The organism is Streptomyces resistomycificus (assembly GCF_001514265.1).
Taxonomy (GTDB): domain Bacteria; phylum Actinomycetota; class Actinomycetes; order Streptomycetales; family Streptomycetaceae; genus Streptomyces; species Streptomyces resistomycificus.
Window position 1 is genome coordinate 56,831 of the sequence record NZ_KQ948990.1, and the last position, 56,755, is coordinate 113,585.

The 56,755-nt window shown below is 71.3% G+C and carries 48 protein-coding genes (2 of these 48 cut by a window edge); 28 read left to right on the forward strand and 20 right to left on the reverse strand.

Features of this window, described 5'->3' with window-relative positions; translation table 11 throughout:
- On the forward strand, positions 1–100 hold the end of the coding sequence (locus AQJ84_RS10210) for a winged helix DNA-binding domain-containing protein (protein WP_053190709.1). Its footprint begins 1,085 nt before the window's first position; the window shows 100 of its 1,185 coding nt (coding positions 1,086–1,185); the start codon falls outside the window, past its left edge; it ends in the stop codon at positions 98–100.
- A 143-nt stretch (positions 101–243) separates the two neighbouring features.
- Here AQJ84_RS10210 and AQJ84_RS10215 read toward each other — a convergent pair whose 3' ends face one another.
- Positions 244–558, reverse strand: coding sequence for a hypothetical protein (locus tag AQJ84_RS10215; RefSeq protein ID WP_030039251.1), 315 nt, complete (start codon positions 556–558; stop codon positions 244–246).
- A gap of 174 nt (positions 559–732) precedes the next feature.
- Between AQJ84_RS10215 and AQJ84_RS10220 the strand changes: the two genes are divergently transcribed.
- From AQJ84_RS10220 to AQJ84_RS10265, 11 genes are all read left to right on the forward strand, one after another.
- Positions 733–1,092, forward strand: coding sequence for an arsenate reductase family protein (locus AQJ84_RS10220; protein ID WP_030039250.1), 360 nt, complete (start codon positions 733–735; stop codon positions 1,090–1,092).
- A gap of 130 nt (positions 1,093–1,222) precedes the next feature.
- Positions 1,223–2,041, forward strand: coding sequence for a hypothetical protein (locus AQJ84_RS10225; protein ID WP_198536284.1), 819 nt, complete (start codon positions 1,223–1,225; stop codon positions 2,039–2,041).
- 117 nt (positions 2,042–2,158) lie between these two features.
- Positions 2,159–2,836, forward strand: a complete 678-nt coding sequence (locus tag AQJ84_RS10230; protein ID WP_030039248.1) for an RlpA-like double-psi beta-barrel domain-containing protein — start codon at positions 2,159–2,161, stop codon at positions 2,834–2,836.
- 358 nt (positions 2,837–3,194) lie between these two features.
- Entirely contained in the window at positions 3,195–4,223 is a 1,029-nt protein-coding gene (glnII, locus tag AQJ84_RS10235) for a glutamine synthetase (protein ID WP_030039247.1), read from the forward strand.
- A gap of 69 nt (positions 4,224–4,292) precedes the next feature.
- Positions 4,293–5,228, forward strand: a complete 936-nt coding sequence (locus AQJ84_RS10240) for a DUF6891 domain-containing protein (protein ID WP_030039245.1) — start codon at positions 4,293–4,295, stop codon at positions 5,226–5,228.
- An 88-nt stretch (positions 5,229–5,316) separates the two neighbouring features.
- A complete protein-coding gene (locus AQJ84_RS44715; RefSeq protein WP_106981153.1) occupies positions 5,317–5,439 on the forward strand; it encodes a hypothetical protein in 123 nt (40 codons plus the stop codon).
- A gap of 121 nt (positions 5,440–5,560) precedes the next feature.
- Positions 5,561–6,136, forward strand: a complete 576-nt coding sequence (locus tag AQJ84_RS10245; protein ID WP_053190715.1) for a winged helix-turn-helix domain-containing protein — start codon at positions 5,561–5,563, stop codon at positions 6,134–6,136.
- A 75-nt stretch (positions 6,137–6,211) separates the two neighbouring features.
- On the forward strand, positions 6,212–7,231 hold the full coding sequence (locus AQJ84_RS10250; protein WP_053190718.1) for an SDR family oxidoreductase: 1,020 nt from the start codon (positions 6,212–6,214) through the stop codon (positions 7,229–7,231).
- 111 nt (positions 7,232–7,342) lie between these two features.
- On the forward strand, positions 7,343–8,620 hold the full coding sequence (locus tag AQJ84_RS10255) for a sensor histidine kinase (protein ID WP_030039242.1): 1,278 nt from the start codon (positions 7,343–7,345) through the stop codon (positions 8,618–8,620).
- The gene (locus tag AQJ84_RS10260) at positions 8,605–9,258 is read left to right on the forward strand and encodes a LuxR C-terminal-related transcriptional regulator (RefSeq protein WP_053190719.1); all 654 of its coding nucleotides are present in this window, start codon (positions 8,605–8,607) and stop codon (positions 9,256–9,258) included. The genes AQJ84_RS10255 and AQJ84_RS10260 overlap by 16 nt, the downstream gene beginning before the upstream one ends.
- A gap of 203 nt (positions 9,259–9,461) precedes the next feature.
- Entirely contained in the window at positions 9,462–11,003 is a 1,542-nt protein-coding gene (locus tag AQJ84_RS10265; protein WP_030039240.1) for a DUF1996 domain-containing protein, read from the forward strand.
- Positions 11,004–11,090: 87 nt separating this feature from the next.
- Here the strand turns inward: AQJ84_RS10265 and AQJ84_RS10270 are convergent, their stop codons facing one another.
- Positions 11,091–11,531 (reverse strand): hypothetical protein, encoded by a 441-nt coding sequence (locus AQJ84_RS10270; protein ID WP_198536285.1) that lies wholly within the window; start codon positions 11,529–11,531, stop codon positions 11,091–11,093.
- Between the two features lie 145 nt (positions 11,532–11,676).
- Here AQJ84_RS10270 and AQJ84_RS10275 point away from each other — a divergent pair, with 145 nt between their 5' ends.
- Genes AQJ84_RS10275 through AQJ84_RS10285 form a run of 3 tightly spaced genes read left to right on the forward strand, consistent with a single transcriptional unit; the run spans position 11,677 to position 14,885 of the window.
- Positions 11,677–12,153 carry a tetratricopeptide repeat protein gene (locus AQJ84_RS10275; RefSeq protein ID WP_374935083.1) on the forward strand — a complete coding sequence of 159 codons (477 nt, stop codon included), beginning with the start codon at positions 11,677–11,679 and terminating at the stop codon, positions 12,151–12,153.
- A 48-nt stretch (positions 12,154–12,201) separates the two neighbouring features.
- On the forward strand, positions 12,202–14,139 hold the full coding sequence (locus tag AQJ84_RS10280) for a hypothetical protein (RefSeq protein WP_030039237.1): 1,938 nt from the start codon (positions 12,202–12,204) through the stop codon (positions 14,137–14,139).
- Positions 14,140–14,195: 56 nt separating this feature from the next.
- Positions 14,196–14,885: a TetR/AcrR family transcriptional regulator gene (locus AQJ84_RS10285; protein ID WP_107082663.1), complete on the forward strand. Its 690-nt coding sequence runs from the start codon at positions 14,196–14,198 to the stop codon at positions 14,883–14,885.
- A gap of 9 nt (positions 14,886–14,894) precedes the next feature.
- Here AQJ84_RS10285 and AQJ84_RS10290 read toward each other — a convergent pair whose 3' ends face one another.
- The 3 genes from AQJ84_RS10290 to pulA all read right to left on the reverse strand — a co-directional run bounded on the left by AQJ84_RS10290 (position 14,895) and on the right by pulA (position 22,406).
- A complete protein-coding gene (locus AQJ84_RS10290) occupies positions 14,895–15,251 on the reverse strand; it encodes a 5-carboxymethyl-2-hydroxymuconate Delta-isomerase (protein WP_030039234.1) in 357 nt (118 codons plus the stop codon).
- A 53-nt stretch (positions 15,252–15,304) separates the two neighbouring features.
- On the reverse strand, positions 15,305–16,924 hold the full coding sequence (locus tag AQJ84_RS10295; RefSeq protein ID WP_053190752.1) for a fused response regulator/phosphatase: 1,620 nt from the start codon (positions 16,922–16,924) through the stop codon (positions 15,305–15,307).
- Positions 16,925–16,994: 70 nt separating this feature from the next.
- Positions 16,995–22,406 (reverse strand): pullulanase-type alpha-1,6-glucosidase, encoded by a 5,412-nt coding sequence (pulA, locus tag AQJ84_RS10300; RefSeq protein WP_053190726.1) that lies wholly within the window; start codon positions 22,404–22,406, stop codon positions 16,995–16,997.
- A gap of 161 nt (positions 22,407–22,567) precedes the next feature.
- On the opposite strand from pulA, the gene AQJ84_RS10305 reads away from it, so the two are divergent.
- Positions 22,568–22,891: a hypothetical protein gene (locus AQJ84_RS10305; protein WP_030039230.1), complete on the forward strand. Its 324-nt coding sequence runs from the start codon at positions 22,568–22,570 to the stop codon at positions 22,889–22,891.
- A gap of 36 nt (positions 22,892–22,927) precedes the next feature.
- On the opposite strand, the gene AQJ84_RS10310 is transcribed toward AQJ84_RS10305, so the two are convergent.
- The 5 genes from AQJ84_RS10310 to AQJ84_RS10330 form a co-directional block, all read right to left on the reverse strand.
- Positions 22,928–24,313 (reverse strand): alpha-amylase, encoded by a 1,386-nt coding sequence (locus AQJ84_RS10310; RefSeq protein WP_053190729.1) that lies wholly within the window; start codon positions 24,311–24,313, stop codon positions 22,928–22,930.
- A 187-nt stretch (positions 24,314–24,500) separates the two neighbouring features.
- Positions 24,501–26,165 (reverse strand): glycoside hydrolase family 13 protein, encoded by a 1,665-nt coding sequence (locus AQJ84_RS10315; RefSeq protein WP_030039228.1) that lies wholly within the window; start codon positions 26,163–26,165, stop codon positions 24,501–24,503.
- A gap of 154 nt (positions 26,166–26,319) precedes the next feature.
- Positions 26,320–27,231 (reverse strand): sugar ABC transporter permease, encoded by a 912-nt coding sequence (locus tag AQJ84_RS10320; RefSeq protein ID WP_030039227.1) that lies wholly within the window; start codon positions 27,229–27,231, stop codon positions 26,320–26,322.
- 13 nt (positions 27,232–27,244) lie between these two features.
- A complete protein-coding gene (locus AQJ84_RS10325; protein WP_030039226.1) occupies positions 27,245–28,249 on the reverse strand; it encodes a carbohydrate ABC transporter permease in 1,005 nt (334 codons plus the stop codon).
- A gap of 109 nt (positions 28,250–28,358) precedes the next feature.
- Positions 28,359–29,627, reverse strand: a complete 1,269-nt coding sequence (locus tag AQJ84_RS10330; protein ID WP_030039225.1) for an extracellular solute-binding protein — start codon at positions 29,625–29,627, stop codon at positions 28,359–28,361.
- 436 nt (positions 29,628–30,063) lie between these two features.
- On the opposite strand from AQJ84_RS10330, the gene AQJ84_RS10335 reads away from it, so the two are divergent.
- Together AQJ84_RS10335 and AQJ84_RS10340 are read left to right on the forward strand one after the other, a co-directional pair.
- Positions 30,064–31,098 (forward strand): LacI family DNA-binding transcriptional regulator, encoded by a 1,035-nt coding sequence (locus tag AQJ84_RS10335; RefSeq protein WP_030039224.1) that lies wholly within the window; start codon positions 30,064–30,066, stop codon positions 31,096–31,098.
- A gap of 177 nt (positions 31,099–31,275) precedes the next feature.
- Positions 31,276–32,139, forward strand: coding sequence for a phosphatase PAP2 family protein (locus tag AQJ84_RS10340; RefSeq protein ID WP_030039223.1), 864 nt, complete (start codon positions 31,276–31,278; stop codon positions 32,137–32,139).
- Between the two features lie 177 nt (positions 32,140–32,316).
- Here AQJ84_RS10340 and AQJ84_RS10345 read toward each other — a convergent pair whose 3' ends face one another.
- The gene (locus tag AQJ84_RS10345) at positions 32,317–35,313 is read right to left on the reverse strand and encodes a bifunctional [glutamine synthetase] adenylyltransferase/[glutamine synthetase]-adenylyl-L-tyrosine phosphorylase (protein ID WP_053190730.1); all 2,997 of its coding nucleotides are present in this window, start codon (positions 35,311–35,313) and stop codon (positions 32,317–32,319) included.
- 183 nt (positions 35,314–35,496) lie between these two features.
- Here AQJ84_RS10345 and AQJ84_RS10350 point away from each other — a divergent pair, with 183 nt between their 5' ends.
- Both AQJ84_RS10350 and AQJ84_RS10355 read left to right on the forward strand, forming a co-directional pair.
- Positions 35,497–36,033 carry a pyridoxamine 5'-phosphate oxidase family protein gene (locus tag AQJ84_RS10350; protein WP_030039219.1) on the forward strand — a complete coding sequence of 179 codons (537 nt, stop codon included), beginning with the start codon at positions 35,497–35,499 and terminating at the stop codon, positions 36,031–36,033.
- A 44-nt stretch (positions 36,034–36,077) separates the two neighbouring features.
- Entirely contained in the window at positions 36,078–36,518 is a 441-nt protein-coding gene (locus tag AQJ84_RS10355; RefSeq protein ID WP_030039218.1) for a VOC family protein, read from the forward strand.
- Between the two features lie 84 nt (positions 36,519–36,602).
- On the opposite strand, the gene AQJ84_RS10360 is transcribed toward AQJ84_RS10355, so the two are convergent.
- Complete coding sequence (locus AQJ84_RS10360) at positions 36,603–37,964, reverse strand: glutamine synthetase family protein (RefSeq protein ID WP_030039217.1); 1,362 nt, start codon at positions 37,962–37,964, stop codon at positions 36,603–36,605.
- Positions 37,965–38,288: 324 nt separating this feature from the next.
- Here AQJ84_RS10360 and AQJ84_RS10365 point away from each other — a divergent pair, with 324 nt between their 5' ends.
- The 3 genes from AQJ84_RS10365 to AQJ84_RS10375 all read left to right on the forward strand — a co-directional run bounded on the left by AQJ84_RS10365 (position 38,289) and on the right by AQJ84_RS10375 (position 41,641).
- Positions 38,289–38,948 carry a DUF3105 domain-containing protein gene (locus AQJ84_RS10365; RefSeq protein WP_030039216.1) on the forward strand — a complete coding sequence of 220 codons (660 nt, stop codon included), beginning with the start codon at positions 38,289–38,291 and terminating at the stop codon, positions 38,946–38,948.
- A gap of 11 nt (positions 38,949–38,959) precedes the next feature.
- Positions 38,960–39,562: a DUF305 domain-containing protein gene (locus AQJ84_RS10370; RefSeq protein WP_030039215.1), complete on the forward strand. Its 603-nt coding sequence runs from the start codon at positions 38,960–38,962 to the stop codon at positions 39,560–39,562.
- 138 nt (positions 39,563–39,700) lie between these two features.
- Positions 39,701–41,641 carry a S53 family peptidase gene (locus AQJ84_RS10375; protein WP_030039213.1) on the forward strand — a complete coding sequence of 647 codons (1,941 nt, stop codon included), beginning with the start codon at positions 39,701–39,703 and terminating at the stop codon, positions 41,639–41,641.
- Positions 41,642–41,990: 349 nt separating this feature from the next.
- Here AQJ84_RS10375 and AQJ84_RS10380 read toward each other — a convergent pair whose 3' ends face one another.
- The 4 genes from AQJ84_RS10380 to AQJ84_RS10395 all read right to left on the reverse strand — a co-directional run bounded on the left by AQJ84_RS10380 (position 41,991) and on the right by AQJ84_RS10395 (position 46,821).
- On the reverse strand, positions 41,991–43,205 hold the full coding sequence (locus AQJ84_RS10380) for an MFS transporter (RefSeq protein ID WP_030039211.1): 1,215 nt from the start codon (positions 43,203–43,205) through the stop codon (positions 41,991–41,993).
- A 99-nt stretch (positions 43,206–43,304) separates the two neighbouring features.
- Complete coding sequence (locus tag AQJ84_RS10385; RefSeq protein WP_063753081.1) at positions 43,305–44,279, reverse strand: endonuclease/exonuclease/phosphatase family protein; 975 nt, start codon at positions 44,277–44,279, stop codon at positions 43,305–43,307.
- Positions 44,280–44,542: 263 nt separating this feature from the next.
- Complete coding sequence (locus AQJ84_RS10390) at positions 44,543–45,187, reverse strand: TetR/AcrR family transcriptional regulator (RefSeq protein ID WP_030039209.1); 645 nt, start codon at positions 45,185–45,187, stop codon at positions 44,543–44,545.
- Between the two features lie 71 nt (positions 45,188–45,258).
- Positions 45,259–46,821 (reverse strand): MFS transporter, encoded by a 1,563-nt coding sequence (locus AQJ84_RS10395; RefSeq protein ID WP_030039208.1) that lies wholly within the window; start codon positions 46,819–46,821, stop codon positions 45,259–45,261.
- Between the two features lie 204 nt (positions 46,822–47,025).
- Between AQJ84_RS10395 and panB the strand changes: the two genes are divergently transcribed.
- From panB to AQJ84_RS10410, 3 genes are all read left to right on the forward strand, one after another.
- Entirely contained in the window at positions 47,026–47,892 is an 867-nt protein-coding gene (panB, locus tag AQJ84_RS10400; protein WP_053190733.1) for a 3-methyl-2-oxobutanoate hydroxymethyltransferase, read from the forward strand.
- A gap of 395 nt (positions 47,893–48,287) precedes the next feature.
- Complete coding sequence (locus tag AQJ84_RS10405; RefSeq protein ID WP_030039206.1) at positions 48,288–49,313, forward strand: ATP-binding cassette domain-containing protein; 1,026 nt, start codon at positions 48,288–48,290, stop codon at positions 49,311–49,313.
- On the forward strand, positions 49,310–50,131 hold the full coding sequence (locus tag AQJ84_RS10410) for an ABC transporter permease (RefSeq protein WP_030039205.1): 822 nt from the start codon (positions 49,310–49,312) through the stop codon (positions 50,129–50,131). Before AQJ84_RS10405 ends, AQJ84_RS10410 begins: the two co-directional genes overlap by 4 nt.
- A gap of 28 nt (positions 50,132–50,159) precedes the next feature.
- On the opposite strand, the gene AQJ84_RS10415 is transcribed toward AQJ84_RS10410, so the two are convergent.
- Both AQJ84_RS10415 and AQJ84_RS10420 read right to left on the reverse strand, forming a co-directional pair.
- On the reverse strand, positions 50,160–53,675 hold the full coding sequence (locus tag AQJ84_RS10415; protein ID WP_053190736.1) for an AfsR/SARP family transcriptional regulator: 3,516 nt from the start codon (positions 53,673–53,675) through the stop codon (positions 50,160–50,162).
- Between the two features lie 35 nt (positions 53,676–53,710).
- Positions 53,711–54,403 carry a DUF6578 domain-containing protein gene (locus AQJ84_RS10420; RefSeq protein WP_063753071.1) on the reverse strand — a complete coding sequence of 231 codons (693 nt, stop codon included), beginning with the start codon at positions 54,401–54,403 and terminating at the stop codon, positions 53,711–53,713.
- Between the two features lie 127 nt (positions 54,404–54,530).
- On the opposite strand from AQJ84_RS10420, the gene AQJ84_RS10425 reads away from it, so the two are divergent.
- A complete protein-coding gene (locus AQJ84_RS10425) occupies positions 54,531–55,331 on the forward strand; it encodes a site-2 protease family protein (protein ID WP_053190738.1) in 801 nt (266 codons plus the stop codon).
- On the opposite strand, the gene AQJ84_RS10430 is transcribed toward AQJ84_RS10425, so the two are convergent.
- Complete coding sequence (locus AQJ84_RS10430; RefSeq protein WP_225877172.1) at positions 55,321–55,560, reverse strand: hypothetical protein; 240 nt, start codon at positions 55,558–55,560, stop codon at positions 55,321–55,323. The two genes, AQJ84_RS10425 and AQJ84_RS10430, sit on opposite strands and share 11 nt — an antisense overlap.
- Before the next feature lie 23 nt (positions 55,561–55,583).
- Positions 55,584–56,288 (reverse strand): NADPH-dependent F420 reductase, encoded by a 705-nt coding sequence (gene npdG, locus AQJ84_RS10435; RefSeq protein ID WP_030039200.1) that lies wholly within the window; start codon positions 56,286–56,288, stop codon positions 55,584–55,586.
- Between the two features lie 198 nt (positions 56,289–56,486).
- Here npdG and AQJ84_RS10440 point away from each other — a divergent pair, with 198 nt between their 5' ends.
- Positions 56,487–56,755, forward strand: the beginning of a protein-coding gene (locus AQJ84_RS10440) for a phosphoheptose isomerase family protein (protein WP_030039198.1). 337 nt of this gene lie beyond the right edge of the window; 269 of the gene's 606 nt are visible here — the first part of the coding sequence; its start codon is at positions 56,487–56,489; its stop codon lies off the right edge, out of view.

Consider the following 56,755-nt stretch of genomic DNA (forward strand, 5'->3'; position numbering starts at 1 on the left):
GGCGATCGCGGCGGAGGCGGAGCGGTTGCGGCGCTGGGTGGGGACGACGCGGGTGACACCGCGGTTCCGGACGCCGCTGGAGAAGGAGTTGTCGGCGTAGAGGGGCGGGTTGAGTCGAGTCGGATCGGGCCGAGTCGGGTTGGGTTGAGTCGGGCCGGGTTGAGTCGGGCCGGGCAGGTTGACGGCACATGGGTTCGCACCGGCGCCGGGCGCCCCGGGACTCGGGGCGCCCGGCGCGTCGGCTCAACGCGAGTAGCGCATCAGCGCCCGCACCATGTGGCACGTGGTGTCCGACGGCGGGTGGACGCCGATCGTCTCCGCCGTGCTTCGGATCGTCTCGTTGCGGGCCTGGTTGGGCAGGTAGACGCCCGAGTCGAGCAGGGCGATCGCGAGGCGCAGGGCCTTGAGGCGACGGTTGTGGCTGACGTACCACTCGCGTGGACGGCCCGGCGGCAGCGGGCACTTCTCCACGGGTGCGAACGGCATGTCGAGCAGCACGGGGCGCTTCGCGGTGGACTGGGTGGGCAACGGCTTCGGCTTCAGTGCGGCAGCGGGCACGGGCATCCTCCTGTCGCGGTCAGGGCGTCGGCCCGGAGATCTCGACACCCCGGCGACACCCTCGAACACTGCTTCTATTCTACCGCCCGGCACTGACAAAAGCCCCTGGCCACAAGGCCTTTCGGGGGTGCTGTGACGGGCGTGGAGGACGGGTTCTCGCGTACCGTGGGCCGCATGGAGATCTGGATCAACCCGGCCTGTTCGAAGTGCCGCAGCGCGCTCACCCTGCTCGACGCGGAGGGCGCGGACTACACCGTCCGCCGCTATCTGGAGGACGTGCCGAGCGAGGACGAGATCCGGGACGTACTGGAGCGCCTCGGCCTCGAACCCTGGGACATCACCCGCACCCAGGAGGCCGCCGCGAAGGAGCTCGGTCTCAAGGACTGGCCGCGGGACGACACTTCGCGCGACCGCTGGGTCAAGGCGCTGTCCGAGCACCCCAAGCTGATCCAGCGCCCGATCATCACGGCGGACGACGGTACGGCGGTGGTGGGCCGCAGCGAGGAGTCCGTACGGGACGCCTTGTCCCGTTGAGATCCGTTCCGCCGCGATCCGTCGCGTCGGGCTTCCTGTCCCGCTGCCCCCTTTGCCCCCTTGGCCGGGTGTTCAACTGTTTGTCGGGCGGCGGGAGTTCGGCGGGCGCGCGCTGTTACCCTCCGCGGCCATGAGCTTCGGTGATCACGGAATGCCCCCGCACGCCGCCGACCCGTACGCCGCGTGGGTGGCCGAGCAGGAGCGGATACGCGGCAGACGCCGCACGCGACGCGCGGTCGCCGCCGGTACGGGCGTGGTCCTCGTGGCCGCGATCGCCGCGGGTGCCGTGCTGTACGCGGGGGGCGGTGACGACGGGGCACCGGCGGCCACTCCCTTGACGACGACCACCGAGGACTCGGGCGCCCCCGCCCCGTCCGTCACCGCCTCCCTGCCCTCCGACGCCCCGGCGGCCCTCCCCTCGCTGCTCGCGCGGCCCGTGATCCGGCCCGAGCAGGCATTCCCGCAGCAGAACGTGCGCCTGGCGGACGGCTCCCGGTTCCACCGCGTCGACCTGGCCACCACCACCGACTGCGCCCGGGGCATGTCCCCCGAGCTGGCCGCGCTGATCGAGCAGGGCGAGGGGTGCGTCCGGTTGACGGCGGCACTGTTCACGGACACCGAGCAGCGCTCCCAGGTGACGGTCAGCGTGCTGGGTTTCCGGCGGGTCGAGGACGCCTCGGCGGTGTTCGCGATGGCCTCGACGGACCCGGTGACGTACCAGGTGGTCTCGCTCGACCCGCCGCCCGGCGCCGGGCTGCCGACGGTGCCGCCGGGTTCGGCCGGGGTCTTCCGGCGGCTGATGACCGTGCGCTCGGTGGTGTTCGCGAACGGGCAGTGGGGCGACGGGGCGGAGACCGGGGAGGCCGAGCTGACGGGCCAGACCGAGGGTTTGCTCCGGCATGTCAGCGACACGGTGGCGGCGTACGAGCAGGGAGAGGGCACGAGCTGACCGCGGCAACTCCCTTGTGACACACGCCACTTCGGTGACTCCTGTAAACCGCTGAGTCACCTCGTTCGGTATCTCGTACATAGCGGCGTACGCTCCCCTACCTCTCAGGAGCCGCGCATGTCCCGTAGGAGAACCCTCAGTACGAAGAAGAAGATCGCGCTGCTGGCGAGTGCCGCGACGGTGGCGGGAGGCGGCGCCTTCGTCATGGCGGCCACCTCGAACGCCGCGCAGTCCCCGCAGACGGCCGCGCAGTCGAGCGTCTGCCAGGGTCTCGCCACCGCCCTCGGCAACAACCAGAAGTTCATCGACGGCCAGCGGGCCGCCCCGGACGCTCAGTCCGAGGCCCGGATCGCCAACCGCGAGGCCGTCATCGCGCAGATCAAGGTGCAGCAGGAGGCGTCGGGGTGCGTCGTCGGGGAGTCGGCTCAGGACTCCCAGGCGACCCAGCCGGCGCAGACCGCACCACCCGCGCAGAGCGCACCCCCGACGCAGGCCGAGGACCCCTCGCAGGCGCCGCCCGCCGACGGCGGCGACGGTGGTGGTGCCGGGGAGCAGGTGTGCAACGGCTCGACCGTCACCCTGTCCGGCGAGGGCGGCGCCCCGGCCGCGTCCAGCAACCAGTTCCCGGCCGGTACGAAGCTGAAGGTCACCAACCTGGACAACAACCAGTCCACGACGGTGGAGGTCACCTCGGTCTCCGGCAGCTGTGTCCTGCTCAACAACGCCGCCTTCGAGCAGGTACGGGAGCCCGGAAAGTTCCTGATCCGCCGAGCGGTGATCGAGAAGGTGGGGTGAGGCCACGACGCCCGTAGCAGGCAGCAGTACGTGTCAGCGGTCCCGCCGCCCCCGGCCAGGGGCGGCGGGACCGGCATGTCCGCGGCCCTCCGGTGCCCCCGCGCGCCGCCCCCTACCCCATCGCATACGAGCCACCACGGCACTCCTTTTCGGGCCCCCGCGCCGCCGCTCCCCGCGCCCCGCGGGCCCTCACAGCGTGAGTCGCACCACAGCATCCCCAGGTAACACGGGGTTCACATTCGAGCAATGACCGGGAAATCGCCTGTTGACAGGCTGCCGGACAGAAAGCGGTGCCTCAGTGCCGCAGCGCCGCTGCACCCGCAAGTGCTTCTAGACACACCCCCGAAGGAAGTGGCCCGTGACCTTCAAGGCTGAGTACATCTGGATCGACGGCACCCAGCCGACGGCGAAGCTCCGTTCCAAGACGAAGATCCTGGCGGACGACGCCAAGGGTGCCGAGCTCGGTATCTGGGGCTTCGACGGGTCGTCCACGAACCAGGCCGAGGGCCACTCCTCGGACCGTGTCCTCAAGCCGGTCTTCTCCTGCCCGGACCCGATCCGCGGCGGCGACGACATCCTCGTCCTGTGCGAGGTCCTCAACATCGACATGACGCCGCACGAGTCCAACACCCGTGCCGCGCTCACCGAGGTCGCCGAGAAGTTCGCCTCGCAGGAGCCGATCTTCGGCATCGAGCAGGAGTACACCTTCTTCAAGGACGGTTACCCGCTCGGCTTCCCCCGGGGCGGCTTCCCGGCCCCCCAGGGCGGCTACTACTGCGGTGTCGGCGCCGACGAGATCTTCGGCCGTGACATCGTCGAGGCCCACCTGGACAACTGCCTCAAGGCGGGTCTCGCGATCTCCGGCATCAACGCCGAGGTCATGCCCGGCCAGTGGGAGTTCCAGGTCGGTCCGGTCTCCCCCCTGGAGGTCTCCGACCACCTGTGGGTGGCCCGCTGGCTGCTCTACCGCACCGCCGAGGACTTCGGCGTCTCCGCGACGCTGGACCCGAAGCCGGTGAAGGGCGACTGGAACGGCGCCGGTGCGCACACCAACTTCTCCACCAAGGCGATGCGCGAGGGTTACGACGCGATCATCACCGCGTGCGAGTCGCTCGGTGAGGGCTCCAAGCCGCTCGACCACGTCAAGAACTACGGCGCCGGCATCGACGACCGCCTGACCGGTCTGCACGAGACCGCCCCGTGGAACGAGTACTCCTACGGTGTCTCCAACCGTGGCGCCTCGGTCCGTATCCCGTGGCAGGTCGAGCAGGACGGCAAGGGCTACATCGAGGACCGCCGTCCGAACGCCAACGTCGACCCGTACCTGGTGACGCGCCTGATCGTCGACACCTGCTGCTCGGCTCTGGAGAAGGCCGGCCAGGTCTGATCCCCCCGTTCGTCCCGTAGGGGCGCCCGCCATCCCGGCGGGCGCCCCTACGGCGTATCGTGCGCTGCCATGGAGATCGACGGGGGCCTTGCGATCAAGGTCAAGACGGAGAACCGGCAGACGCACACCCGGATTCCGGCGGCACGGCTGAGGGAGCTGGTGCACCGCATCGGCGGGGACGACGACCACTTCCTCGTCGTGCAGCGGACACCGGACCGGCCGGGGGTGTTCATCCAGGTCGCCCACACCCGCGGCGGGGTCTACGAGTTCCAGCACCGCACGGGCCAGGTGCCGTACATGTGGGTCACCGAGGTCCAGGACCCCGATCTCGTCGCCGGTGTCATGGCCCGCTGGGCGCGGCAGGAGGCGGACTGGGACGCCGGGGTGACCTGGCGACGCGACGAGCTCGCACCGCCCCAGGAGGTCCCGGCGCCCGACCCCGAGCTCGCGGCGCGGGCCGAGGAATTCGTGCGCCGGCTGCTCGACGACGGCTACCTGGGCATCGAGCGGCTTGTCCAGGAGACGGTCTACCTGGTCCAGGACGGTGCCGCCGAGCCGCCCCTGTCCCCCGGCCAGGCACGCGTGATCGTGGAGCGGCTCTGGCTGGAGCGGGTGGAGCAGCAGGAGGCGTGGTCCGGGCCGACCGACCCCGACCGCCTGGAGCGGGCCTTCGCGGCCCTGGAGGGCGAAGGCGTCGTCGCCCGCGAGGACTTCACCTGCTGCCGGAGTTGCGGCATGGCGGAGATCGGCGCCGAGGCGGACGGCAGGGACGGCGTGCGCGGCTTCGTCTTCTTCCACCAGCAGGGCACCCGGGCCGCGGCGGAAGGGCACGGACTCTCCCTCTACTACGGCGGGTTCGACGACTCCGAGGCGACCACCACGGCCGTCGGACATCAGGTCGTCGCCGCCCTCACCGCCGCCGGGCTGTCCGCACGGTGGGACGGCGATCCGGCCAAAGCGATCGACGTCACGCCCCTGAACTGGCGCAAACGCCTGGTGGGGTGAGGCGGGTGAGAGCCGGCTCACGCCGCGGCGGCGTCCAAGCAGTGAGAGGAGGCTCCTGTCACGGGCCTGTGTCTGCTTCAATGGGCCCATGGCCAGCTTCCAGAAGTACACCGCGACGGGTCGCCACGACCTCGAGCCCTTCTGGCCTTCCCGTCAGCACCACGACTTCGACCGGGTGTGTTGCCGCGCGATGAACGCGCCGGCCCTCTAAAGCCGTACACCCCGGCCTTCGGCCAGCGCGAAACGACGTAGGTCCCCTCGACGAGCCCGACCACGAACTCGGGGCCGTCGACCTTCCTGACGACTCTCTCGCGCGAAAGAGCTGACCTCTCATGGCGACCACTCGTTCTCTCACCTCCGCCGCCCTCTCCTCCCCCGACGGTCCGCGTCACCGGCTGCGCGCCGTCGACCGGGACGAGGTGGTCGACGTCTCGGAGTTCCTGCCGCCGGGCGCCACCTGGCTGCCCGCACCGCAGCACACCCTGCCCGTCCTGCCGGGCCGGCCGCCGATGATCGGCTACCTGGTGCTCGTCCCGGCCGACCAGCAGCCGCCCTTCGCGCCGGTGGCGGTGCCCGACGTGCCGGAGGCCGGCCGGCCGGTCACCGACGCCGGCGACCCGCTCGTGCGCATCGACACCGTACGGCGCACGGCCGCGGTGGACGGGCGCCCACTCGACCTCACCTACCTGGAGTTCGAGCTGCTCGCCCACCTGGTCACCCACCCGCACCGGGTGCACACCCGCGACCAGCTGGTCACCACGGTGTGGGGCTACGGCCATGTCGGCGACGGCCGCACGGTCGACGTCCACGTCGCCCGGCTGCGCCGCAAGCTGGGCTCCGAGCACCGGCAGACGATCCAGACCGTGCGCCGGGTCGGCTACAAGTACACGCCGCCGACCGGACGCTGAGCCCACCACCACGCCTCCTCTGCCGACGGCAGATCCCGGTTCCCTCCCGCCCCGCCACCGGGCACAGTGACCGGCATGAGACTTCTGGTGCTGGGCGGTACGGAGTTCGTGGGACGGGCCGTCGTCGAGGCGGCCCTGGGGCGCGACTGGGAGGTGACCGTCTTCCACCGGGGGCGGCACGAGCCCCCGGCCGGTGTGCGGTCACTGCACGGCGACCGCACCGCGCCCGACGGGCTCGCCGCCCTGTCCGAGGGCGACGGCGCGTGGGACGTGGTCGTCGACACCTGGTCGGCCGCGCCCCGGGCGGTGCACGACGCGGCGCGGCTGCTGCGGGACCGCGCCGAGCGGTACGTGTACGTGTCGAGCTGCTCGGTGTACGCGTGGCCGCGAGACGCCGGGTACACCGAGAACTCGCCGCTGGTGGAGGGCGCCTTCGCCGACGCCGAGCAGAGCGACTACGCCCGGGACAAGCGGGGCGGCGAGCTGGCCGCCGTCGACGCCTTCGGCGCGGACCGCTCCCTGCTGGTACGGGCCGGGCTGATCCTCGGCCCGTACGAGAACATCGGCCGGCTGCCCTGGTGGCTGACCCGCGTCGCCCGCGGCGGCCCCGTCCTCGCGCCCGGCCCCCGCGACCTCCCCGTCCAGTACGTCGACGTCCGCGACCTCGCGCGATGGACCCTCGACGCGGTGGAGAAGCGGGCGAGCGGACCGTACAACCTCGTCGGACCGGCCGGGCACGCCACCATGGGCACGCTCCTTGATGCCTGCGTGGAGGTCACCGGAGCGGCCGCCGAACTGCGCTGGACCGACCCGGAGGTGATCCTCGACGCCGGCATCGAGCCCTGGCAGCACCTGCCGGTGTGGCTGCCGCCGGACAGCGAGGGCCACGCGGCCCTGCACGGCGCGGACGTCTCCCGGGCACTGGCCGCGGGCCTGCGCTGCCGGCCGGTCGCCGAGACGGTGGCGGACACCTGGGGCTGGCTGCGGAGCATCGGCGGGGTGGCCCCACAGCGTCCGGACCGGCCGGTGGTGGGACTGGACCCGGAACGGGAGGCGGAGGTCCTCGCGGCGAGCGGGGGTGACGGCCAAGCCTGAAACGCGGGGTGGGCGGCAGCCGGCCCGGCCACCGGGGTGTACCCAGCACCACCCCCCGAACCGCCGCCCAGCCCCAGTGCCCCCCGCCTGCCCTTCGGCGAGACTGACGCCATGACGACCACAGAGACGACGAGCGGCAACTCCACGCGGGTGCGCGGCGTTTGGCGGGCGGCGGTGCGGGGGCTGGGGCTGGCGCTGGTGACGCTGCCGGGGGCGGTGCTGTGCTTCACGCTGTCCCTGGTGTCCATCGCGCTGATCCCGATCGGGGTCGGGCTCGTCACCACGCCCTGGGTGCTGACCGGCGTACGGGCGTTCGCCGACTGGAGGCGGGTGCTGGCGGTGCGGTGGGCCGGGGTGCGGATCCCGTCGGCGTACCGGCCGATCCCGAAGGACGCGAACCCGTGGACACGCACCTTCGGGATGCTGTCGGACCCGGCGACCTGGCGGGACCTGCGGTGGCTGCCGGTCGACATGACCGCCGGGTTCCTCACCGCGCTGCTGCCGGCCGTGCTGCTGCTCTACCCGCTGGAGGGGTTCGCGCTGGCGCTCGGGCTGTGGCGGGTGTTCGCCGACTCGGCGGGCGGGGCCTACTGGTACGGCTTCGTGCGGGTCACGGACCAGGCCTCCGCGTTCGGCGCCGCGGCCCTGGGGCTCGTCCTCCTCTTCTTCGGACACTTCTTCACCCCGCGGCTGCTGGAGGCCCACTTCCGGCTGACCCGGTCGGTCCTCGGCGCGGGCCAGCGCGAACTGGCCGAGCGGGTACGCGTCCTCACCGAGACCCGCCGCGACGCCGTCGACACCTCCGCCGCCGAACTGCGGCGCATCGAACGGGATCTGCACGACGGGGCACAGGCCCGGCTGGTCGCCATGGGCATGGACCTCGGGACCATCGAGATGCTGCTGGACAAGAACCCGGAGCAGGCCAGGAAGCTGCTCGCGCAGGCCCGCCAGTCGTCCGTGGACGCTCTGGCCGAGCTGCGCGACCTGGTGCGCGGCATCCATCCGCCGGTGCTCGCCGAGCGGGGACTGGGCGACGCCGTACGGGCGTTGGCCCTCCGGCTGCCCGTGGCCACCGAGGTGACGGTGGAGCTGCCCGGCCGGGCGGAGGCGCCCGTGGAGTCGGCGGCGTACTTCGCGGTCAGCGAGGTGCTCACCAACGCGGTCAAGCACGCCGGCGCCGACCGGATCTGGGTCGACCTGCACCACGCGGAGGGCATGCTGCGGATCTCGGTCACCGACAACGGCAAGGGCGGCGCGGTGACCGAGACCGGTTCGGGCCTCGCCGGAGTCGAGCGAAGGCTGGGTACATTCGACGGCGTCCTGGCCGTCAGCAGCCCTGTGGGCGGCCCCACCATGGTCACCATGGAGATGCCTTGCGCGTTGTCCTAGCCGAAGACCTGTTCCTGCTGCGCGACGGACTCGTCCGTCTCCTGGAGGCCTACGACTTCGAGATCGCCGCGGCCGTCGAGAGCGGGCCGGAGCTGGCCGCCGCGCTGGCCGAACTGCAGCCGGACGTCGCGGTGGTGGACGTCCGGCTGCCGCCGACGCACACCGACGAGGGCCTGCAGTGCGCGCTGGACGCCCGCCGGGCCAGACCCGGTCTGCCGGTGCTGGTCCTGTCGCAGCACGTGGAGCAGCTGTACGCGCGTGAGCTGCTCGCCGACGGCACCGGCGGGGTCGGCTATCTGCTCAAGGACCGGGTGTTCGACGCGGAACAGTTCGTGGACGCCGTACGACGGGTCGCGGCGGGCGGCACGGCGATGGACCCGCAGGTGATCCAGCAGCTGCTGTCCCGGCGGGCGGCCGACGACCAGCCGCTCGGCCGGCTCACGCCCCGGGAGCTGGAGGTGCTGGAACTCATGGCGCAGGGGCGTACCAACGCGGCGATCGCCGCCAAGCTGGTGGTCACGGAACGGGCCATCGCGAAGCACACCGCCAACATCTTCGCCAAACTGGGCCTGGAGGTGTCGGACGACGACAACCGCCGCGTCCTAGCGGTTCTCGCGTATCTCGACCACGGCCGCTGAAATCAGCGCCCCGTCCGGACACCTCTGCGTGAGGGATCAGCAACTCCCGGTGCTTCCTGGTCAGTTGAAACCGAATTGTCGGACGGTCTTCTCATTAATTTCTGAGACGGCTGAACACCCGTGGGACCGCCCGCGTATTCAGGGGAGCCGCTTCACTCCTGTCGGGCGCCTCGATAGCCCCGCAAGGAAGTCAGAGGAGTTCCATGGGACGCAACACACGTAAACGCCGTTCGTCGATGGCCGGCAAAGCCATAGCCGCGTCGGCGGCCCTAGCGCTCGGTGGGGGCGGGCTGATCTGGGTCAACTTCTATGCTTCGGCGCACGAGTCCAACGGCTCGGGCCAGAACCAGATCAAGGCCGCCGCAGCGCAGGTAGCCACCATCTCCTGCCCGGACGTGGGGCAGAAGCTGACGAGCGTGCCCGCCAAGGCGCGCGCGGGTGTCGACAAGGAGCTGGCGAACCTCGACAAGCAGATCACCGAAGCCTACGCCCGGCTTGCCTCCACCCGTCAGGCCCAGGCAGGCGACTCGGGCTTCGTCCAGAACGCGATCGTCGGTCCGCTCAAGGACAAGCGGGCCGCGGCGATCGACCGGATCCGGATCAACATCCAGCGCGTCGGGGGCAACTTCAACAACTCGCTGAGCCAGCTCGCCGCCTGCACCACGCAGACCGCCGCCCCGCAGCCCAACGCCGGCCAGCAAAACGGTGGCCAGCAGAACGGCGGCCAGCAGAATGGCGGCCAGCAAAACGGCGGCCAGCAAAACGGCGGCCAGCAGAACGGCGGCCAGGGTGGCAACGGCGGCCAGGGCGGCAACGGCCCGGCGGCGGCGGACTTCGTGGACATCACCAAGGTCCAGGGCAACGCCCAGCAGGGCGTGGGCCAGAACGGTCTGCCCGCGAACGGCAACAGCGGTTCGAGGGGCAGCTTCACCTCGAACTGCGGCACCAACGGGAACGACAACCACAACACGGACAACGTGATCGTCGCCCCGGGTGTCACCAACGGTGCCCACCACCTGCACGACTACGTCGGCAACCAGAACAACGACGCCTTCGCGAACGACCAGGAGCTGGCGGGTGCCGGCACCAGCTGCCAGAACCAGGGTGACAAGTCCTCGTACTTCTGGCCGGTACTTCGTCTCCAGGACGGCTCGCAGGACTTCGACCAGAACAACGACGGTGGTGGCAAGGAGGGCAACGTCGGCAAGATCCTCCAGCCCGCCCAGGCACAGCTGAAGTTCGTCGGCAACAAGAAGGGCAATGTCGTCGCGATGCCGACTGCCCTGCGCATCATCACCGGTGACGCCAAGGCCTTCGTCAACGGCAACGGCAACGCCAACGTGAACTGGAGCTGCACCGGCTTCGAGAACAAGGTGCAGCTGAAGGACAAGTACCCGATCTGCCCGCAGGGCAGCCAGGTCGTCCGGACGAGCAACTTCCAGAGCTGCTGGGACGGCAAGAACATCGACAGCGCCAACCACCGTACGCACGTGGCGTTCGTCCAGGCGGACGGCACCTGCGCCAACGGCTTCCAGGCGATTCCCCAGCTCCAGGTCCGTCTGGTCTACAACGTCCCGGCCCCGAAGCTCCAGAACGGACAGGTCGTGCAGCCGTACGCGGTGGACTCCTTCCCGGAGAACCTGCACAAGCCGATCACCGACCACAACGACTTCATCAACTTCTTCTCGCAGAACACGATGAACAAGATGGTCAACTGCATCAACACCGGCAAGCAGTGCAAGTGATCGCCTGATCCACTGAGCGACTGATCCACTGAGAAAGCCGGCGGTGAGGATTCCTCACCGCCGGCTTTCCCGTGTGCCGTGACCGGTTCAGTGACCGGAGTGCGTCGCACCGTCGGAGGGCTCGTGCGACCCCTCGTGCGCGGCGTGGTCGGTGCCCTCCTCGATGTCGCCGCCGAGCGTGCCGCGCAGCGCCGTCATCGTGCTGGTCTCGCCCACGGCCACCCACTTGCGGCCGACCAGGTAGTGACCGCCGTAGTCCTTCGCCCCGTTGATCCACTCACGCTGGCCGCGGTCGGTGCTGAACGTCGCGAGGATGAACTTGCCGTCGGGGTTCTTGCAGACGGCCTGGCGGATCTCGTCGGCGTCCGTCGTCATGTTCGGCGTGCACTTCACCTCGGCCGCCAGGTGCTCCAGGCTGCCGGTGGCCGTCTCCGGCACGGCGTCCTTCTCCTCGCCGGATCCGCAGCCCGCCAGCGCAAGCGCCAGCGCCGCGCCGCCGAGCGCGAGCATCGGTCGGGTCAACCTCATGTGTTCCTCCGGTCCCTTCCGGCGGGCTCCGGCGGGAGCCCGTCTCCTTCGATACGGCTCCCGCGCGCGGTGCGCTCAAAATACCGGTGTCACCGTGGCACGCCCGTGCGAGAGTGTCCCGGTGAACCAGGACTGGGAAGACCGCGTGACCGCCGCTTGGGCCACCTTCGACGACTACGCCGAAGCGGACGCGGCCGACTTCCGCGCGGTGATCGACGCGCTGGCCGCCGAGCTCCCGGCCGACAGTCCCCTCGGTCTCTTCGAGCGGGCCTGCGCCTGGGACTCGACGGGCCACTCGGACCGGGCGGTACCGCTGTACCGGGAGGCGCTCGCACGCGGCCTCGACGGCTACAAGGGCCGGCGGACCAGGATCCAGCTCGCCAGCTCCCTGCGGAACATCGGGCAGGCGGAGGAGGCCGTCAAGCTGCTGACACCCGAACTGGACGCCCCCTCGGACGAGTTGGACGACGCGGTACGAGGATGTCTGGCCCTGTGCCTGTCCAGTCTCGGCCGCGACCGGGAGGGCCTCTCCCTCGTGCTGGGCGCCCTCGCTCCCCATCTGCCGCGCTACCAGCGGTCGATGGCGAACTACGCGCGTCAGCTCGTCGAGCCCGGCACGTGACTCTCCGCAGCCAGGTGACCATCCGAGGATTCGCTCGTTCTGCTGAACGTGCAGTCACAGGATGTCGCCCCGAGCCCCGCACCCGCCTCCGCCTCCTCCTCCTCGGCGTCTGACCCGCTCGTCGACGTCGAGCAGGCCGAGGCCGCGCTCGTCGAGCACTACCCCCGGCTGGTCCGGCTGGCCTATCTGGTGCTGCCCCCGGGTCTCGGCCGCAACCGGCGCGTTCTGACCGCGCACGCGCTCACCCAGCGCGCCCTGCCGAGGCGCCGGACGCCCGTGCCCGTGATCCCGGCCCAGTCGACCGGCCGCGAGGGCGACCCCGGCTACGCCTGCGTCCGGCTCCGGGTCCTGCGTACGGCACTGGAGGCGGGGCTGCCGCTGACGTTCCGGGCGTGGCCCAAGCGGTCCCAGCTGCCGCCGCTGCTGCCGCACGTGTGGGGCCTGCGCCTCTTCCCGCGTTCGGGAGGGGCCGACGAACTCGCCCTGGACCAGCGGCTGTCCGCGCTGTCCGGGCCGGGTCGCGCCGCGTACGTGCTACGTGGCCTCGAGAAGCTTCCCGACGGCGAGGTCCTCGATGCACTGGCGGCCGCGGGCGTCGACGACGTGGACGGCGCGCTGGAGGAGGCCGACACCGTCGCCGCCCGGTACCCGCTCCTCGACTCCCCCGAGTTCGACCCCTGTTCGCTGCAGGCCCGGCCCACCGACCTGATGCGGCGCCGTCAGCACCTCAAGGCCGCGCTCGCCGCCGCGGCGGCCGTGGCCGTGTGCGGGGCGCTGCTCGGACTACCCGGCGACGGCTGGGCCCCCGACGGCGCCGCCGCGCCCGCGTACGCGCAGAACCCGGCCGCCCAGGCCGCCCTCGACCCGGACCGGGTGACCAGGGTCCCGGCCGCGGCCTGGCAGTCCGCCGCGCGCACCGACTTCTCCGTCTGGCCCGCCCGCGGCGACCTCACCCACGACAAGGCGCTGCTGCGCCGGGCCCTCGCCGTCTGGGCCCGCCCCGGTGAGACCGTCCAGGTCTCCGCGACCAAGGGCACCCCCTCGGGCGGCCCGGCCGGACCGCCGCAGCTGCTGTACGCCGGTGCCGTCGACAACGCGCGCGTGGTGATCCTCTACGACGGCCTGCGCATCGCCCGCTACGCCGAACCGAAGGACAGCACGAAGGGCGCCGCCCTCGACTTCGCGCGGGTCGACGGCGCGACGGGCGCCGAGGCGAGCGCGGTGGTCCTGGGCCGGGCCGACGGCAACGTCCGCTACCTGACGGCCCCGTGGGTGACGAAGGCGGCCGAGCGGGACCTGGCGAAGCCGGGCTCCGGCGCGATGGACCTGCCCCTCACCGACGGCGTCACCGCGCCGCTGGCCGGCCCCCTCCAGCAGACCGGCGCGTGCACCTCGTGGAACGTGCTCCAGCTGAGCGACGCCTCCGGCACCCACCTGTCGACCGACCTCGGCGAACTGGTCCCGGCCCGCCTCACCACCGGACGCCCCGGCTCGGAGCGCGACACCTCCGGCACCCGGGCCCTGCGTGCCTGGGCGCCCTTCGCGTGCTCCCTGTCCACCGTGCGGTCGCAGGGTGTGCGGTCCGTGAACGCCTGGGAGTACGCCACCCAGCCGCTGCCCGACGCCGGCGGGTCGGCCTCGTGGGTGTGCACCCGCGCGGAGACCTGGCGGGGTGGCGGGACGCGCGTGCTGGCGCAGTTCCACACCCCGGGCGGGGCGTACGGGGCGGTCGCCGCGAAGGCGGAGAACGTGCCGGAGTGCGGCCCCCGCGACCCGCACGTGCTCGCCGGCGTGCTGTGGAAGTCGCAGGCCGGGTCCTGGTACCTGCTGGCGGCGGGCAGCCGGAACACGGCGTCGATCACGGCGACGGGCGGGATCGACGGTGTGGCGCAGGGCAACCTCCTGGCCGTGAGGACCACGCAGGGCGCCCAGGCCGGACTGAAGGGCAGGCTGCTCAGCGGGCGCAAGATCGATGCCCTGGGCTGAACACCACTGGCCGGTCCGGTCCGTTCGGGGCCGGATTCGATCGGTAAGGTGTTCGTATGACTACCGGGGTACGCCGCAGAATGGGTGTCGAGGAGCGGCGGCAGCAGTTGATCGGCGTAGCCCTCGAACTGTTCAGCCGTCGCTCGCCCGACGAGGTCTCCATCGACGAGATAGCGGCGGCCGCCGGTATCTCACGCCCGCTGGTCTACCACTACTTCCCCGGCAAACTGAGCCTGTACGAGGCCGCGTTGAAGCGTGCCTCGGAGGATCTTGCGAGCCGGTTCGTCGAGCCGCAGGAGGGCCCGCTGGGGTCCCGGCTGCTGCGGGTGATGCGCCGCTTCTTCGACTTCGTCGACGATCACGGGCCCGGTTTCTCGGCCTTGATGCGCGGCGGCCCGGCCGTCGGCTCGTCGACGACGAACGCGCTCGTCGACGCCGTACGCCAGGCCGCGTATGACCAGATCCTGTCGCATCTGCGGGTGACCAACCCGCCCGCGCGGCTGGAACTGGTCGTCCGCTCCTGGATCTCGCTCGCCGAGTCGACCGCGCTGATCTGGCTGGACGGCCGGCGCATCCCGCGCGGCGAGCTCGAGGTGCAGCTCGTGCACGACTTCGCGGCGCTGGCCGCCGTGAGCGCGACGTACGACGAGGAGATGGCCGCGGTGATGCGGGACATCGTCAAGGACGAGCCGGGCGACGGGCCGTTCAGCGACCTGGTCGTCCGGCTGGTCGCGCTGGCCTCCTGACGGCGGGGCTCAGCTCTCGAACCTGCGGTACGACGGATCGAGGTCGCGCACCTCGGCGGTGGCGTGCAGGGCCACACCGTCGGCGACCTTCAGGTGCCGGCGCAGCGTCTCCAGCACGGCTTCCGTCAGTCGCGCCTTCGTCTCGTCCGTGCGGCCGGCGAGCAGGCCGAGGGTGACATGGACGATGGCGTGCCCCTCCGTGTCCCGGCCCACGGTCGTGTCCTCGGTGGCGCGGAACTGCGTCTTGCAGGCCTCGTACTTCGCGGCCGCGATCTCCACCACGGTGTCGTGCAGGGCGAGCGCGAAACCGCGCCGGTCGAAGCCCTCGGCGAGGGGCGCGGAGTAGTCGACGGTGATCTGCGGCATGGGCACTCCTGTTCTAGGTCAACAGGGCTCACCCTAACCGCCGTGCCCGCCGCTCAGACCGGTCTCAGCGCCAGCATCGCGATGTCGTCCTCCCGGTCGTGCCCGAAGCAGCCGAGCAGGGTGTCGCACAGGGTGTCCAGGCCGTGCGGGGCCTCGGCGGCGGCCACCCGGAGCTGCTCCATGGAGACCGCGAGGTCCACGCCCCGGGTCTCGATCAGCCCGTCGGTGACCATGAGGAGCCGGTCGGTGGGTTCGAGGAAGAGCTCGGTGGGCGGCGGGTGGGGCACGCCCAGTCCGAGCAGCGGGCCGGACGCCTTGGTGTACTCGGCGCTGCCGCTGTCCCGGATGATCAGGGGCGGGATGTGGCCCGCGTCGGCGATGAGGGTGCGTCCGGTGCCGGGGTCGATGAGGGCCAGGCAGACGGTCGCCGTGACGTCCGGATGGTAGTGCTGGAGCATCCGGTCGAGGCGCTCGGCGAGTACGGCCGGGTCGCTCTCGTCGACGCAGTAGGCGCGCAGCGCGTGCCGGATCTCGACCATCACGGTGGCCGCCTCCAGCGAGTGCCCGACGACGTCGCCCACCCCGACCAGCACCCCGTCGCCGACGCGCAGGGCGGCGTAGAAGTCGCCGCCGATCTCGGTCTCCCGGGAGGCGGGCACGTAGCGGACCTCGACGTCGATGCCCGGCAGCTCCGGCAGCCGGTGCGGCTGTGGCAGGAAGCTGTGCTGGAGGGTGAGGGCGACGTGCCGCTCGACCTGGTACATGAGCAGCGGTTCGGCGGCGAGCACGGTGGCCTGGGCCAGCCGGGCCATCAGCGTCTCGCGTTCGGGGTTCACCCTGCGCACCCCGCGGGTGGGGGTGGCCAGGCACACCGCGGCCCTGCCGTCCTGGGTGGGGATCAGCACCAGGCGGGCGTCGTGCTGCACGCCGGGGCGGAAGAACCCGGCGGGCCACAGCGGCGCGGCGACGCTGGTGATCTGCACCCCCTCCTGCCCGCGGGTGAGCCGCCTGAGCAGAGCGGCCACGGCCCGGTGGGCGCCCGCGTCCGGCAGTGCGAGCGAGGTGCGGTCGCGGGAGCTGCCGCGGTACAGCTCGTCGTCGGGGCCCAGGACGAAGACGGCGGCCGGTTGGCCGGTGAGCCGTGCGGCGCCCTCGGCGGCGGCGTCGGCGAGGCCCTGCAGGGAGCGCGCCGCCTGGATGGTGACGATCGCCTCCGACAGCAGCGACAGCCGCCGGGCCAGCGCCTGGTCGCCGGCCCGCAGCCGGGCCGCGCGTACCGCCGCCCGGAGCACCGCGTCGATCTCCCCGGGCTCGGCGGGCACCGTCAGATAGGCCTCGCCGCCCGCCTCCAGCCCCAGGCGGCGATCGCCCGGGGCGACGGCGGCGGCCGAGAAGTGCACGACGGGCAGGCCGGCCATGTGCGGGCGGGCCTTGAGCCGGCGGCACAGCTCGAAGCCGCTCATGTCGGGCAGGCCCACGTCGACGAGGGCCACGTCGGGCAGCGTGCCGTCGCGCAGCCGGACGTCGAGTTCGGCGAGCGCCTCGTGGCCGCCGCCCACGCAGACCACCTGGTGACCGGCGCGGCGCAGCAGGGCGCCCATGGCGAACCGGTTGGCCGCCACGTCGTCCACGACCAGCACGGTCGTGTCGGTCCGCTTGCCCTCGACGTCCATCTGCCAGCCCTCGGACACACCGGTGGAGCAGACCCGGTCCGGGGCCTGCTCCACCAAGGTAATGCCCCTGTCAGGACGTTCGGGCGAATACGGCCACGGTCCGCCCCGGAACGGCGAACGTGCCCGATACCCGCTCGTAGGAGGCGGCCCTGACGATAGGGTCCGCTCCAACCCGTTGCATCGGGTGCAGGGCGTAGCCGGTTCCCGCGAGCGAACCGACCCGCTGCTCCTGGGCCTTCGGCGTCGCGTTGAAGACGACGACGAGGTCACCGAGTTCCATGGTGATCACGCCGGGGGTCTCCTCCTTCCCGGACAGCGGGAAGGCGAGCTTCGACTGCACCTGGCCGGCCGTGTCGAGGGAGAAGTCCTTCTCCGTCGTACGGATCCTCAGGAGGTCCTGGTAGGCGGCCGAGGCACCCTCGATCTGCGCGCAGCCCACCCCGACGGAGCTCAACAGGGGCTTGGCGTACGGCCACTTGGAGGCGTTGTCGGCGGCCACCGGCAGTCCGCGTCCGAAGCCGTTGCCGTCCCGGCAGTCCCAGTGGAGGGCGTTGAACCAGTCGCCGCTGTCGTAGGAGTTGCGGTCCAGGGACTTGGAGCGCAGCAGGTCGGTGCCCGCCTGGGAGAGGGCCGGGCCCTGCGAGAGGGTGGCCGTCGCCATGGCGAGGACCTGCATGCGGGCGCGGTCGCCGGCCGGCGTGTCCTTGGGGAGCTTGAAGGCGAGCGCGTCGAACAGGGTCTCGTTGTCGTGCGCGTCGGCGTAGGCGAGGGCGTCGCCGGGGGCGGCCGCGTAGCCGGCGGGCTGTCCGTTGTAGTCGACCTCCGCGCCGGTGACCTCCTTGCCGTCGGTGTCGGTGAAGGTGAAGTCCTCGAGGTTGCCCGACAGACCCACCTTGACCAGGTCCTGGTAGTGCAGCAGCCGGGCCTTCTGCTCGGCCGGAGTGCCGTTCTCGGCGGCGGGGTTGGGATCGGTGTAGAGGCCGGACGCGAAGCCCTGGACGCCCGGGTCCTCGTCGAAGGGGCCGCCGCCGCGCACGGCGTCACGGGCACGGTCGGAGAAGGTGGCGACCCCGGTGCCCGCCATGTTCTTCTGCGTGGCCTGGACGAAACGGGCGTCGTCGACGACCTCTCCGAAGTTCCAGCCCTCGCCGTACAGGATGATCTTCTTGCCGTCGACGCCGTCCTTCTCGGGGGTCAGCGCGTCCAGGGCCTTCCTGACCGCCAGGACGTTGGCCTTGGGGTGGTGGCCCATGAGGTCGAAGCGGAAGCCGTCGACCTTGTACTCCCTGGCCCAGGTGACGACCGAGTCGACGACCAGCTTGCCCATCATGGCGTTCTCGGTGGCCGTGTTGGCACAGCAGGTGCTGTTGGCGACCGAGCCGTCGGCGAGGAGGCGCTGGTAGTAGCCGGGCACGATCCGGTCGAGGACGCTGGTGTCCGCCTGGCCGCTCGCCGCGGTGTGGTTGTAGACGACGTCCATGACGACCCTGAGGCCGTCGTCGTTGAGCGCCTTGACCATCCGCCGGAACTCGACGGTACGGGCCGTGCCGTCGGGGTCGGTGGCGTACGAACCCTCGGGGACCGTGTAGTGGTACGGGTCGTAGCCCCAGTTGAAGGCGTCCTTCGCGGCGGCCTTCGCGACGCACTCCTGCTGCTGGTCGGAGTCGGCCGGGAGGGCGGCGAGGTCGCAGTCGACGGTCGCCTGGTCGGACTTCCTCTCGGGGATGGTGGCGATGTCGAAGGCGGGCAGGAGGTGGACGTGGGAGGTGCCCGACTTCGCCAGCTCACGCAGGTGCTTCGAGCCGTCGCCGTCCTGGTCGGTGAAGGCGAGGTAGGTGCCCCGCTGCTTCGCGGGCACGCTCTCGTCCGCCACCGAGAAGTCCCGGATGTGCAGCTCCTGGATCTGCGCGTCCTTCAGCGGTACGGCCTTGGGTTTGTCGAGGCCTGTCCAGCCGCTGGGCGCGAGGGACCTGTCGTCCAGGTCGACGACGAGGCTGCGCCGTGAGTCGGTGGTCAGCGCGAGCGAGTAGGGGTCGGTGACCTTGTTGGTGACGACCTTCCGGACGTCGGGCGCCCAGACCCGGACGACGTAGCGGTAGGGCTTGCCCTTCCAGGACCTGGGGCCGGTGACGGACCAGACGCCGGTGCGGGAGCTGCGCCGCATGGCGACGGTGGAGCCGTCGAGTTCGAGCGACACGTTCTGGGCCGTCGGCGCCCAGACGGCCAGCGTGGGGCGGCCGTGGTCGAAGGTCGGCCCGAGCTCGGCCTCGGTCGCCGCGGGGTACAGGTCGTCGAGGACGCCGGCGATCTGGACCCCGGTCGCCGCGAGCACGGCGCCGTTCGCAGCCCGCTGCGAGGCGACCACCTGGCCGCTGAGGGCCTCGCGGACCCGGTCGCGGTCACGCGGGTCGACGGACCAGGCGGCGTAGTCCTTCAGGTGCGGGAATCTCGCCTTCTGGGCGTCGGTGAGAGCGGTCCTGGACAGACGGAGCCATCTCTCGTCGTCACCGGCCGGCGCTCCGTCCCGGACGGCGATCGAGCCGGTTCGGCTGTACAGCAGCTGGGAGGAGGCGGCCGTCTCGGAGCCGTTCCAGGCGACCGTGTCCCGGTCGATCCAGACGGCCTTGGAGGTGGTGAGGTCGAGCGCGGCGGCGGAACCCGCCGGCTGCGGAAGCAGGTACTTCTCCTGGCCGCCCAGCAGCCACACCTCGTGGCCGTTCGCCGTGAGGTCGAGTGACTGGTCGGTCGGCAGGTCCTTCTCGTCGCCCTTGTGGATGATGTAACTGAGGCTGGTGGCACCCGCGTTGAGCGGCACCTCGAAGACGGCGCCGTAGGCGTCGGTCCGCACCGGCTTCAGGGGGTTCGACCAGTCGGTCGGGGTGGCGGCGCCCGTCCAGACGTGCAGACCCCAGCCGTCGTGGTTCCCGTCGGCACGGTGGTAGTGCAGCAGCGCCTTGCTCTTGTCCTGGGCGGGGTACTCCGGCCTCTCGGTGCGGACGTCCGCGCTGCCCTGCTCGATCCAGACCTCGCCGGTCTTCGTCACGTCGATCGAGCGGTCGGCGGAGACGTCCTTGTTGCCGTCCTTGTCGATGACCAGGAAGCCGACGTTCGAGGCGCCTTCCTTCAGCTTGACGTAGGCGAAGGCGCCGTACGCGTCCCGCCCGACGAAGGGGTGGCTGTCCGGCCAGGTGGTCGACTCGCCGTCGGCGAGGTCGCCCCAGGCGTACAGGCCCCAGTCGTCGTAGTCGCCGTCGGGGCGCTGGTAGTGGACGACCGCGTAGTCGCGGGAGGACGCGGAGGGGGTCTCCTCGACGGGCGGGGTGCCGGTGGTGGAGGCAGCCGTGGCGCTCGCGGTGCGGCCGGCCGAGTCGATCACGACGGCCTTGTAGCGCAGGGCTGTTCCGGCCGGCACGTCCTTCCCGACGACCTGCGTGACCTTGTAGGGAGCGTGGTCGGCGGAGCCGAGCGTCCGCCACGTGCCGTTGCCGACCTGGGCGGCGAAGACGACGCGGTTGAGCTGCCCGCCGTCGACGTCGGCCGTCAGCTCGACGGTGCCGGTGGCTCCGGCGTCGGGAGCCTTGAGGGTGAGGGTCGGCGCGGTCGCGGGCCTGGCGAGCTTCCCGGCCGCCTTGAGGACGATCGCCGAGCCGGCCGGGACGGTGACGGTGAGCTTCCTGTCCGCGCCGGACTTCGCCGTGCCGTCGGTGCCGTGGATCCCGCGGTACGTCATGTTCGCCGAGCCGGACGCGAAGGCCGCCGTCTTCGCCTCGTCCGCGTTGTTGAAGGCGACGACGTACTCGGTGCCCGTCCTGGCGTCGGTGCGGGAGAAGGCGTAGACGCCGGCGCCGTCGGCCGCGTAGCGCTCGGTCTGGACGCCGTCGGCCAGGGCGGGGTTGGCCTTGCGGAGCTTGGCCAGGGCGGCGATCTGCTGGTACAGCGGGGCGCTCGTGTCGTACGCGTCGTCGGCGTGCGTACGGTCGGTGCCGATCTCGTCGTCGTCGAGGTAGTCGGCGGTCTTCGACGCGAACATCGTCTGGCGGGCGTCCTTGTCGCCGCCGGCGCCGGTGAAGCCCTGCTCGTCGCCGTAGTAGACGACGGGGTTGCCCCGGCTGAGGAACATCAGCTCGTTGGCGAGTTCGTCCTTGGCCAGCAGCTCGGCGTCGGTGGCCTTCGGGTTGTCCTGGCCGAGGAAGTACCCGACGCGGCCCATGTCGTGGTTGCCGAGGAAGGTGACCTGCTCGTACGCGTTGGCCTTGTCGGTCGTGTACTTGTAGTCGTCGGCGAAGACGGACGCCAGCCTCCGCGCGCTGCCGCCCTGCGAGGCGTAGGCACGGGCGGCGTCCTGGAAGGGGAAGTCGAGCGTGGAGTCCAGGCGGCCCTGGGTGACGTAGGGCGAGGTGACCGACGTGTCGGCGGAGTAGACCTCGCCGAACATGAAGAAGTCGTCGCGGCCCCGCTCGGCGGCGTAGGCGTCCAGTGCCGTCGCCCACCGGGTCCAGAACTCGGTGTTGACGTGCTTCACGGTGTCGATCCGGAAGCCGTCGATGTCGAAGTCGCGGACCCACCTCTCGTAGATCCGCTCCATGCCCTTCACCACCTCGGGACGCTCCGTCCACAGGTCGTCGAGGCCGGAGAAGTCGCCGTGGGCGGAGCTCTCGCCGGCGAACGTGGAGTCGCCGCGGTTGTGGTACATCGTGGGGTCGTTGAGCCACGACGGGACCTTGGTGTTCTTCTTCGCCGCGGGCACGGTCGGTGTGCGCGGGAAGGAGTCGCCGTCCACCGAGGGGAAGCGCTTGGTGCCGTCCGCGTAGTCGGTGTCGTCGAAGGGCTCGCCGTCCTCGGTCAGGTACGGGAAGGCGCCCTTGGAGAGGTAGCCGTAGGACTTCTCCTCGTAGTCGACGACGTCGGCCGTGTGGTTGGTGATGACGTCGAAGAAGACCTTCATGCCCTTGGCGTGTGCCTTGGAGATGAGGGTCTCCAGGTCCTTGTTGGTGCCGAAGTGCGGGTCGACCTGCGTGAAGTCGGTGATCCAGTAGCCGTGGTAGCCGGCGGAGGCGTCGGCGCCGCTGCCCTGCACGGGCTGGTTCTTGAAGATCGGGGCCATCCAGATGGCGGTGGTGCCCAGGCCCTTGATGTAGTCGAGCTTCCTGGTCAGGCCCTTGAGGTCGCCGCCCTGGTAGAAGCCCTTGTCGGTGGGGTCGTAGCCGGTGGCGAGGCGCGAACCGGTCAGGCCGCCCCGGTCGTTGGACGTGTCGCCGTTGGCGAAGCGGTCCGGCAGCACGAAGTAGAACTGCTCGCGGGTGAGGTCGTGACGGGCTTCGGCCTTCGCGAGCTTCGCGTCGGACGGGGGCGCGGGCGGGGTGTCTGCCCCGGCCGCGAGGGGCTGGACGAGCGCTGCGGTCAGTGCGGTCACGGTGACCGCGGCGACCCGTCCGGCACGGTGGGTACGGCGCCTCGACGGCACCGGCCATCTCGGTATCACAGCAGTGGACTCCTTGCGCGTACGGCTCTCTTGGGTCCGACCCCGCGCGACCGTATCGCCGAGGAAAGGCTTACAGCAAGAGTCCTGAAACCTCTGGAAAGAGTTTTCAGGAAGAGTGGGCCGGGTGCGGGCGTCACCGTTCCCCGGCTACCCTCCCCCGCATGCAGCAGGAACCTCCCCTCGTCCGCGAGGTCTTCCCGGATCTCGTCGACGAACTGGCCGCCCTCCTGGAGGAGGAAGGGGAGCGTGAGCTGGCCATCACCGTGCGGGATGTCCGGCTGGTCGGCGACTGCGGCTGTGGCGACGACTTCTGCCAGAGCATCCGGACGGCGGACCATCCTCAGGGACAGCCGTTCGGCCCGGGCCATCGGTGCGTGCCGCTCATGCCCGCGCAGGGCATGCTGGTCCTCGACGTCGTGAAGGGCCGGATCATGTACATCGAGATCCTGGAGCGGCCACCCCTGCGCCGGCGCGTACGGCCGTGAGCGGGGTGGCCGCGGGTCACCTCGGCAAGCGGCGGCTCAGCAGCCCGACTTGCCCGCATGGATCGCCAGGGCGGTGTTGGCGCCGAGTGTGGCGGTGAACCGGCCCGAGCCGTTGACCGTCACGGTGGTGTTGTTCTGCACGTTGCAGTAGGTCCCCGCGGGCAGCGAGGTCTGGTAGGTGCGGCTCAGGGCGCTCGGCTCGTGGTTGACGGCGACGTAGCCCTTGGCGCCGCGGCCGAAGGCGATCGCGTCGCCGCCGTTGTCCCACCAGTCGGTGAGGGACTCGCCGCGGACGGCGTTGCGGAAGGCGACCATGCGCTGGATCTCCGGCCAGGCGTGCTGGCACTTCCAGCCGTTCTGCCAGCAGGCGGTCACCGAGCCGCCGTCGGGCGGTCCGGCGTCCGTGTCGGACCACTCGTAGCCGGAGTTGACGTCCGGGGCGCCGTACGGGTGGGCGAGCATGAAGACGTTGGCGAGCGTGTAGTTGGCGCCGTCCTTGTAGCTGAGGGTGCTGCCGTTGCGCTCGGTGTCGTGGTTGTCGACGAAGACACCGGCGACCGAGCTGTTCAGGTAGCCCCAGCCCTCGCCGTAGTTCTTCAGGTAGGCGAGGTTCTCGTTGTTGAAGACCCGCTTGAGGTCGTAGGCGTAGCGGAACTCCTGGACGTCCCCGTTGCCCGTGTACTCGGTGGGCTGGACGGCCTCTCCGCTGCCGTGGATGACCTCCTGCTTCCAGTACGCGTTCGGATTCGTGAGCCGGGACTTGATGTTGGCGAGGTCGGCGGCGTCCACGTGCTTGGCGGCGTCGATGCGGAAGCCGTCGACGCCGAGCGAGAGCAGGTCGTTCAGGTAGCCGGCCACGGCACCGCGGACGTAGGACTCGCCGGTGTCGAGGTCGGCGAGGCCCACCAGTTCGCAGTGCTGGACGTTCCAGCGGTCCTGGTAGTTGTTGATCAGGCTCGTGCAGTCGTCGAAGTCGTACGACGAGTACAGGCCCGGGTAGGAGTACTTCGTGTACGACGAGCCGCCGGTCCCGGTGCCGTTGCCCGCAGCCATGTGGTTGACGACCGTGTCGACGACGACCTTCACACCGGCCGCGTGGCAGGTGTCGACCATGTTCTGGAAGGCCGCACGGTCGCCGAGGCGCCCGGCGATCCTGTAGCTCACCGGCTGGTAGGACGTCCACCACTGCGAGCCCTGGATGTGCTCGGCGGGCGGCGAGACCTGGACGTAGCCGTACCCGGCCGGGCCGAGGGCGTTGGTGCACTCCCTGGCCACCGAGGCGAAGTTCCACTCGAAGAGGACGGCGGTGACGTCCTTGGTGCCGGGCGGGGAGGCGTGGGCGGAGCCGGCGGGGACCGTGACGGCGGCCGCTGCGGCGAGCGCGGTCACGGTGGCGGCGGTGGCGGACCATCTCGATATCACAGGCGTGAACTCCTTGCGATTGCGGCTCAGTCGGATCCCCCCTGCGCCGCGGCGCGGCTTCGTTGCCGGGCGCCGATCGGGAAGGTACCGCCATCGAAAGCTTTACAGCAAGAGAGTTGAAAGCTTTAGCAAGAAGTTTCAACGACAGAGGGCCCGCCGTGGCGGGCCCTCCGGATTCGAGTAGCCGTCAGGCCGTCGTCCACCAGACCGTCGTGTCGGCCGGCAGCTTCGCCTCGCCGTCCGTCTCGGCGATCTCGCCGCTGGCGAGGAGGAGCCGGCCGTACGCCGGGGTGGTCACCGACTCGCCGCTCGTGTTGGCGACGCAGACGAACTCGCCGCGGCGGAAGGCGAGGACGCCCTCAGGAGCCTTCAGCCACTCCACCGACTCCCCCGCGCCCAGGTCGGGCTGTTCGCGGCGGGCGGCGAAGGCGGCACGGTAGAGCTCCAGGGTGGAACCGGGCACGCCGCTCTGCGCCTCGACGCTCAGCTCGCCCCAGCCCGCCGGCTGCGGCAGCCAGCTGCCGCCGGCACCGAAGCCGTACGACGATCCCCCACGCGTCCACGGGATCGGCACCCGGCAGCCGTCACGGAAGCCGTCCTGGCCGGCGCCCCGGAAGTAGGCGGGGTCCTGGCGGACCTCGTCGGGCAGGTCGACGACGTCCGGGAGGCCGAGTTCCTCGCCCTGGTAGACGTACGCCGATCCGGGCAGCGCCAGCATGAGCAGGGTGGCGGCACGGGCCCGGCGCAGGCCGAGCTCGCGGTCGCCGGCCGTGCGGATCTGGGTACCGAGGCCGGGCGGGTTGGCGAAGCGGGTGGCGTGCCGGGTGACGTCGTGGTTGGACAGCACCCAGGTGGCGGGGGCGCCGACCGGGCGCATGGCCTCCAGGGTGCGGTCGATGACCTGTCGCAGTTCCTCCGCGTCCCAGTCGGTGCCCAGGTACTGGAAGTTGAAGGCCTGGTGGAGCTCGTCCGGGCGGACGTAGTTCGCGGTGCGCTCGACGGTCGGCGTCCATGCCTCCGCGACGAAGATGCGCTCGCCCGCGTACTCGTCGAGGACCAGGCGCCACTGGCGGTAGACCTCGTGCACACCGTCCTGGTCGAAGAACGGCATGACATCGTTGCCCAGCAGCTTGAGCTGCTCGTGGGATCCAAGGTCGGGCAGGCCCTCCGCCTTCACCAGGCCGTGGGCCACGTCGATGCGGAAGCCGTCGACGCCCATGTCGAGCCAGAAGCGGAGGATGGAACGGAACTCGTCGCCGACGGCGGGGTGCTCCCAGTTGAAGTCGGGCTGCTCGGGGGCGAATAGGTGCAGGTACCACTCGCCGTCGGGAAGGCGCGTCCACGCGGGCCCGCCGAAGATCGACTCCCAGTCGTTGGGCGGGAGTTCGCCGTCGGCGCCCTTGCCCGGGCGGAAGTGGTAGCGCTCCCGCAGCGGCGAGCCGGGGCCCTCCGCCACCGCGCGCTTGAACCACTCGTGCTGGTCGGAGGAGTGGTTGGGGACCAGGTCGACGATGATCCTGAGGTCCAGCGCGCGGGCGTCGCGGATCAGCGCGTCGGCGTCCAGGAGGTTGCCGAACATGGGGTCGACGGCCCGGTAGTCGGCGACGTCGTAGCCGGCGTCGGCCTGCGGGGAGGCGTAGAAGGGGCTGAGCCACACGGCGTCCACGCCGAGGTCGCGCAGGTACGGCAGTCGGGAGCGGATGCCCTCCAGGTCGCCCATGCCGTCGCCGTTGCTGTCGGCGAAGCTGCGCGGGTAGACCTGGTAGATCACCGCGTCCCGCCACCAGTCGCGGCGCTTGGCGACGGTGACGACGGCGGAGGTTTCGGCCGGGTCGGCGGAGTGCTGGCTCATGGCGTCCTTGATACGTAACTGGGTTTCGGTCATGGAGGCTTGGGTTCGGTACGGCGGCGGGTGACTTGGCGGCCGCGGTGACAGCGGGGTCGGATGGCCACCGCGGCCGCCACCCGCGCGACCAGGCGCGCGGGAGTCTGTGCGCGAAGGGCGCTCAGCCCTTCGTGCCGCCCGCGGTGAGGCCGGTCACCAGGTTCTTCTGCACGAAGTAGAAGAACGCGGAGACGGGTATGGCGATCAGCACCGCGGTGGCGGCCATCAGGTTGCGCTGCGCGTCGTGCTCGCTGACGAAGGTCTGCAGACCGACGGCGAAGGTGTACTTCGTGTCGGACAGCATGAACGTCGCGGCGAACGCGACCTCGCCGAAGGCCGTGAGGAAGCTGTAGAAGGCGGCGACCGCCAGGCCCGGCTTGGCGAGCGGCAGGATCAGTCGCGCGAACGTGCCGAAGGGGGTCAGCCCGTCGACCCGTCCCGCCTCGTCTATCTCGAACGGGATGGTGTCGAAGTAGCCCTTCATCAGCCATGCGCAGTACGGAACGGTGGTCGTGCAGTAAACCAGGATGAGACCAAGGTAGCTGTCGATGAGCTGCAGTTCCGAGAGGATCTGGTACATCGGCACCATGAGGACGGCCACCGGGAACATCTGTGTGACCAGCAGGACCCACATGAACCTCCGGTAGCCGGGGAAGCGCATGCGTGAGACGGCGTAGCCGGTGGTGGCGGAGATGACCACGCCGATGAGGGTGGTGCCCAGCGTGACGATCATCGTGGTCTGCAGCCAGTCGAAGAACTTCGTCTCCTGGAGCACGAACACGTAGTTGTCGAAGGTCATCTTGGACCAGATGCCTCCGGGGTGCAGGTAGTCGTCCTTGTCCGGGCCGAGGGACAGGAAGACCAGCCAGGCGACCGGGAAGAGCGCGATCAGGCTCGCGACGATCAGGATGGCGTGGGAGACGAGCCGGGCGGCGGGGGTGCTCTCGCCGCGCTTGGTCACCTTGCCCGGAGAGGGCGCCATGGAGTCCTCCTTGGTCACCGGGGCCGTGGTCTCGACGGTGGTCGTGCTCATGGTGACTCCTTCCTCAGATCGCGAGCTGTTGGTCATTGCGGTTCAGCCAGCGACGGTAGAAGGAGGTGAAGACGATCAGGATGGCCAGCAGCAGGATGCCGTAGGCGGCCGACTGCGCGAAGTCACGCGGCTGCTGTCCGAAGCCGAGGTAGTAGGCCCAGGTGACGAGGATCTGGGCGTCCGGGGCGGTGTTGCCGAACAGCAGGAAGATGATGGCGAACTGGTTGAAGGTCCAGATGACGCCGAGGAGCACGACGGTGGAGCTGACGGACCTCAGGCCGGGCAGGGTCACGTGCCTGAAGCGCTGCCAGGCGCTCGCGCCGTCCATCTCGGCGGCCTCGTAGAGCGAGGCGTCGACGGACTGCAGGCCGCCGAGCAGCGACAGCATCATGAAGGGCACACCGCACCAGGTGTTGACCATGATCGCGCTGAACCGCTGCCAGAAGGTGTCCTCCAGCCACAGCGGGGTCGGCAGGTGGAGCGTCTCCAGGAAGGAGTTGATGATGCCGCCGTCGGCGAGCATGAACCGCCAGCCGAAGACGGTGACGAAGGTCGGCACGGCCCAGGGCAGGATGAGGATCAGCCGGTAGAGGGTGCGACCGCGCAGCTTCTGGTTGAGCAGCAGGGCGAGGCCGAGGCCGATCGTGTAGTGCAGGGTCACGCAGAGCGCGGTCCAGACGATCGTCCAGATGAAGTGCGACCAGAAACGGTCGTAGGCCGTGTCGCCCCACAGGATGTCGGCGTAGTTGTCGAAGCCGATGAACTTGTAGGTGGCCTCGATCTCGTTGACGCCGATGGTGCGGGCGGAGTTGAGGCTGTTGGCGTCGGTGAGCGTCAGGTAGAAGCCGTACGCCAGGGGGTAGAGCACGAGGACCCCGAGGACGATCACCACCGGGGCGATCATCGCGTAGGCGTACCAGTGCTTCTGGTATCCGTGCCTCAGGCGCCGGCCCAGCCCGGGCTTCGGCGCGCGGTCACCGCGGCGCTTGCCGGTCGCGCGGTCGATGGCGACTGTCATGGTTCGACAACCTTCGTCGTGAAACGGGGATCAGGGGCGGGCCGTGCACAGGCCGGTGGCCGCCGGATCCCTCCCCCGGTTGCGTGGGGGATCCGGCGGCCACTCGGGGTCACTTGGAGAAGTCCGGGACCAGCTTGGCGATCGCGGTCTCGGCGTTGCCCAGACCCTTGTCGAGGGACACCTTGCCTCCGGCGATCTGCGGCAGCTCGCTGTCCAGCGGGCCCCACAGGGAGCTGTACTCGGGCAGCGCCGGGCGGGGCTGGGCGGCGGGCAGGACGGTCTGGAAGCCGGCGATGCCCGGGTCGGCCTTGACCTCGGCGGTGTAGGCGTCGTCGCGGGTCGGCAGCGTGGAGTTCTTCAGCGCGATGGCCGACTGCGACTTCGCGGAGGTCATGAAGTTGACGAACTTCAGGGCCGCCTTCTGGTGGGCGGAGTCCGAGCCGGCGTAGACCGAGAGGTTGTGGCCGCCGGTCGGGGCGCCCGCCTTGCCGGTGGAGCCGGCCGGGACGGTGGCGATGCCGAGGTTGTCCTTGTCCTTGAAGGCCGAGCCCTTGAAGAAGTTGGTGATCTCCCACGGGCCCTGGATGATCGAGGCGACCTTGCCGCTGACGAACGCCTCCTGGATGTGGGCGTAGGCGTCGGCGGTGGTGTCGGCCTTGTGCAGGCCCTTGCCGTCGAACAGACTCTGCCAGGTCTCGTAGCCCTTCTTGGCGGGCGCCGAGTTGACGGTGACCTTCTTGGCGGCGGCGTCGACGGTGTCGGTGCCCTCGCCGTAGAGGAAGGTCTGCGCGTAGTAGGCCTGGGTGGAACCCCAGTAGCCGTCGACGCCGGTCTTGTCCTTGATCGTGGCGGCGGCCTTCTTCAGCTCGTCCCAGGTCTTGGGGGCCTCGACACCGGCCTTCTCGAAGAGCTCCTTGTTGTAGACCAGCGCCAGGGTGTCGGTGACCAGCGGCACGCCGTAGGTCTTGCCGTCGTACTTGGCCTGCTCGATCAGGTTGGGCTGGAACTTGGCCTCGTCGGCGAGGGCCTCGGTGCCGTCCAGCGGCAGGAAGAAGCCCTTCTTGGCGAAGGCGGGGGTCCAGCCGACCTCGGAGCGCAGGATGTCGGGGGCGCCCTTGGAGCCTGCGGCGGTGTCGAACTTGTTCTGCGCCTGGTCGAAGGGCACGTTGACGTACTTGACCTTGACGTCCTTGTTGGCGGCCTCGAACTCCTTGATCAAGGCCTGGTACGTCGGCGCCTCGTTGGTGGCGTTGGAGGTGTCCCACCAGGTGATGGTGACCGGACCGTCGGCCGAGTCGCCGCCGTCACTTCCGCCGCAGGCCGTCGCCGCGAGGGCGAAAGACGCCACCAGCGCGGTGGCCGCTATGCCACGCCGCATGAGTTCTCCTTGAGGGTGAAAGCCCGTGTGAAGCAGGTCACGGCCCCGTCTGCCGTTCCTGTCGACTTGCCGACTGCGCCGTTGCGGCCGCCGGGCGACGTGAACGTAACAGCGATGTAAGCGTTGCGAAAGAGCTTGCAGCAAAAAAGTGCAAGGCGTGCCGAGAGTTACCCCGCCGTGACCTCGCCTCGACCGCGATGAGACCCGTGGGACCTGGATTTCCCGCTGTCCAGCGGGTACCGGCACGGCTGTGCAAGACTCTGCAAGCTCTTGCCATACGTTTCCACCGCGCGGGACCATCCCTTGCGGAACCGGACGCCGACGAAGAACACGAGGGACCGCGATGAGGCAGCAACCCCCCGCGCGCCGTTCAACCGGACGCCCCCGGGGTCGGATCGGTGTGCAGGGCGAGGGCCGACCGGTACAGTCCACCCCTGTGACCACACGGCTTGCCGACATCGCTGCTCAGGCGGGGGTGAGCGAAGCGACCGTCAGCCGCGTCCTCAACGGCAAGCCGGGCGTCGCCGCCACCACCCGCCAGTCCGTACTGGCCGCCCTCGACGTGCTGGGCTACGAACGGCCGGTGCGTCTGCGGCAGCGCAGCGAGGGCCTGGTGGGCCTGATAACCCCGGAGCTGGAGAACCCGATATTCCCGGCACTGGCCCAGGTCATCGGGCAGGCCCTGACCCGGCAGGGCTACACGCCGGTCCTCGCCACCCAGACCCCGGGCGGTTCCACGGAGGACGAGCTGACGGAGATGCTCGTCGACCGGGGCGTGGCCGGCATCATCTTCGTCTCCGGACTGCACGCCGACACCTCCGCCGACATGCAGCGCTACGAGCAGCTGCGCGCCCAGGGCGTGCCCTTCGTGCTGGTGGACGGCTTCTCGCCGAAGGTGCAGGCGCCCTTCATCTCCCCCGACGACCGGGCGGCCATGACCCTGGCGGTCACGCACCTGGTGTCGCTGGGGCACACGAGGATCGGGCTGGCGCTCGGCCCCAAGCGGTTCGTGCCGGTGCAGCGCAAGATCGAGGGCTTCGTCCGTTCCATGCAGGACCAGCTGGGCCTGGGCGCGGACACCGTCGAGTCGGAGCTCGTCCAGCACTCCCTGTACACCCTGGAGGGCGGCCAGGCGGCGGCCACCGCGCTCATGGACCGGGACTGCACGGCGGTGGTGTGCGCCAGCGACATGATGGCGCTGGGCGCGATACGGGCGGCACGGCAGCGCGGCCTGGACGTCCCGAAGGACATCTCGGTCGTGGGCTTCGACGACTCCCCCCTGATCGCCTTCACCGACCCGCCGCTGACGACGGTCCGCAAGCCGGTCCCGGCCATGGGGCAGGCGGCGGTCCGCACGCTGCTCGAGGAGATCGGCGGGACACCCGCGCCCCACAGCGAGTTCGTGTTCATGCCGGAACTGGTGGTGCGCGGCTCGACCGCGTCGGCTCCCGGGGAGCGCGTACGCCCCTGAGGTCCGTACGCCCCTGAGGTCCGCGGCCTTCCCCTCTCGTTCCCGAGGCGGAGAGAACGACCTTCTCGCAGTGCGCCGGTAGGAGCTCCCAGGGGTCTTTTGGGCGTAGAAAGTGCGACTCGGCCCCGACCGGGGGATGATCGGCGAAAGAAGGCTTTTCTGGCAGACTCTGTGCCTATGACTGAGACGACCGTGACGACGCAGGAAGGGCCCGACGAGGCCGTTCCACAGGCGGTCACGGCCGACGACAGCGGGCCGGGTCTCCTGCGCCGGCTGCGCGCCCCGCGCCGGCCCCGCCTCTGGTTCGAGGTCCTGCTGGTCGCGATGAGTTACTGGACGTACTCACTGATCCGCAACGCGGTCCCGGAGCAGAGGGCCGAGGCGCTGCGCAACGCCGACTGGATCTGGAAGGCCGAGCACCACCTGGGCGTCGCGGTCGAGGAGTCCGTCAACCACGCCGTCAACTCGGTGACTTGGCTCATCGTAGGGATGAACTACTACTACGCGACCCTGCACTTCGTGGTTACGCTGGGTGTGCTGGTGTGGCTCTACCGCAGCCATCCCGGCCGTTACGCCGCGGCCCGCCTGGTGCTCTTCGCGACCACCGGTGTCGCCCTGGTGGGCTACTACCTGTATCCGCTCGCCCCGCCGCGGCTGATGAACGGCGGCGACTTCGTCGACACCGTCATGGTCCACCAGACCTGGGGCTCGATGGCCTCCGGCGACCTGAAGACCATGTCGAACCAGTACGCCGCGATGCCGTCCATGCACATCGGCTGGTCCCTGTGGTGCGGCCTGACGATCTTCGCGCTGGCCTCGGTGCCGTGGGTGCGGGTGCTGGGGCTGCTCTACCCGACGGTCACGCTGGTGGTGATCGTCGCCACCGCCAACCACTTCTGGCTCGACGCGGTGGGCGGCGTCCTCTGCCTCACGTTCGGTTTCGCGGTGGCCCGGGTCTGGTACGGGGCGCTGCCGTACGCGCTGCCGCGCCTGGTCCCGGTGAAGGCGAAGGACAGGCCGCTGCAGCCCACCCGGGCCTAGAGGGGGACCCGGGGGCGGGGCTCGGGCTCAGGGGCGGGGCCCGGGCCCAGGACAGGACCCGGACCGAGGCCGGACTCAGGGCAGGACCCGGACCGAGGCCGGACCCCAGGCCCAGGCCGGACCCCAGGCCCAGGGCGAGACTCAGGCCCAGGCCGGACCCCAGGCCCAGGGCGAGACTCAGCCGCCGTAGAACAGCTCGTCCACCACAGCCCGGGCGCGCCGGCCCGACCGCCGGTAGTCGTCCAGCATGTCGCCGACGTGTCCGGGACCGTAGCCGAGGTACCGGCCCACCGCGCCCAGTTCGCGGGCTCCCGAGGGGAAGGTGTCGCCGGCCCGGCCGCGCACCAGCATCACCGCGTTGCGCACCCGGGTCGCCAGCACCCACGCCTCGTCGAGGATCGCGGTGTCCCCCTCCGACAGCAGGCCGGCCGTGCGGGCGGCGGCGAGCGCGGCCCGGGTGCGGGTGGTGCGCAGGCCCTCGACGCGCGCGCCGTGCCGCATCTGGAGCAGCTGCACCGTCCACTCGACGTCGGACAGACCGCCGGGACCGAGCTTGGTGTGCAGTTTCGGGTCGGTGCCGCGCGGCAGCCGCTCGGACTCCATCCGGGCCTTCAGGCGCCGGATCTCGCGTACGGCGTCCTCGCCGAGGCCGGCCGCCGGGTACCGCAGCGGATCGATGAGCTCGACGAAGCGCCGGCCCAGCTCCTCGTCGCCGGCGACGGGTTCGGCCCGCAGCAGGGCCTGCGCCTCCCAGACCAGGGACCAGCGGCGGTAATAGGCCTCGTACGACTTCAGCGTCCGCACCAGCGGCCCGGACTTGCCCTCCGGCCGCAGGTCCGCGTCGATGAGCAGCGGCGGGTCGGCGCTGGAGATCTGGAGCAGGCGGCGCATCTCGGAGACGACCTTGCCCGCGGCGTCGGCGGCCTCGCGTTCGTCGACGCCCTCGCACGGCTCGTGGACGAAGAGCACGTCGGCGTCGGAGCCGTAGCCCAACTCGTGACCGCCGAAGCGGCCCATGCCGATGATCGCGAACCGGGTGGGCAGGGTGTCGCCCCAGCCGTCCCGGACCACCGCGCGCAGGGTGCCGGCGAGGGTGGCCGCCGTCAGGTCGGACACCGCGCCGCCGACCAGGTCCACGAGGGCGCCCTGGTCGGCCTCGACCGGCTGGGCCTCGGTGCCGTAGGAGGCGACGATGTCCGCGGCGGCCGTACGGAACAGCTCGCGGCGGCGGACCCCGCGCGCGGCCGTGACCGCCTGCGCGGCGCCGTCCGCGCGGCGGACGCCGGCGAGGATCTCCTGCTCCAGGGCGGCCCGGCCGCGGGGTGCCAGGCCGTCTCCGTCGCCGTCTCCGAGCAGCGCGACGGCCTCCGGTGCGCGCATCAGCAGGTCGGGGGCGAGACGGCCGGCGGACAGCACCCGGGCGAGGTTCTCGGCGGCGGCGCCCTCGTCGCGCAGCAGCCGCAGGTACCAGGGGGTCTTGCCGAGCGCGTCCGACACCTTGCGGAAGTTGAGCAGGCCGGCGTCCGGGTCTGCGGAGTCCGCGAACCAGCCGAGCAGGACGGGCAGCAGGGTGCGCTGGATGGCGGCCTTGCGGGTCACGCCCGAGGCGAGCGCCTCCAGGTGCCGCAGGGCCGCCGCCGGGTCCGCGTAGCCGAGGGCGACCAGTCGTTCGCGGGCCGCCTCGGGGCTCAGCCGGACCTCGCCCGTGGCGAGCTGGGCGACCGCGTCCAGGAGAGGGCGGTAGAACAGCTTCTCGTGCAGCCGTCGTACGACGCCGGCGTGCCGTTTCCACTCGCGGTTCAGTGCGCTGACCGGTTCGGTGCGCAGCCCCAGGGAGCGCCCGAGGCGGCGCTGGTCGGCCTCGTCCTCGGGGACGAGGTGGGTGCGGCGCAGCCGGTAGAGCTGGATGCGGTGCTCCATGGAGCGCAGGAAGCGGTAGGCGTCGTCGAGCTGGACGGCGTCGGACCGGCCGACATAGCCGCCGGTGGCGAGGGCCTGCAGGGCGTTCAGGGTGGTGCCGCTGCGCAGGGACACGTCGGAGCGGCCGTGCACCAGCTGGAGCAGCTGGACGGCGAACTCGACGTCCCTGAGGCCGCCGGGGCCGAGCTTCAGCTCGCGTTCGATCTCGGCGACGGGGATGTTCTCGACGACGCGGCGGCGCATCTTCTGCACGTCGGGAACGAAGTTGTCGCGCTCGGCGGCCTTCCAGACGAGGGGTTCGAGGGCGGCGACGTACGCCTCGCCGAGCTCGATGTCGCCGGCCACCGGCTGGGCCTTGAGCAGGGCCTGGAACTCCCAGGTCTTGGCCCAGCGCTGGTAGTAGGCGAGGTGGCTGGAGAGGGTGCGGACCAGGGGGCCGTTCCGGCCCTCGGGGCGGAGGTTGGCGTCGACGGGCCAGATGGAACCCTCGACGGTGGTCTCGGAGCAGACGCGCATCATGTGCGAGGCGAGCCTGGTGGCGGCCCTGAGGGCCTTGGTCTCGTCGGCGCCCTCGACGGCCTCGCCGACGAAGATGACGTCCACGTCGGAGACGTAGTTCAGCTCGTGGCCGCCGCACTTGCCCATCGCGATGACGGCGAGCCGGCACAGTGCCGCGTCCTCGGGGGCGGCGGCCCGGGCGATGGCGAGGGCGGCGCGCAGGGTCGCGGTGGCGAGGTCGGCGAGCTCGGCGGCGGTCTCGGCGATGTCGGTGGTGCCGCACACGTCACGGGCGGCGATGGACAGCAGACAGCGGCGGTAGGCGACACGCAGGGAGACCGGGTCGGTCGCGTCGGCCAGGCCGCGTTCGAACTCCTCCACCCCGGGGTGCAGGTCACGCGGCTCGTACATCACTAGGGCGTGCCAGTCGCTGGGGTGCCGGGCGAGGTGGTCGCCGAGCGCGGCGGAGGCGCCGAGCACCCCGAGCAGCCGGTCGCGCAGCGGCTTGGCCGCTATCACCGTGTCGAGCAGTTCGCGCCGGGCGGTGGGGGCGGGCTGGGCCTCCAGGAGCCGGACCAGACCGAGCAGCGCGAGGTCCGGGTCGGCGGTGGCGCCCAGGGCTTCCAGCAGCACCGGGTCGTCGCGGACGGCGGCCAGCTCCGGGCTGTCCAGGAGGCGCTCGGCGGCGGCGGGATCGGTGAAGCCGTGCCGCAGCAGCCGTGTGAAGGTGCTGCTCCTGCGCCCCGGCGCCGTCATCCCGGCCTCCCTGCGGATCAAGGTCGTATGCGCCTGAGCCTAACCGGAGACCCTGGGGGAAGCGCCGGGACGAGGGGGCCGGTTTCGGCGGGCCGGTGTCCCCGGACGTGGAATTGCCGTGAGCGGGGTCTGCACGGGTGCGGCGGGGGAAGGCCTTGGGTGAGACATGTCTGGAGGCCGCTGATGACCGGCAAGGAAACCGACAGGGAATCCGGGAAGCTACCCGAGGCCCGGCTCGACCCGCGCTACAGCGACGAGAACGCCGTCGCGATCCCCTGGCCCGACGCCGAGGCGCTGCTCGCCGCGGCCGAGCTGTTCTGGATCTCGACGGTACGGCCGGACGGGCGGCCGCACGTGACCCCGCTGCCGGCGGTGTGGGCGCACGGCGCGCTGCACTTCTGCACCGGCCCCGAGGAGCGCAAGGCGAAGAACCTCGCGCACAACGCCCACGTGGCGCTGACCACCGGCACCAACATCTGGGACAAGGGCTACGACCTGGTCGTGGAGGGCGAGGCGATCCGGGTGTCCGACGACGGGCGGCTGCGGGAACTGGCCGCCGCGTGGGAGACGAAGTACGGCGAATTCTGGCGCTTCGAGGTACGGGAGGGGTATTTCCACCACGGTCCTGGACACGCCGTCGTCTACGCGGTGGCGCCGAGCACGGTTTTCGGCTTCGGTAAGGGGGAGCCGTTCAGCCAGACGCGCTGGCGGTTCGACTGAGGCTCACCGAACACTCCCGTCAGAGGCGACATGGAGGACCAGCGATGGAGTTCACCCTCGAAGTGATCCCGCTGCCCGTGACCGACATCGACCGAGCCCGGGACTTCTACCGGGACAAGGTCGGCTTCCACGTGGACATCGACCAGGAGGTCATGCCGGGCATGCGGATCGTCCAGCTGACCCCACCGGGCTCCGGCTGCTCGATCGCCCTCGGCGACACCGTCTGGGAGACGATCCAGGGCCCGCGCCCCGCCCCCGGCTCCTACCAGGGCCTCCAGCTCTGCGTGACCGACATCAAGGCCGCCCACGCCGAACTGACCGACCGCGGCCTCGACGTGTCAGAGCCGGTCCAGTACACCCCGGACGACGGCGCCACCTTCATGTACTTCCAGGACCCGGACGGCAACGGCTGGGCGATCCAGGAGTACCGCCGCCGGGTCACGGAGCCACTGCATCAGGTACTGGCGAAGACGGCGCAGCAGTAGCGACGCCAAGGGGCGCGGGGAACTGCGCGACCGGTCCCCCACCGGGCCGCACTGTCCGCACGACGCCGCGCCCCCGGCGCATCCCTACAGCACCGGCAGGTTCTTCCGCAGCTCGAAGGCCGTGACCTCGCTGCGGTACTCCTCCCACTCCTGGCGCTTGTTGCGCAGGAAGAAGTCGAACACGTGCTCGCCGAGGGTCTCGGCGACGAGGTCGCTGCGTTCCATCAGCGTGAGCGCCTCGCCCAGGTTCTGCGGGAGGGGCTCGATGCCCATCGCGCGGCGTTCGGCGTCGGAGAGGGCCCAGACGTCGTCCTCGGCGCCCGGCGGGAGCTCGTAGCCCTCCTCGACGCCCTTGAGGCCGGCGGCCAGGAGCATGGCGTACGCGAGGTACGGGTTGGCACCGGAGTCGATGGAGCGGACCTCGATGCGGGCGGAGCCGGTCTTGCCGGGCTTGTACATCGGCACGCGGACCAGGGCGGAGCGGTTGTTGTGGCCCCAGCAGATGTACGAGGGGGCCTCGCCGCCGGCGCCTGCGGTGCGCTCGGAGCCGCCCCAGATGCGCTTGTAGGAGTTGACCCACTGGTTGGTGACCGCGGCGATCTCGGCGGCGTGCTTGAGCAGGCCCGCGATGAAGGAGCGGCCGACCTTGGAGAGCTGGTACTCCGCGCCCGACTCGTAGAAGGCGTTGCGGTCGCCCTCGAAGAGGGAGAGGTGCGTGTGCATGCCGCTGCCGGGGTGCTCGGAGAACGGCTTGGGCATGAAGGTCGCCTGGACGCCCTGCTCCAGCGCGACCTGCTTCATGACCAGGCGGAACGTCATGATGTTGTCGGCCGTGGAGAGCGCGTCGGCGTAGCGCAGGTCGATCTCCTGCTGGCCGGGGGCGCCCTCGTGGTGGGAGAACTCGACCGAGATGCCCATCGACTCCAGCATGGTGATCGCCTGGCGGCGGAAGTCCATGCCGATGTTCTGCGGGGTGTGGTCGAAGTACCCGGAGTTGTCGGCCGGGGTCGGCCGGGAGCCGTCGAGAGGCTTGTCCTTCAGCAGGAAGAACTCGATCTCCGGGTGGGTGTAGAACGTGAAGCCCAGGTCGGAGGTGCGGGCCAGGGCGCGCTTGAGGACGTAGCGCGGGTCCGCGAAGGACGGGGAACCGTCCGGCATGAGGATGTCGCAGAACATCCGGGCGGTGCCGGGGGCCTCCGCGCGCCACGGCAGGACCTGGAAGGTCGAGGGGTCCGGCTTGGCGATCATGTCGGACTCGTAGACCCGGGCGAAGCCCTCGATCGCGGAGCCGTCGAATCCGATGCCCTCGTCGAAGGCCTGCTCCAGCTCGGCCGGGGCCACCGCGACGGACTTGAGGAAGCCCAGCACGTCCGTGAACCACAGGCGTACGAACCGGATGTCGCGCTCCTCCAATGTACGGAGCACGAACTCCTGCTGCTTGTCCATCTTCCGCTTCCCCATCCTTGCTGGTCAGGCCGCCTGTCTCCCGTACTGCAGGAGGCGGTCGGGCACCTGAGCATCCCACCACAACACCATTTCGTGCGTGTTGCGCACCTTGATCGTCCGACCGACCTCGCGGTGAACGCCTCGGGTACGGCAGGTGCACGCTCTGCCGCCCATCTTGCCTGCTCGGACCGACATCCGTAATGCCGGGAGCCTGGCGGGTACCCGATCTTCGGCCATTCCTGTGCCCTGTCCACGACAGTTTCCTCCTCCCCCACTACGATCAGCGGACCCGAGCAGCCCCTTTTCCCCAGAAGGACACACCCCATGGGATCCGCGAAGACCAGCAACAGAGACCGCAAGGCCCGGATAGAGGAGATGCGGCGGGCCGAGGCCTCGCGTGAGCGCCGCAACCGGCTGCTCACCATCGCCGCGAGCGTGGTGGTCGTCGCCGGTCTCGTCGTCGGCGGTGTGGTCCTGGTCCAGTCGCAGTCCGACGACGACAGCACCGCGGCCGACGCGAAGACGACGGGGAGCTTCGTCACGGGCGCGGACGGGGTGAAGACCTGGAAGGGCAAGCTGAGCCAGACCCACGTCACCAAGACCGTGAAGTACCCGACGGAGCCTCCGGTCGGCGGCGACCACGACCGGGCCTGGATGAACTGCAACGGTGACGTCTACACCAAGGCGCTCAACAACATGAACGCGGTGCACTCCCTGGAGCACGGCGCGGTCTGGGTGACGTACACCGACAAGGCCGCGAAGGCGGACGTCGAGGCGCTGGCGGCGAAGGTGAAGGCGACGCCGTACACGCTGATGAGCCCGGACGACAAGCAGGCCGATCCGATCATGCTCACCGCGTGGGGGCACCAGCGCACGGTGACCGGTGCCGACGACCCGAACGTCGCCAAGTTCCTCGAGAAGTTCGTGCAGGGCGAGCAGACGCCCGAGAAGGGCGCGGCGTGCACGGGCGGTCTGTCCCAGTGAGGTTCGCCGGAGTGGCCGTCGCCGTGGCCGGGGTACTGGTCGCGGCGGGGGCCATCACCTACTCCGTCGCCGAGGACGGCGGTTCGGGCACGGTTCCCGCCGCCGACTCCGCGGACGCCGGGTTCGCGCGGGACATGGCGGTGCACCACCAGCAGGCCGTCGAGATGTCGTACATCGTCCGCGACCGCACCGGCGACGAGGAGGTGCGGCGGCTCGCGTACGACATCGCGCAGACGCAGGCCAACCAGCGCGGCATGCTGCTGGGCTGGCTGGACCTGTGGGGTCTGCCGAAGGTGTCCGCCGACTCGCCGATGACCTGGATGGGCATGGGCGCGATGCCGGCCGGCAAGGACGGGGCGCTGATGCCCGGCATGGCGACCGACACCGAGCTGAAGAAGCTCGGCACGCTGAACGGCAAGCAGGCCGAGATCTTCTTCCTCCAGCTGATGACGGACCATCACAAGGGCGGCATCCACATGGCCGAGGCCTGCGTGGAGCGGTGCGACGTCGGCGTGGAGAAGCAGCTGGCGCAGGGCATGGTTCAGGGTCAGGAGTCGGAGATCCAGCTGATGGCGGACATGCTGAAGGAGCGGGGCGGCAAGGCGCGCCCCTAGCGCGTCAACCCTCAAATGGCCTTGTCATTAGGTTAATTGGGACCCTCTTGAGACGTGCATTCCCCTGGCATGAACGGTTCATCGCCAGAGTGGCCACCGTCGAGTGATCCACTCGCGACGAACCGCACAGGGGGTTCCATGAGATCCAACCGCGCCAAGGTGCGCGCCGGGGTGAGCATGGCGGCGACACTGCCGATGCTCGCGGGCGCGCTGGCGCTCGGCATACCCGCGGCGCACGCCGCGGACAACCCGGGCCGGGACACGCTGGCAGGGACCAAACCCGCGTGGGCCACGACCAAGGCCGACAAGGGCGCCACGTCCGACAACTCCGGGGTGTCCGCCCGGGTCTATCTGGCCGGCCGGAACGCGACCGCCCTCGCCGCGTACGCGAAGGCCGTGTCCGACCCGTCCTCCGCCTCCTACGGCAAGTACCTGACGGCCCGGCAGGCCGAGGACCGCTTCGGCGCGACCGAGGCCCAGGTGGCGGCGGTCAGGTCCTGGCTGACGTCGGCCGGTCTGAAGGTCACGGGCGTGACGCGGCACTACGTCTCCGTCTCCGGTGACGTGTCCGCCGCCGAGAAGGCCTTCGGCACGCAGCTGCACAACTACGCCAAGGGCTCCAGGACCTACCGCGCGCCCACGAAGTCGGCCTCCGTGCCGGACGCTCTGAACGGCGCCGTCCTGACCGTCACCGGCCTGGACAACGCCCCGCACAAGGCGACCCACAGCGACACGCTGCCGCCGCCGGACGCGGTGTTCAAGAACGCCGGCCCGTTCTCCTCGTACTACGGCTCCAAGGTGGCGACCACGCTGCCGGACGCGTACGGCGGCAAGATCCCGTACGCCGTCAAGGGTTACACCGGCAAGCAGTTGCGGGCCGCCTACGGCGCGGGCTCGTACACCGGCAAGGGGGTCCGCGTCGCCATCACCGACGCTTACGCCTCCCCGACCATCGCCTACGACGCGGCCACCTACGCGAAGAAGCACGGCGACGCGGCCTATCCCACCGGGCGGCTGCGCCAGGTCCTGCCCGACGGCTACACCCACGCCGACGAGTGCGGGGCGTCCGGCTGGTACGGCGAGGAGACCCTCGACGTCGAGGCCGTGCACGCGGTGGCCCCCGCCGCGGACATCACGTACGTCGGCGGCGCCTCCTGCTACGACGACGACCTGCTCGACTCGCTCAGCAAGGTCGTCGACCAGCACCTGGCGGACGTCGTCTCCAACTCTTGGGGCAGCATCGAGACGGCCCAGACGCCGGACCTCGCGGCCGCCTACGACCAGGTCTTCCAGTTCGGCGCGGTCGAGGGCATCGGCTTCTACTTCTCCTCCGGCGACAACGGCGACGAGGTCGCCAACACCGGTACGAAGCAGGTCGACACCCCGGCCAACTCGGCGTGGGTGACGGCGGTCGGCGGCACCTCGCTGGCGGTCGGCAAGGGCGACAAGTACCTGTGGGAGACCGGCTGGGGCACCGAGAAGGCCTCGCTGTCGGCCGACGGCAAGAGCTGGACGGACTTCCCGGGCGCGTTCACCTCGGGCGCGGGCGGCGGCACCAGCAAGACGGTCGCCGAGCCCTTCTACCAGAAGGGTGTCGTCCCGAACGCGCTGGCCACGGCCAACAGCGCCACCGGCAACCGCGTGGTCCCGGACATCTCCGCGATCGCCGACCCGAACACCGGTTTCCTGGTCGGTCAGACGCAGACCTTCCCGGACGGCTCGCAGCAGTACAGCGAGTACCGCATCGGCGGCACCTCGCTGGCCTCGCCGGTGATCGCCGCCGTCCAGGCACTCGCCCAGCAGGCGGGCGGCGGCAAGGCGATCGGCTTCGCCAACCCGTCGATCTACGCGAGGTACGGCACGAAGGCGTACCACGACGTCACGGACAACCCCACGGGCTCCGGCCTGGCGGTGGCCCGCGTCGACTACGCCAACAGCCTCGACGCGTCCGAGGGGCTGCTCACCTCCGTGCGCACCCTGGGCGCGGACAGCTCGCTCAAGGCCGTGAAGGGCTACGACGACGTGACCGGCGTGGGTACGCCCGCGGGCGGTTACGTGGAGTCGTACCGCCGCCGCTGAGCAACCGCAGGACAGCACCGAGCGCCCGCCTCCCGACGTGGTCCGTCGGGGGGCGGGCGCTCACCTGCGCGGGCCCGTCGCCTCAGCCGTCGCCCGCGGGCGAGCTTGAAGGCGAGGTTGCTCGCCGCGGCGGCCGTGAAGGCGGCGGCGAGCACGAGCCAGTCACTCATGGATCAGGTCCCCCCTGGTGCGGTGTTCCGCGCCCAGTCGTAGTGCAGGGGGGAGGGGAGCCGTCCGGGTTCGACCGGAACGGGGACGGTTTGGGGAGGGTTGTGCTATCGGGCCGGGCGGCACGTCCGAGGGTCCAGGGGGCAAAGCCCCCTGGTACGGGAGCCGAGGGGCGGCGCCCCTACGAGGACCGCACGACCTCCGACGCCTCCGGCAGGTGCGTGGCGACCAACCGCCCGCGAGGGGCGACCGTACGCCGGTCCACGCCCGCGGCCACCCCGGCGACTCCGAGGCCGAGCACGGCCAGCACCGCACCCGCCACCGCCGGCGACGTCACGCCGAAGCCCGCGGCGAGGGCGAGCCCGCCGATCCACGCGCCCCCGGCGTTCGCCAGGTTGAACGCCGCCTGGTTGGCGGAGGACGCCAGCGACGGCGCGGCCGACGCCTTCTCCATCACCATCAGCTGAAGCGGCGACCCGGTGACGAACGCCGCCATACCGAGCAGCACGACCGCGAGTCCGGCACTCCACCCGGCGTTCATGAGCACCGGGAAGAGGGCCAGTACGGCCACCAGGGAGACCAGGCCCCCGAACAGCGTGCCCCGCAGGGAGTGGTCGGCGAGGCGCCCGCCCAGCAGGTTGCCCGCGGTCGCGCCGACACCGAACAGCGCCAGCAGCAGCGTCACGCTGGAGTCGGCGAAACCGGCCGCGTCCGTGAGCATCGGCGTGATGTAGCTGTACGCGGCGAAGAGCGCGCCGAAGCCCGCGACGGTCGTACCGAGCGCCAGCCAGACCGGCCCGGAGCGCAGCGCGGCGAGCTCGCCGCGGACACCGGCCCGTGGGGCGTGGGCGTCGTCGTGGGGGATCAGCAGCGCCAGGGCGGCGATGGCCGCGAGGCCGATCGAGGCGACGCCGAGGAAGGTCGCCCGCCAGCCGAAGTGCTGCCCCATGAGCGTGGCGACGGGGACGCCCGCGACGTTGGCGACCGTCAGGCCGAGGAACATCAGGGAGACGGAGCGGGCCTTGCGTTCCGGCGCCACCATCGTCGTGGCGACGACTGCTCCGACGCCGAAGAAGGCGCCGTGCGGGAGGCCGCTCAGGAAGCGGGCCGCCAGGAGCCAGTGGTAGTCGGGGGCGAACGCGGAGAGCGCGTTGCCGGCCACGAACAGCACCATCAGGCCGATCAGGACCTTGCGGCGGGACATGCGCGCGGTGACCGCGGCGAGCAGCGGTGCGCCGATGACCACGCCCAGGGCGTACGCGGAGACCAGGTGACCGGCCTCCGGGATGGAGACGTTCAGGTCGCCCGCGACGTCGGGCAGCAGGCCCATCATCACGAATTCGGTCGTACCGATGCCGAAGGCGCCCACGGCGAGGGCGAGCAGGGCCAGGGGCATGAAAAAACCAGTGCCTTTCGGGGGGAGCGGTGTTCCGTACGAAGCTTATGTTCAACTACGGAACAAAGGCCCCCGGGCCCGGTATTCCAGCAGGTCCGATCAGGAGGACGTGTCGACACTCACACTCACGCGCGCGGCCACCGGCAGATGGTCGCTGCCGGTCTCCGGCAGCGTCCAGGAGCTCTCCGGCTCCACGCCCTTCACCATGATCTGGTCGATCCGGGCCATCGGGAACGACGCCGGCCAGCTGAACCCGAAGCCGCTGCCCGCCGCACCCTGGGTGGAGCGCATCTGGGAGGTGACGGCGTTGAGCGAGCGGTCGTTCATCGTGCCGTTCAGGTCTCCGAGCAGGACGACCCGGGTCAGCTTCTCGTCGGCGATGGCCTCGCCGAGGGCGTCGGCGCTCTTGTCGCGCTGCCGGGCGGTGAACCCGGCCTCCAGCTTCACCCGCACCGAGGGAAGGTGGGCGACGTACACCGCGACCTGCCCGGAGGGCGTGGTCACCGTGGCGCGCATGGCGCGCGTCCAGCCCAGCTTGATGTCCACGGGCCTGACGCCGGTGAGCGGGTACTTGCTCCACAGTCCGACCGTGCCCTGCACCGAGTGGTACCCGTACGTCGACGCCAGCGCCTTCTCGTACGTGGGGACCGCCGAGGTCGTCAGCTCCTCCAGGGCGATCACGTCCGCGCCGGACGCGGCGACGTCGCGGGCGGTGCCGGCCGGGTCGGGGTTGTCGGCGTTGACGTTGTGCGTGGCCACCGTGAGGTCGCCGCCGCCTCCGGCCTTGTCGCTCAGGAGGCCGCCGAAGAGATTCAGCCAGACGATCGACGGGAGCAGCACCGCGATCAGGGCGGTGGCGGACTTCCGCACGAGAGCGAGGACCAGCAGCACGGGCACGGCGAGACCCAGCCAGGGCAGGAAGGTCTCGATGAGACTGCCGAGGTTGCCGACGGCGTTCGGGATGTGCGCGTGCAGCAGCATGACCAGGGCGACCAGCACCGCGAGCACGGCGACGACGAGACCGCGGCGCCAGACCCGCCGGTCACCGCGCCAGCCGGCGACCAGGCGGTTCATCAGGCGCCGGAGTCGGGCCCTTCGGTGCTCGGGTCCCGAGCCTCCGTTGTCCGTCTCCGTCATGTACGCCTGCTGCGCCATACCGTCGCCTCACTGCCTGCCGTGCACACCGTTCGCCCCCCGTGTCCTACGACCCTAGGGGATGTCCGGCCCGGTTCCTGCCGTCCCATGACGGCCGTACGGGCAGAGGACGTGCAACCCGGCGCCCCGAGTTCCGACCCCGGCCGGAGAAAGCGCGCTCTGTGACGAAACGCGCACACGCACTACCCGGAGGTCGAACTGACGGGCGGTGAACTGACGGGCCGTAGCCCTTCCAGCAACGTGTCGACGATCTGTTCCGACAGGCCCGCCGGGAGGTCGGCGTCCGGTCGCATGGTGGTGCGGAAGAGCATGGGGCCGACGAACATGTCGTTCATCAACTCGACGTCGACGTCCGTGCGGAGCTCGCCGTTGTCCTGCCCGCGGCGCAGGATCTCCAGCTGCAGCCGACGGCGCGGCGCGAGGACGGTCGCGTGGTACGCGCTCCAGATCCTCGGGCTGCTCTTCATCTGGACGTGCACGTTGTGCAGCAGGGCCGACGAGCGGGTCATCACCCCCCGCCTGCGCAGCTGTTCGAGGAGGGCGACGAGGTCGTCGCGCATCGACGTGCCGGGGAGTTCCGGGTCCGGGGGCTCCGCCGTGCGCACGATGTCGACGAAGAGTTCCTCCTTGCCGCTCCAGCGGCGGTAGATGGCCGCCTTGCCCACGCCCGCGGTCCGCGCGATGCGCTCGATGGACAGTTCGGCGAGCGGCACGCCCTCCTCCAGGAGCTTCATCACCCCTTCGACGATGGCGCGTTCCACGGCCTCGCTGCGGGGGCGGCCCTTGGCGGGGCCGGCTCGGTCGGGCCGGCTGTCGGCAAGGCTCACGTGTCTTCCGTCCTTTCGGTCGCGGCAGGGGGATTCTCTCCCGGACCCGCCCCCGTTCGTCGCGTGGCGGCCTACTCCGCCGTCGCCAACTCCTGCTCCTCCTCGCCCTCCTGGCGCACCGGCTCCTTCCCCGGCAGGAACAGGGCCACGACCACCGCGCCGATCACCGCGATACCCGATCCCCACAGCGCGGTGACGTGCATGGCGTGCAGGAACGCGTCGTGGGCCGGGCCGACGAGCGCCTCGCCCCGGGGGCCGAGCTTCGCGGCGACGCCGAGGGTCGCCTCGATGGACTCCCCCGCGGTGTGCCGCAGGCCTTCGGGCAGCGCGCCGAGCCTGTCCTCGATGCCGCCCCGGTACGCGGTCGACAGCACCGAGCCCAGGACGGCGATGCCCAGCGCGCCGCCGACCTGGCGGAAGGTGTTGCTGAGGGCGGAGGCGGAGCCGGCCTTCTCGCGGGGCAGGGCCTGCATGATGACGACGCTGACCGGGGTCATGATGTGCGCCATGCCGGCGCCCATGAAGAAGAAGATCACCTCGAGGATCCAGATCGGGGTGTCCGCCTCCAGCGTGGCGAACGCCGCGAGCATCGCGGCGACGACCACCAGACCGGCCGTGGTGGTGACCTTGTGGCCGAAGCGGTCGACGACCAGCCGGGCGCGTGGCGCGAAGATCATCTGGGCGGCGGCCAGCGGCAGCATCAGCAGGCCGGTCTGCAGCGGCGAGTAGCCGCGCACGCTCTGGGTGTAGAACACCGAGAAGAAGGTCACGCCCATCAGCGCGAAGAAGACGAGGGCGATGGCGGCTATCGCGGCCGAGAAGACCTTGTTCTTGAAGTAGGTGACGTCGATGGACGGGTGGTCGCTGCGCTTCTCGAACACGACGAAGGCGGCGAGGACCAGGACACCCGCGGCGATGGTCGCCAGCACCGTGGCGTCGGTGAAGTCGGCCTTCTGGCCGCCCTTGATGATGCCGTAGACCAGCAGGACGAGACCGACGACGGACAGGACGACCCCGACGGCGTCGATCCGGCCGGGGTTCGGGTCGCGGGAGTCGGGCACCAGCCACAGCATCAGGGCGACCGCGACGATCACGATCGGCACGTTCACCAGGAAGACCGAGCCCCACCAGAAGTGGTCGAGCAGGACCCCGCCGGTGATGGGCCCGATGGCGATGGCCAGGCCCACGCCGCCGGCCCAGATCCCGATCGCCTTCGGCTGCTCCTCGCGTTCGAAGACGTTCATCAGGACGGCGAGGGTGGCGGGCATCACGAAGGCGGCGCCGAGGCCCATCACCGCGCGGAAGGTGATCAGCTCGCCGGGCGAGCCGGACGAGGCGGCGAGGGCGGAGCCGATGCCGAACACGACGAGGCCGCCGACCAGGACCCTCTTGCGGCCGAGCCGGTCGCCGAGCAGACCCGCGCTGAACAGCAGGCCGGCGAAGACCAGGGTGTAGGAGTTGATCGCCCACTCCAGCTCGCCCTGGGTGGCGCCGAGCCCCGTCGGGGCGGGCGTCGAGATCGTCTTGATGGCGACGTTCAGGATCGAGTTGTCGAGCACCACGATCAGCAGGCTCAGCATCAGGACGCCCAGAATCGCCCAGCGGCGCCGGTGCAGCGTGGCAGAGGTAGTCATGGGGCCGAGACTAGCTATTTACGATACGAGACCGTGCCGTATCGGAATTTGTTTACCGAGCTCTTACGCACGCGAGCCCTTGGGGTGGCTGATCGATCACACTCGCCCGGGGCACCTCTGGCCCTCCCTGGCACGAGGTGCCACCATGGAGGTGATCCGGGGACACCGTCAGGGTGCCTCGAGATGACTGAAGGAGCCGTTGCAATGACGCAGCTATCGGCTGCCCACACGAAGCCCTCCGACGGCAGCAAGGCGCTGTACGGGGGCAAGGGCACGCGCCGCATCACCGTCCGCGACATCGCCGCCGCCAAGGAGCGCGGCGAGAAGTGGCCCATGCTCACCGCCTACGACGCGATGACCGCGTCCGTCTTCGACGAGGCCGGCATCCCGGTCATGCTGGTCGGGGACTCGGCGGGCAACTGTCACCTCGGGTACGAGACCACCGTGCCCGTCACCCTCGACGAGATGACCATGCTCTCCGCCGCCGTCGTACGGGGCACCCAGCGCGCCCTCATCGTCGGCGACCTCCCCTTCGGCTCCTACCAGGAGGGTCCGGTGCAGGCGCTGCGCTCGGCGACCCGGCTGGTGAAGGAGGCCGGGGTCGGGGCCGTGAAGCTGGAGGGCGGCGAGCGCTCGCACCGGCAGATCGAGCTGCTGGTGGAGTCCGGGATCCCGGTGATGGCCCACATCGGCCTCACCCCGCAGTCCGTCAACGCCATGGGCTACCGCGTCCAGGGGCGGGGCGAGGAGGCCGCGCAGCAGCTGCTGCGGGACGCCAAGGCCGTGCAGGACGCCGGGGCGTTCGCGGTGGTGCTGGAGCTGGTTCCGGCGGAGCTGGCGGCCGAGGTGACGCGCGTGCTGCACATCCCCACGGTCGGGATCGGGGCCGGTGCCGAGACGGACGCGCAGGTGCTGGTGTGGACGGACATGCTGGGGCTGACCGGCGGCCGCGTCCCGAAGTTCGTGAAGCAGTACGCCGATCTGCGTGAGGTCATGGGCAACGCGGCGAAGGCGTTCGCGGAGGACGTCGTGGGCGGGACGTTCCCGCTGGAGGAGCACAGCGTTCACTGAGCCGAACCGAGCCATTGCGGCACCATGGCGGCCCGCCGATCTTCCCCCGTCGGCGGGCTGCTGCCGCGTTCGGGCTCCGGCCGTCCCTGGGGGCTCCGCCCCCAGACCCCCGGCCTGTGCCCACCCACCACCCGACTCGGTCGGTCGAGAGGTGCGCCGTCGACCGGGGAGGTCTGAGGACGGAGCCCCAGCGGCGCCCGCACCCGCTGCCGGGGGGCCGGAGGCGACCGTCGGCACCTGTCGGGGGTCTGCAGGCGACCCCCGGGCCGCTGGCCGGGGCCCGGAGGCGACCGTCGGCACCTGTCGGGGGTCTGTAGGCGGGCCGTCGGTCGCTCTCGGTGGTCTGTCGGTCGTTTGTCGGTGGTCTGTCGGTCGGGCCTGACAGCGTCATCGGCATGACGCGAATCGACGACAACCCCAGTGGCGCACGCAGCGCCGTGACCGTACGGGGGCTGGTCAAGCACTACGGCGAGACCAAGGCACTGGACGGGGTCGACCTGGAGGTACGGGAGGGCACCGTGATGGGCGTCCTCGGCCCGAACGGCGCCGGCAAGACGACCCTCGTGCGGATCCTGTCCACCCTGATCCAGCCCGACGCCGGCCAGGCGACCGTCGCCGGCTACGACGTCGTACGGCAGCCGCGGCAGCTGCGCCGGGTCATCGGACTGACCGGGCAGTACGCCTCCGTGGACGAGAAGCTCCCCGGCTGGGAGAACCTCTACATGATCGGCCGCCTCCTCGACCTGCCCCGCAAGGAGGCCCGCGCCCGGGCCGACGAACTGCTGGAGCGGTTCTCGCTCACCGAGGCGGCCAGGCGGCCGGCGGCGACGTACTCGGGCGGCATGCGGCGGCGCCTCGACCTGGCCGCGTCGATGATCGGCCGCCCGGCCGTGCTCTACCTCGACGAACCCACCACCGGCCTCGACCCGCGCACCCGCAACGAGGTGTGGGACGAGGTCAAGCGGATGGTCGGCGACGGCGTCACCGTCCTGCTCACCACCCAGTACATGGAGGAGGCCGAGCAGCTCGCCGGCGAGCTCACGGTCGTCGACCGCGGCAAGGTCATCGCGAACGGCGCCATCGAGGAGCTCAAGGCGAAGGTCGGCGGCCGCACCCTGCGCATCCGTCCGCTCGACCCGCTGCAACTGCGCCCGCTCGCCACCCACTTGGACGAGCTGGGCCTCACCGGACTCGCGGCCACCTCGGTGGACGCCGAGCGCGGTGCCGTGCTGATCCCGATCCTCAGCGACGAACAGCTGACCGCGGTGGTCGGCGCGGTCACCGCGCGCGGCATCACGCTCTCCTCGATCACCACCGAACTGCCCAGCCTCGACGAGGTGTTCCTGTCCCTCACCGGCCACCGTGCCAGTGCCCCGCAGGACGCCGTACCCGCCGACGACCGTCAGGAGGTCACCGTATGAGTGCCGCCACCGCGACCATCACCGACCTCAAGGGGGACGGCCGTATCCCGCTGCGCGGCCATCTGCGCCACACCGGCGCACTGATCCGCCGCAACCTGCTGTGGATCCGGCAGGACCCGGAGTCGATGTTCGACGCCGTCCTGTTCCCGGTCGTCTTCACGCTGCTGTTCGTCTACGTCTTCGGCGGCTCCATCGGCCAGTCGCTCGGCGGTGGGCAGGAGGCGTACGTGCAGTACGTCGTGCCCGGTCTGATGGCGATGATGGGCATGAACATGGCCCAGGGGGTGGGGACCGGCTTCAACCAGGACTTCAACACCGGTGTCATGGACCGTTTCCGGTCCCTGCCGATCGGGCGCGGCTCGGTGCTGTTCGCCAAGATCGCGGTGGAGCTGGCGCGGATGCTGTTCGCCACCGTGGTGCTGATGATCGTCGGCGTGCTCGTCGGCTTCGACATCACCAACTGGGCGGGCCTGCTCGCCTCCGTCGGGCTGTCCGCGGTCTTCGGCACAGCCCTGATGTGGATCTTCCTCACCCTCGGCGTGGTGATGAAGAACGCGCAGTCCGTGCAGGCGATGGGCTTCCTGGTGCTGATGCCGCTGCAGTTCGGCTCGTCGATCTTCGCTCCGACCGCCTCGATGCCGGGCTGGCTGCAGAACTTCACCGACTACAACCCGCTGTCCTCGCTCGCGGACGCCGCGCGCGGGCTGATGGTGGGCGGGCCGGCCGCACACGACGTCTGGGTGACCCTCGGCTGGTCGGTGGCACTGACGGCGGTCATGGCGCCGGTCGCGATCCACAAGTTCCGTACCAAGGCCTGACCGGTCGGGCGTGCGCGGCCGGGGCGCGTCAGACCAGGGCGGTGGCCTCCTCGGGGGAGAGGCCACCGCCCTCGGCGTACGCCGTCTCGTACGCCGTGTCGCAGAGCACGGCCCGAATCCTCTCCTCCGCCACACGCCCGACCTCCCGCTCCACGGCCGACATGACGTGGCCGGCCGGCAGCAGGGCCGAGGCGGCGCCCAGGCAGCGGGCGGCGTCAGGGGCGCGGCGACCGCCGTCGACGCCGGCGAGGGCCGTCGCGGCGGTGACCAGGTAGGCGGAGCGCATGTGCGGGGCGAGGGCCTGGGACAGCGGGTCGCCGGCGTGCTCCAGCGCCCGCCGGGTCTTGGCCAGGGATTCCTCGTAGTGCCCGTCCACGGCGTCCAGCCATGCCTCGGCGCCCAGGATGAAGGCGTCGAAGACGACGAAGTGGGCGATTCCGAACTCCTCGCGCAGCAGCCTGAGCTGCTCGCGCGCCTCGGCGATCCGGCCGGTGATGCCGAGTCGGCCCGCGAGGAAGAGCCGGGCCGCGGGCATCGCCTGGTTGCCGGAGCCCTCCTTGCTGTCGATGACCTCGCGCAGCAGGCGCTCGCCGCGCTCGGCCTCACCCGAGTCAAGGAGCACGCTGCCGAGACGGGCGCCGAGCACCGCGGTCTGGGCGCGGGCGCCGAGGCGCTCGGCCTGGGCGATCGCCTCCTCGTAGTCGGCCGCGGCACGCAGGTACTCGCCCCGGCGTTCATGGGCCTCACCGCGGGCGGAGAGCGCCTCGGCGGTGCCCCACAGGTCGCCGAGCCGCCGGTAGATCTCCAGTGACTCGTCGGCGTCGCGGACCGCGTCGCCCGCCCAGTCGGCGCGGTTGGCGAGCAGGTTGGCGCGCATCTGCAGGCCGGCGGCGAGCTCCCACTCCAGGCCGGGAGCCTCGCGGCAGGTGCGGACGGTGGCGGCGATCAGCTCGCGCAGCCGGTCCATGTCCCCGGAGAGCATGACCGCGTAGAGCGAGAGGATGCCGGGGCTGCGGCAGGTCTGCGGCATGCCGGGCCGGTAGGTCCGGGCGATCACGCGCAGCTTCTCCTGCGCCTGCGGGGTCTGCCAGGCGTCCAGCTCCGTGTCCATGCAGGCGAGATGGACGAGGTGGACACCGCGCCGGGCCTCCGCGAGGACCTCGCCGGTCCACGGCAGCGGCACGTCGACGCAGCGCTCCCACACGGGGGCCGCGGGGGGCGCGGACGATGCGAAGGGGTCGGGGCCGAGGGCCTGGGCCTGGCGTGACCAGTTGCGGGCCACCAGCCGCTGGTCGCGCACCTGCCAGTACCAGGCCATCGACAGCACCAGGCAGATCGTCTCCTGCTCGTCGCCCGCCGCGACGGCCCGCTGCAGGGCGGCCCGGATGTTCTCGCCCTCGCGCTCGAACCGCTCGATCGCGGCGAGTTGGCCGGGGCCGCGCAGCAACGGGTCGGTGGTGCGGGCGAGTTCGCGGTAGTACGTCAGGTGCGCGCGCTCGGCCGGCTCGCGCGCGCCCGTCTCGTCGAGTCGCTCGCCCGCGTACTCGGCCACGGTCTCCAGAAGCCGGTATCGCATCCCGCCGTCCGCGCCCGAGGGAGCTGCGACCACGAGGGACTTGTCGACGAGCGAGCCGAGCGCGTCGAAGGCGGCGGGGCCGCAGACGGCCTCGGCGGCGGCGAGGTCGCAGCCGCCGGCGAAGACGGACAGCCGGCGCAGGACGTCCCGTTCGTCCGCGTCGAGCAGTTCCCAGGACCAGTCGACGACGGCACGCAGGGTCTGCTGACGGGGCAGCACGGTACGACTGCCGGAGGTGAGCAACCGGAAGCGGTCGTCGAGCCGGTCGGCGATCTGGCGTGCGGTCAGCATGCGCAGCCGGGCCGCCGCGAGCTCGATGGCCAGGGGCAGTCCGTCCAGACGCCGGCAGATCTCCGCACAGGCCTCCGGATCCTCCTCCGTACGGAAGCCGGGGCGGGCCGCCGCACCCCGCTCGGCGAGCAGCCGCAGCGCGACGGGCTCCGGCAACGGCTCCACGGGCCGCAGCAACTCCCCTGGCACGCCGAGGGGTTCACGGCTGGTGGCCAGTACCGTCAGGCCCGGACAGCGCTCCAGCAGCGCCTCCACCAGCCGGGCGGCGGCCTCGACGACGTGCTCGCAGTTGTCGAGGATCAGCAGCATCCGGCGGCGGCCGCAGTGCTCGGTGAGCCGCTCGACGGGGTCGTCGTGCCGCTCTCCCCCGGCCCGCATCGCCTCGGCGCCGGCCCCGTACAGCACGGTCTCGCGGGCGCCTACGGCGGTCAGTACGGCCTCCGGCACCGCCTCCGGCGCGTCGACCGGCGCGAGTTCGGCCAGCCACACGCCGTCCCGCGCCACGTCCCGCACGACCTCCGCGGCCTCCTGCGACAGCCGCGTCTTGCCCGCCCCGCCGGGCCCGAGCAGCGTGACGAGCCGGGCCGCGCCGAGGTCCCCCCGGATGGCCTCGATATCGGCCTCCCGACCGACGAAGGAGGTGAGACGGGCACGGAGGTTGGTCGGAGGGCCGGCGGCGGCGACAGCGGCGGCGGTGGCGGTGGCGGGGCCCGTGGCGGGACGGTCCGACGGGTGCGGGCCCGTGGCGGGACGGTCCGAGGGGTGCGGGGCCGTGGCGTGGGTGGCGGCCGGGCGTCGGTGGGCGTCCTGGTCGCGGGGGCTCGGCGCCGGGGCGAAGGCGTTGTCGGCGGCGGGGCGCGGCGGGGGACGGAACGCGTCCTGGCCGGGAGTACCCGGCCTCGTGCCGAAGGCGCCGTCGCCGACCGCTCCGGGCCCGCCGCGCGTCCCCGGCCGGAGCAACTCACCGTGCAGTTGCCGCAGTTCGGGGCCCGGGTCCGCGCCGAGTCGGTCGGCCAGCAGGCGGCGTACGTCCTCGTAGGCGGCGAGCGCCTCCGCGGCGCGGCCCGCGTCGCGCAGGGCGCGCAGGCGCAGGGACTGGAGGGGCTCGTCGAGGGGGTGGGTGTCACACAGGGCGGTCAGTTCGGGCAGGGAGCGTTCGGCGTGGCCCAGGGCGAGGGCGGCGGTGTGGCGGGCGCGCAGCGCGTCCAGGTGCCGGGCCTGCAGTCGGGCCGCCTCGGCGGTGCGGTCGGGCAGGTCGGCGAGGACGGGCCCGCGCCACAGGTCGAGGGCGTCATCGAGGACGACGGCCGCCTTCGCGGGGTCGTCGTCGGCCAGCGCGCGGGTGCCCTCGCCGGCCAGCCGCTCGAAACGGTGCAGGTCGATGTCGTCGGGCGGGGCGGCGAGGCGGTATCCGCCGTCCACCGAGGCGACCGCGTCCGCGCCGAGCGCCCGGCGCAGTCGGCCGACCAGCGCCTGCAGCGCGCCCGTCGCGTCGGCGGGCGGGTCACCGTCGCCCCACACCTCGTCGACCAGCAGCCCCGCCGGGACCGCCCGCCCGGCCCGCAGCGCCAGCACGGTCAGCAGGGCACGCAGCCGCGCCCCGCCCACGGGGACGAGCGTGCCGTCGGGGCGGAGGGCCTGGGTGGTGCCGAGGATGCGGTAGCGCACGGGGTCCATTGTCTCCGGTGCCGTCGGGACCGGTCACGGGGCTTTTACGGCGTGCCGGGAAGGGGCCGCGCCGTACTCAGCGTCCCAGCAGGGCCGCCTTCGCGTCCGCCCCGGTCCCCTCGGTCTCTGCGCCGGTAGGCACGTCGTGCGGGATGCCGCTCGCCTCGCGGGACGGTGTACGACAGCCGGGAGTCCGTGGCCGGGACGTCGAGGGTGACGACGGCACCCGCCCCGGAGCGCTTTCGGGGGCCGCCGAACCACTTGGGGCACGCGTCCACCGACCGCAGCCACCGCTCCCCCGGCACCGGCTGCCACGTGCCGCTGCCGGGCTCCGGCTCGGCGAACGCCTGGGTGACCACCTGGATCGCCCGCACCCGCCCCCGCACCTCGGGGAGTTCGGCGCTTTGGTGGGTCTCGACCGTGAGGAGGCCGACCGAGCGGATCGGGTCCCCTCGACGCGCCTCGCCGCGTTCCTCGCCGGCCCGGCGGCCGACAGGGTGCTGGTGCAGGGCGACCACCAGGCCCGTCTCGTCGCGCACGACCCGCACCGCGCCGTCCTCGCCCCGCACCTCCTCCGGCGGGCCGACGATCTTGCTGAGCTGGTCGTGCCAGCCGCCGCCCAGCACGTCGTCGGCGTCGCTGAGCAGCAGCGGCCAGCCGACCTCGTCCCCCAACGCGAACGGCGCGCCGCAGCACTCCATCTGCCAGTCCGCGTAGAAGACGTGCCACAGCCCCATGCCCCCAGCCTCCCCGGAACCAAGGCGGGACCGCGAGACGTTTTCCGCGTACGCCCGGTACGGTCGGGCAGTCGCACCACGCGCACACGAGTGAAGGCACACGAGTGAAGAGTGACCAGGGAGCCCCATGACCACCGCCACCACCCGCCACAGCGACCGGCGGATCAGCCCCGTCTTCGTCGGGATCCTCGCCGTGACCGCGGTGACCGGCTGGGCCACCTGGAGCGGGTTCGCCGAGCAGCCCGGGTTCTCCGTGTTCCTGTTCGTGACGGCGGCGTGGGTCGTCTCCCTGTGCCTGCACGAGTACGCGCACGCGCGCACCGCCCTGCACAGCGGTGACATCTCGGTCGGCGAGAAGGGCTACCTCACGCTGAACCCGCTGAAGTACACGCACGCGCTGCTCAGCATCGTGCTCCCCGTGGTCTTCGTGATCATGGGCGGCATCGGTCTGCCCGGCGGTGCCGTCTTCATCGAGCGCGGCCGGATCCGGGGCCGCTGGCGGCACAGTCTGATCTCGGCGGCCGGGCCGCTGACGAACGTGCTCTTCGCGGTCGTCTGCACGGCCCCGTTCTGGCTGGACGCGCTGGACGGCGTGCCGCGCGACTTCCGCTTCGCCCTCGCCTTCCTCGCCCTGCTCCAGGTCACCGCCGCGATCCTGAACTTCCTGCCGGTCCCGGGCCTGGACGGCTACGGCGTGCTGGAGCCCTGGCTGCCGTACGGCTTCAAGCGCCAGGTCGAGCCGTTCGCGCCCTTCGGCCTGCTGTTCGTGTTCGCGCTGCTGTGGCTGCCGGCGGTCAACGGCGCCTTCTTCGACGTGGTCGACTCGATCCTGAAGAGCCTGCAGATCAGCGACTTCGACACGTACTGCGGGCAGGAGCTGTACCGCTTCTGGCAGGGCTCGAACGACTTCTGCCAGATCAGCCAGTGACGGACTTCCGCACCTTCTGGCGCTTCACGTAGTACCAGCACATGTTGGACGACAGCCCCGCGAGCAGCACCCACACGATGCCCAGAAAGCTGCCCTGGGCGAAGGAGACGACCGCCGCGGCCACGGCGAGGACGCAGACGACGAGGGCGTAGAGGGCGAGGCGGGGCATCGGGTGGTTCTCCTGTCGGGGGGACACTGCTGCACTGCTGTGCACCACAGTGTCCCCCATCCGCCCACGTCCGCCTCATCCGCTCACACGTCGGTGATACGGAGTCCCGCGTGCGCCTTGTAGCGGCGGTTCACCGAGATCAGGTTCGCCACCAGCGACTCGACCTGGTGGGCGTTGCGCAGCCGCCCGGCGAAGATGCCGCGCATCCCGGGGATGCGGCCGGCCAGCGCCTGGACGATCTCCACGTCGGCGCGTACCTCGCCGAGGACCATCACGTCGGTGTCGATCTCCTCGATCTCAGGGTCCTCCAGCAGCACCGCCGACAGGTGGTGGAAGGCGGCCGTGACCCGCGAGTCGGGCAGCAGGGCGGCGGCCTGCTCGGCGGCGCTGCCCTCCTGCGGCTTCAGCGCGTAGGCGCCCTTCTTGTCGAAGCCGAGCGGGTTGACGCAGTCCACGACGAGCTTGCCCGCCAGTTCCTCGCGCAGTGACTCCAGGGTCTTGCCGTGGCCGTCCCACGGCACGGCGACGATCACGATGTCGCTGCGGCGGGCCGTCTCGGCGTTGTCGGCGCCCTCGACGCCGTGGCCGAGCTCCTCGGCGGCCGTCCGGGCACGGTCGGCGGCGCGCGAGCCGATGATCACCTTCTGGCCGGCCTTGGCGAGCCGGTAGGCGAGGCCCTTGCCCTGCGGGCCGGTGCCGCCGAGCACGCCGACGACGAGTCCGGAGACGTCGGGGAGGTCCCAGGGGTCCTTGGCGGGGGCCTTCTGTGCACTGTCGGTAGAGGTCATGGGCCGACTTTACGTCCGCCCCGCCGGCCGCGAGGGCCCGGGTGAGCCGCGTCACGGAGGCTCACCGGACGGTCGCCGGGGGGCGGCCGTGGGCGCCGTGGCGGGCCCGTCCGACGGGGGTGCGCCGTAGGCCCAAGTCGGGTGCATTCGGGCCGAACCGCGCACGGTGAAGGGCCGGTTGCGGCAGGATGCCGACCCATGGACGCCGTACGGGTCGCGCTGCTGCGCGAAGTGCTCGCCGGGACCGAGTGGTTGGGGGCCACCCGCCGTTTCGCGGGGGCGCTGCGGGGTTCCGTGGTGCCGCACGGCGGTGGCCTGCTGCTGGTCGGCACGCCGGAGTACGAGCCGTGGCACCTCGCCGCCCACCTGGTGGACGAGGCCGCGTGGTCGGGGACGCCGGAGCTGGCCCCGACGCTCGTACGGCATGACGCGCGCGCCTCCGATCCCGCGCATCTGTCCGTCGGGCC

Coding starts and splice junctions, on each gene's coding strand:
- AQJ84_RS10220 (WP_030039250.1), top strand. CDS start 733: ATGGAGATCTGGATCAACCCGGCCTGTTCGAAGTGCCGCAGCGCGCTC.
- AQJ84_RS10225 (WP_198536284.1), top strand. CDS start 1,223: ATGAGCTTCGGTGATCACGGAATGCCCCCGCACGCCGCCGACCCGTAC.
- AQJ84_RS10230 (WP_030039248.1), top strand. CDS start 2,159: ATGTCCCGTAGGAGAACCCTCAGTACGAAGAAGAAGATCGCGCTGCTG.
- AQJ84_RS10240 (WP_030039245.1), top strand. CDS start 4,293: ATGGAGATCGACGGGGGCCTTGCGATCAAGGTCAAGACGGAGAACCGG.
- AQJ84_RS44715 (WP_106981153.1), top strand. CDS start 5,317: ATGGCCAGCTTCCAGAAGTACACCGCGACGGGTCGCCACGACCTCGAG.
- AQJ84_RS10245 (WP_053190715.1), top strand. CDS start 5,561: ATGGCGACCACTCGTTCTCTCACCTCCGCCGCCCTCTCCTCCCCCGAC.
- AQJ84_RS10250 (WP_053190718.1), top strand. CDS start 6,212: ATGAGACTTCTGGTGCTGGGCGGTACGGAGTTCGTGGGACGGGCCGTC.
- AQJ84_RS10255 (WP_030039242.1), top strand. CDS start 7,343: ATGACGACCACAGAGACGACGAGCGGCAACTCCACGCGGGTGCGCGGC.
- AQJ84_RS10265 (WP_030039240.1), top strand. CDS start 9,462: ATGGGACGCAACACACGTAAACGCCGTTCGTCGATGGCCGGCAAAGCC.
- AQJ84_RS10270 (WP_198536285.1), bottom strand. CDS start 11,531: ATGAGGTTGACCCGACCGATGCTCGCGCTCGGCGGCGCGGCGCTGGCG.
- AQJ84_RS10285 (WP_107082663.1), top strand. CDS start 14,196: ATGACTACCGGGGTACGCCGCAGAATGGGTGTCGAGGAGCGGCGGCAG.
- AQJ84_RS10290 (WP_030039234.1), bottom strand. CDS start 15,251: ATGCCGCAGATCACCGTCGACTACTCCGCGCCCCTCGCCGAGGGCTTC.
- AQJ84_RS10295 (WP_053190752.1), bottom strand. CDS start 16,924: ATGGACGTCGAGGGCAAGCGGACCGACACGACCGTGCTGGTCGTGGAC.
- AQJ84_RS10305 (WP_030039230.1), top strand. CDS start 22,568: ATGCAGCAGGAACCTCCCCTCGTCCGCGAGGTCTTCCCGGATCTCGTC.
- AQJ84_RS10315 (WP_030039228.1), bottom strand. CDS start 26,165: ATGAGCCAGCACTCCGCCGACCCGGCCGAAACCTCCGCCGTCGTCACC.
- AQJ84_RS10320 (WP_030039227.1), bottom strand. CDS start 27,231: ATGAGCACGACCACCGTCGAGACCACGGCCCCGGTGACCAAGGAGGAC.
- AQJ84_RS10325 (WP_030039226.1), bottom strand. CDS start 28,249: ATGACAGTCGCCATCGACCGCGCGACCGGCAAGCGCCGCGGTGACCGC.
- AQJ84_RS10330 (WP_030039225.1), bottom strand. CDS start 29,627: ATGCGGCGTGGCATAGCGGCCACCGCGCTGGTGGCGTCTTTCGCCCTC.
- AQJ84_RS10340 (WP_030039223.1), top strand. CDS start 31,276: ATGACTGAGACGACCGTGACGACGCAGGAAGGGCCCGACGAGGCCGTT.
- AQJ84_RS10345 (WP_053190730.1), bottom strand. CDS start 35,313: ATGACGGCGCCGGGGCGCAGGAGCAGCACCTTCACACGGCTGCTGCGG.
- AQJ84_RS10350 (WP_030039219.1), top strand. CDS start 35,497: ATGACCGGCAAGGAAACCGACAGGGAATCCGGGAAGCTACCCGAGGCC.
- AQJ84_RS10355 (WP_030039218.1), top strand. CDS start 36,078: ATGGAGTTCACCCTCGAAGTGATCCCGCTGCCCGTGACCGACATCGAC.
- AQJ84_RS10360 (WP_030039217.1), bottom strand. CDS start 37,964: ATGGACAAGCAGCAGGAGTTCGTGCTCCGTACATTGGAGGAGCGCGAC.
- AQJ84_RS10365 (WP_030039216.1), top strand. CDS start 38,289: ATGGGATCCGCGAAGACCAGCAACAGAGACCGCAAGGCCCGGATAGAG.
- AQJ84_RS10375 (WP_030039213.1), top strand. CDS start 39,701: ATGAGATCCAACCGCGCCAAGGTGCGCGCCGGGGTGAGCATGGCGGCG.
- AQJ84_RS10380 (WP_030039211.1), bottom strand. CDS start 43,205: ATGCCCCTGGCCCTGCTCGCCCTCGCCGTGGGCGCCTTCGGCATCGGT.
- AQJ84_RS10385 (WP_063753081.1), bottom strand. CDS start 44,279: ATGAACCGCCTGGTCGCCGGCTGGCGCGGTGACCGGCGGGTCTGGCGC.
- AQJ84_RS10395 (WP_030039208.1), bottom strand. CDS start 46,821: ATGACTACCTCTGCCACGCTGCACCGGCGCCGCTGGGCGATTCTGGGC.
- panB (WP_053190733.1), top strand. CDS start 47,026: ATGACGCAGCTATCGGCTGCCCACACGAAGCCCTCCGACGGCAGCAAG.
- AQJ84_RS10405 (WP_030039206.1), top strand. CDS start 48,288: ATGACGCGAATCGACGACAACCCCAGTGGCGCACGCAGCGCCGTGACC.
- AQJ84_RS10410 (WP_030039205.1), top strand. CDS start 49,310: ATGAGTGCCGCCACCGCGACCATCACCGACCTCAAGGGGGACGGCCGT.
- AQJ84_RS10415 (WP_053190736.1), bottom strand. CDS start 53,675: ATGGACCCCGTGCGCTACCGCATCCTCGGCACCACCCAGGCCCTCCGC.
- AQJ84_RS10420 (WP_063753071.1), bottom strand. CDS start 54,403: ATGGGGCTGTGGCACGTCTTCTACGCGGACTGGCAGATGGAGTGCTGC.
- AQJ84_RS10425 (WP_053190738.1), top strand. CDS start 54,531: ATGACCACCGCCACCACCCGCCACAGCGACCGGCGGATCAGCCCCGTC.
- AQJ84_RS10430 (WP_225877172.1), bottom strand. CDS start 55,560: ATGGGGGACACTGTGGTGCACAGCAGTGCAGCAGTGTCCCCCCGACAG.
- npdG (WP_030039200.1), bottom strand. CDS start 56,288: ATGACCTCTACCGACAGTGCACAGAAGGCCCCCGCCAAGGACCCCTGG.